The 57,671-nt window shown below is 56.0% G+C and carries 52 protein-coding genes and 1 pseudogene (1 of these 53 running past the window's edge); 27 read left to right on the forward strand and 26 right to left on the reverse strand.

Annotated elements, in window-relative coordinates:
* The 4 genes from ABLN87_RS11310 to ABLN87_RS11325 form a co-directional block, all read right to left on the reverse strand.
* The coding region (locus ABLN87_RS11310) for an NAD(P)/FAD-dependent oxidoreductase (RefSeq protein WP_353010276.1) at positions 1–626 on the reverse strand (626 nt) is incomplete at its 3' end.
* Positions 627–737: 111 nt separating this feature from the next.
* Positions 738–1,667 carry an electron transfer flavoprotein subunit alpha/FixB family protein gene (locus tag ABLN87_RS11315; protein ID WP_353010278.1) on the reverse strand — a complete coding sequence of 310 codons (930 nt, stop codon included), beginning with the start codon at positions 1,665–1,667 and terminating at the stop codon, positions 738–740.
* The gene (locus ABLN87_RS11320; RefSeq protein ID WP_353010280.1) at positions 1,667–2,425 is read right to left on the reverse strand and encodes an electron transfer flavoprotein subunit beta/FixA family protein; all 759 of its coding nucleotides are present in this window, start codon (positions 2,423–2,425) and stop codon (positions 1,667–1,669) included. The genes ABLN87_RS11315 and ABLN87_RS11320 overlap by 1 nt, the downstream gene beginning before the upstream one ends.
* A 117-nt stretch (positions 2,426–2,542) precedes the next feature.
* Positions 2,543–3,946 carry an aspartate ammonia-lyase gene (locus tag ABLN87_RS11325; RefSeq protein WP_353010282.1) on the reverse strand — a complete coding sequence of 468 codons (1,404 nt, stop codon included), beginning with the start codon at positions 3,944–3,946 and terminating at the stop codon, positions 2,543–2,545.
* A 226-nt stretch (positions 3,947–4,172) separates the two neighbouring features.
* On the opposite strand from ABLN87_RS11325, the gene ABLN87_RS11330 reads away from it, so the two are divergent.
* From ABLN87_RS11330 to ABLN87_RS11345, 4 genes are read left to right on the forward strand one after another with little or no spacing between them, the layout of a single operon-like run.
* Positions 4,173–5,285, forward strand: coding sequence for an ABC transporter ATP-binding protein (locus ABLN87_RS11330; RefSeq protein WP_353010284.1), 1,113 nt, complete (start codon positions 4,173–4,175; stop codon positions 5,283–5,285).
* On the forward strand, positions 5,285–6,214 hold the full coding sequence (locus ABLN87_RS11335; protein ID WP_353010286.1) for an ABC transporter permease: 930 nt from the start codon (positions 5,285–5,287) through the stop codon (positions 6,212–6,214). Before ABLN87_RS11330 ends, ABLN87_RS11335 begins: the two co-directional genes overlap by 1 nt.
* Positions 6,215–6,217: 3 nt before the next feature.
* Positions 6,218–7,027: an ABC transporter permease gene (locus tag ABLN87_RS11340; RefSeq protein WP_353010288.1), complete on the forward strand. Its 810-nt coding sequence runs from the start codon at positions 6,218–6,220 to the stop codon at positions 7,025–7,027.
* 19 nt (positions 7,028–7,046) lie between these two features.
* Complete coding sequence (locus tag ABLN87_RS11345) at positions 7,047–8,084, forward strand: extracellular solute-binding protein (protein WP_353010290.1); 1,038 nt, start codon at positions 7,047–7,049, stop codon at positions 8,082–8,084.
* A gap of 769 nt (positions 8,085–8,853) precedes the next feature.
* On the opposite strand, the pseudogene ABLN87_RS11350 reads toward ABLN87_RS11345, so the two are convergent.
* A pseudogene (locus ABLN87_RS11350) lies at positions 8,854–9,621 on the reverse strand (transposase); the annotation flags it as partial.
* 162 nt (positions 9,622–9,783) lie between these two features.
* Between ABLN87_RS11350 and ABLN87_RS11355 the strand changes: the two are divergent.
* From ABLN87_RS11355 to ABLN87_RS11420, 14 genes are all read left to right on the forward strand, one after another.
* Positions 9,784–10,647, forward strand: a complete 864-nt coding sequence (locus tag ABLN87_RS11355; protein ID WP_353010292.1) for an aldehyde dehydrogenase family protein — start codon at positions 9,784–9,786, stop codon at positions 10,645–10,647.
* A complete protein-coding gene (locus ABLN87_RS11360) occupies positions 10,641–11,384 on the forward strand; it encodes a hypothetical protein (protein WP_353010294.1) in 744 nt (247 codons plus the stop codon). The genes ABLN87_RS11355 and ABLN87_RS11360 overlap by 7 nt, the downstream gene beginning before the upstream one ends.
* Before the next feature lie 485 nt (positions 11,385–11,869).
* On the forward strand, positions 11,870–13,108 hold the full coding sequence (locus ABLN87_RS11365; protein ID WP_353010296.1) for a hydroxymethylglutaryl-CoA reductase: 1,239 nt from the start codon (positions 11,870–11,872) through the stop codon (positions 13,106–13,108).
* A complete protein-coding gene (locus ABLN87_RS11370) occupies positions 13,105–14,016 on the forward strand; it encodes a UbiA family prenyltransferase (protein ID WP_353010298.1) in 912 nt (303 codons plus the stop codon). Before ABLN87_RS11365 ends, ABLN87_RS11370 begins: the two co-directional genes overlap by 4 nt.
* Positions 14,013–16,478 carry a PEP/pyruvate-binding domain-containing protein gene (locus ABLN87_RS11375; protein WP_353010300.1) on the forward strand — a complete coding sequence of 822 codons (2,466 nt, stop codon included), beginning with the start codon at positions 14,013–14,015 and terminating at the stop codon, positions 16,476–16,478. Before ABLN87_RS11370 ends, ABLN87_RS11375 begins: the two co-directional genes overlap by 4 nt.
* Entirely contained in the window at positions 16,465–17,565 is a 1,101-nt protein-coding gene (locus ABLN87_RS11380; protein ID WP_353010302.1) for a DUF3419 family protein, read from the forward strand. Before ABLN87_RS11375 ends, ABLN87_RS11380 begins: the two co-directional genes overlap by 14 nt.
* The gene (locus ABLN87_RS11385; RefSeq protein WP_353010304.1) at positions 17,562–18,893 is read left to right on the forward strand and encodes a hypothetical protein; all 1,332 of its coding nucleotides are present in this window, start codon (positions 17,562–17,564) and stop codon (positions 18,891–18,893) included. The genes ABLN87_RS11380 and ABLN87_RS11385 overlap by 4 nt, the downstream gene beginning before the upstream one ends.
* Positions 18,890–19,735 carry a hypothetical protein gene (locus ABLN87_RS11390; RefSeq protein WP_353010306.1) on the forward strand — a complete coding sequence of 282 codons (846 nt, stop codon included), beginning with the start codon at positions 18,890–18,892 and terminating at the stop codon, positions 19,733–19,735. Before ABLN87_RS11385 ends, ABLN87_RS11390 begins: the two co-directional genes overlap by 4 nt.
* Positions 19,728–21,149 (forward strand): AMP-binding protein, encoded by a 1,422-nt coding sequence (locus ABLN87_RS11395; RefSeq protein WP_353010308.1) that lies wholly within the window; start codon positions 19,728–19,730, stop codon positions 21,147–21,149. Before ABLN87_RS11390 ends, ABLN87_RS11395 begins: the two co-directional genes overlap by 8 nt.
* 164 nt (positions 21,150–21,313) lie before the next feature.
* Positions 21,314–21,736 carry a GNAT family N-acetyltransferase gene (locus tag ABLN87_RS11400; protein ID WP_353010736.1) on the forward strand — a complete coding sequence of 141 codons (423 nt, stop codon included), beginning with the start codon at positions 21,314–21,316 and terminating at the stop codon, positions 21,734–21,736.
* Positions 21,737–21,861: 125 nt separating this feature from the next.
* Positions 21,862–22,314, forward strand: a complete 453-nt coding sequence (locus tag ABLN87_RS11405) for a hypothetical protein (RefSeq protein ID WP_353010310.1) — start codon at positions 21,862–21,864, stop codon at positions 22,312–22,314.
* Positions 22,315–22,335: 21 nt separating this feature from the next.
* Positions 22,336–23,637 (forward strand): hypothetical protein, encoded by a 1,302-nt coding sequence (locus ABLN87_RS11410; protein WP_353010312.1) that lies wholly within the window; start codon positions 22,336–22,338, stop codon positions 23,635–23,637.
* Positions 23,619–25,103: a Dyp-type peroxidase gene (locus tag ABLN87_RS11415; RefSeq protein WP_353010314.1), complete on the forward strand. Its 1,485-nt coding sequence runs from the start codon at positions 23,619–23,621 to the stop codon at positions 25,101–25,103. The genes ABLN87_RS11410 and ABLN87_RS11415 overlap by 19 nt, the downstream gene beginning before the upstream one ends.
* Before the next feature lie 9 nt (positions 25,104–25,112).
* Positions 25,113–26,312 carry a catalase family protein gene (locus ABLN87_RS11420; RefSeq protein ID WP_353010316.1) on the forward strand — a complete coding sequence of 400 codons (1,200 nt, stop codon included), beginning with the start codon at positions 25,113–25,115 and terminating at the stop codon, positions 26,310–26,312.
* A 68-nt stretch (positions 26,313–26,380) separates the two neighbouring features.
* Here ABLN87_RS11420 and ABLN87_RS11425 read toward each other — a convergent pair whose 3' ends face one another.
* Together ABLN87_RS11425 and ABLN87_RS11430 are read right to left on the reverse strand one after the other, a co-directional pair.
* Entirely contained in the window at positions 26,381–29,728 is a 3,348-nt protein-coding gene (locus tag ABLN87_RS11425; RefSeq protein WP_353010318.1) for a peroxidase family protein, read from the reverse strand.
* 1,148 nt (positions 29,729–30,876) lie between these two features.
* A complete protein-coding gene (locus tag ABLN87_RS11430) occupies positions 30,877–31,899 on the reverse strand; it encodes a permease (RefSeq protein ID WP_353010320.1) in 1,023 nt (340 codons plus the stop codon).
* 85 nt (positions 31,900–31,984) lie between these two features.
* On the opposite strand from ABLN87_RS11430, the gene ABLN87_RS11435 reads away from it, so the two are divergent.
* Positions 31,985–32,842, forward strand: coding sequence for a LysR substrate-binding domain-containing protein (locus ABLN87_RS11435; RefSeq protein WP_353010322.1), 858 nt, complete (start codon positions 31,985–31,987; stop codon positions 32,840–32,842).
* Between the two features lie 237 nt (positions 32,843–33,079).
* Here ABLN87_RS11435 and ABLN87_RS11440 read toward each other — a convergent pair whose 3' ends face one another.
* The 10 genes from ABLN87_RS11440 to ABLN87_RS11485 form a co-directional block, all read right to left on the reverse strand.
* Positions 33,080–34,234: a Gfo/Idh/MocA family protein gene (locus ABLN87_RS11440; RefSeq protein ID WP_353010324.1), complete on the reverse strand. Its 1,155-nt coding sequence runs from the start codon at positions 34,232–34,234 to the stop codon at positions 33,080–33,082.
* On the reverse strand, positions 34,234–35,289 hold the full coding sequence (locus ABLN87_RS11445; RefSeq protein WP_353010326.1) for a sugar phosphate isomerase/epimerase family protein: 1,056 nt from the start codon (positions 35,287–35,289) through the stop codon (positions 34,234–34,236). Before ABLN87_RS11445 ends, ABLN87_RS11440 begins: the two co-directional genes overlap by 1 nt.
* Positions 35,290–35,316: 27 nt before the next feature.
* A complete protein-coding gene (locus tag ABLN87_RS11450) occupies positions 35,317–36,375 on the reverse strand; it encodes a LacI family DNA-binding transcriptional regulator (RefSeq protein ID WP_353010328.1) in 1,059 nt (352 codons plus the stop codon).
* A gap of 7 nt (positions 36,376–36,382) precedes the next feature.
* Positions 36,383–38,005 carry a dihydroxyacetone kinase subunit DhaK gene (locus ABLN87_RS11455; protein ID WP_353010330.1) on the reverse strand — a complete coding sequence of 541 codons (1,623 nt, stop codon included), beginning with the start codon at positions 38,003–38,005 and terminating at the stop codon, positions 36,383–36,385.
* Positions 38,006–38,016: 11 nt separating this feature from the next.
* Positions 38,017–39,009, reverse strand: a complete 993-nt coding sequence (locus ABLN87_RS11460; protein WP_353010332.1) for an ABC transporter ATP-binding protein — start codon at positions 39,007–39,009, stop codon at positions 38,017–38,019.
* Positions 39,002–40,099: an ABC transporter ATP-binding protein gene (locus tag ABLN87_RS11465; protein WP_353010334.1), complete on the reverse strand. Its 1,098-nt coding sequence runs from the start codon at positions 40,097–40,099 to the stop codon at positions 39,002–39,004. Before ABLN87_RS11465 ends, ABLN87_RS11460 begins: the two co-directional genes overlap by 8 nt.
* A 2-nt stretch (positions 40,100–40,101) precedes the next feature.
* On the reverse strand, positions 40,102–40,290 hold the full coding sequence (locus tag ABLN87_RS11470; RefSeq protein WP_155150119.1) for a hypothetical protein: 189 nt from the start codon (positions 40,288–40,290) through the stop codon (positions 40,102–40,104).
* Positions 40,287–41,225, reverse strand: coding sequence for a carbohydrate ABC transporter permease (locus tag ABLN87_RS11475; RefSeq protein WP_170472685.1), 939 nt, complete (start codon positions 41,223–41,225; stop codon positions 40,287–40,289). Before ABLN87_RS11475 ends, ABLN87_RS11470 begins: the two co-directional genes overlap by 4 nt.
* Positions 41,222–42,169 (reverse strand): carbohydrate ABC transporter permease, encoded by a 948-nt coding sequence (locus tag ABLN87_RS11480; protein WP_353010337.1) that lies wholly within the window; start codon positions 42,167–42,169, stop codon positions 41,222–41,224. The genes ABLN87_RS11475 and ABLN87_RS11480 overlap by 4 nt, the downstream gene beginning before the upstream one ends.
* A 79-nt stretch (positions 42,170–42,248) precedes the next feature.
* On the reverse strand, positions 42,249–43,568 hold the full coding sequence (locus tag ABLN87_RS11485; protein WP_353010339.1) for an ABC transporter substrate-binding protein: 1,320 nt from the start codon (positions 43,566–43,568) through the stop codon (positions 42,249–42,251).
* Between the two features lie 398 nt (positions 43,569–43,966).
* Here ABLN87_RS11485 and ABLN87_RS11490 point away from each other — a divergent pair, with 398 nt between their 5' ends.
* Positions 43,967–44,746 carry an MOSC domain-containing protein gene (locus ABLN87_RS11490; RefSeq protein ID WP_353010341.1) on the forward strand — a complete coding sequence of 260 codons (780 nt, stop codon included), beginning with the start codon at positions 43,967–43,969 and terminating at the stop codon, positions 44,744–44,746.
* Between the two features lie 118 nt (positions 44,747–44,864).
* Here the strand turns inward: ABLN87_RS11490 and ureG are convergent, their stop codons facing one another.
* The 9 genes from ureG to ABLN87_RS11535 all read right to left on the reverse strand — a co-directional run bounded on the left by ureG (position 44,865) and on the right by ABLN87_RS11535 (position 50,334).
* Positions 44,865–45,512, reverse strand: a complete 648-nt coding sequence (gene ureG, locus ABLN87_RS11495) for an urease accessory protein UreG (RefSeq protein ID WP_353010343.1) — start codon at positions 45,510–45,512, stop codon at positions 44,865–44,867.
* A complete protein-coding gene (locus ABLN87_RS11500) occupies positions 45,509–46,162 on the reverse strand; it encodes an urease accessory protein UreF (protein WP_353010345.1) in 654 nt (217 codons plus the stop codon). Before ABLN87_RS11500 ends, ureG begins: the two co-directional genes overlap by 4 nt.
* Positions 46,146–46,598 (reverse strand): urease accessory protein UreE, encoded by a 453-nt coding sequence (locus ABLN87_RS11505; RefSeq protein ID WP_353010347.1) that lies wholly within the window; start codon positions 46,596–46,598, stop codon positions 46,146–46,148. The genes ABLN87_RS11500 and ABLN87_RS11505 overlap by 17 nt, the downstream gene beginning before the upstream one ends.
* 28 nt (positions 46,599–46,626) lie before the next feature.
* Positions 46,627–46,851, reverse strand: a complete 225-nt coding sequence (locus ABLN87_RS11510; protein ID WP_353010348.1) for a DUF1127 domain-containing protein — start codon at positions 46,849–46,851, stop codon at positions 46,627–46,629.
* A gap of 130 nt (positions 46,852–46,981) precedes the next feature.
* A complete protein-coding gene (ureC, locus tag ABLN87_RS11515; RefSeq protein ID WP_353010350.1) occupies positions 46,982–48,742 on the reverse strand; it encodes an urease subunit alpha in 1,761 nt (586 codons plus the stop codon).
* Positions 48,742–49,047, reverse strand: coding sequence for an urease subunit beta (locus tag ABLN87_RS11520; RefSeq protein ID WP_353010352.1), 306 nt, complete (start codon positions 49,045–49,047; stop codon positions 48,742–48,744). Before ABLN87_RS11520 ends, ureC begins: the two co-directional genes overlap by 1 nt.
* Positions 49,044–49,205, reverse strand: a complete 162-nt coding sequence (locus tag ABLN87_RS11525; RefSeq protein WP_353010354.1) for a hypothetical protein — start codon at positions 49,203–49,205, stop codon at positions 49,044–49,046. The genes ABLN87_RS11520 and ABLN87_RS11525 overlap by 4 nt, the downstream gene beginning before the upstream one ends.
* Before the next feature lie 15 nt (positions 49,206–49,220).
* Positions 49,221–49,523 carry an urease subunit gamma gene (locus tag ABLN87_RS11530; RefSeq protein ID WP_353010356.1) on the reverse strand — a complete coding sequence of 101 codons (303 nt, stop codon included), beginning with the start codon at positions 49,521–49,523 and terminating at the stop codon, positions 49,221–49,223.
* Position 49,524: 1 nt separating this feature from the next.
* On the reverse strand, positions 49,525–50,334 hold the full coding sequence (locus tag ABLN87_RS11535) for an urease accessory protein UreD (RefSeq protein ID WP_353010358.1): 810 nt from the start codon (positions 50,332–50,334) through the stop codon (positions 49,525–49,527).
* 403 nt (positions 50,335–50,737) lie between these two features.
* On the opposite strand from ABLN87_RS11535, the gene urtA reads away from it, so the two are divergent.
* The 7 genes from urtA to rpsD all read left to right on the forward strand — a co-directional run.
* Complete coding sequence (gene urtA, locus ABLN87_RS11540) at positions 50,738–52,018, forward strand: urea ABC transporter substrate-binding protein (RefSeq protein WP_353010360.1); 1,281 nt, start codon at positions 50,738–50,740, stop codon at positions 52,016–52,018.
* Between the two features lie 61 nt (positions 52,019–52,079).
* Positions 52,080–54,032: an urea ABC transporter permease subunit UrtB gene (gene urtB, locus ABLN87_RS11545; RefSeq protein ID WP_353010362.1), complete on the forward strand. Its 1,953-nt coding sequence runs from the start codon at positions 52,080–52,082 to the stop codon at positions 54,030–54,032.
* A 3-nt stretch (positions 54,033–54,035) separates the two neighbouring features.
* Positions 54,036–55,265, forward strand: coding sequence for an urea ABC transporter permease subunit UrtC (gene urtC / locus ABLN87_RS11550; RefSeq protein WP_353010364.1), 1,230 nt, complete (start codon positions 54,036–54,038; stop codon positions 55,263–55,265).
* The gene (gene urtD / locus ABLN87_RS11555; protein ID WP_353010366.1) at positions 55,262–56,002 is read left to right on the forward strand and encodes an urea ABC transporter ATP-binding protein UrtD; all 741 of its coding nucleotides are present in this window, start codon (positions 55,262–55,264) and stop codon (positions 56,000–56,002) included. The genes urtC and urtD overlap by 4 nt, the downstream gene beginning before the upstream one ends.
* 3 nt (positions 56,003–56,005) lie before the next feature.
* Complete coding sequence (urtE, locus tag ABLN87_RS11560) at positions 56,006–56,701, forward strand: urea ABC transporter ATP-binding subunit UrtE (protein WP_353010368.1); 696 nt, start codon at positions 56,006–56,008, stop codon at positions 56,699–56,701.
* 127 nt (positions 56,702–56,828) lie between these two features.
* The gene (locus ABLN87_RS11565; RefSeq protein ID WP_353010370.1) at positions 56,829–57,284 is read left to right on the forward strand and encodes a hypothetical protein; all 456 of its coding nucleotides are present in this window, start codon (positions 56,829–56,831) and stop codon (positions 57,282–57,284) included.
* Positions 57,285–57,537: 253 nt separating this feature from the next.
* On the forward strand, positions 57,538–57,671 hold the beginning of the coding sequence (rpsD, locus tag ABLN87_RS11570) for a 30S ribosomal protein S4 (RefSeq protein ID WP_353010371.1). The gene runs 487 nt beyond the window's last position; the window shows 134 of its 621 coding nt (coding positions 1–134); its start codon is at positions 57,538–57,540; the stop codon falls past the right edge of the window.

Genomic DNA, 57,671 nt, shown 5'->3' on the forward strand with positions numbered 1-57,671 from the left:
TTCTGCGGCTCTTTGCCAGCAGACAGGTCGTATTTGGCGATGACTTCTTTGGACAGTGACCCGCGCACACCTTCCGACAGGAAGACATATTTGCCGTGCAATTCCATGCCTAGTTCGGTGTTCGGACCGTAGGAGCCATCCGCCTCCAGACCAAAGACACCGGCAACAACGCCTTTGACTTCGCCGTTCTCACCATAGACCATTTCGGAACAGGCCATGCCCGGGAAGATTTCCACGCCCAGTTCTTCTGCCTGTTCCGCCATCCAGCGGCAAACATTGCCCATCGAGACAATGTAGTTGCCGTGGTTGTTCATCAGCGGCGGCATCGGGAAGTTGGGGATACGGATCTGACCCGCCTCGCCCAGCATATAGAAATTGTCTTCGTTGACCGCGGTGTTCAGCGGTGCGCCTTTTTCCTTCCAGTCGGGGATCAGCGCGTCCAGACCGCAGGGGTCAAGAACCGCGCCCGACAGGATATGCGCGCCCACTTCGGACCCCTTTTCCAGAACGACAACGTTCAGATCGGCATCCAGTTGTTTCAGACGAATGGCCGCCGACAGGCCCGCAGGGCCTGCGCCCACGATCACCACGTCATATTCCATCGCTTCGCGTTCAATATCGGCCATCGCGGGCTCCTTAGCTAACTTTCCAATCGGGTCGTCGAAATCTGTTGGGCTCTAAGTTAACTTAGGCCGCCAGAACTTTATCCTGACAGCCAGATTGAATTGTCTCTTAGATCAGCCGAGTTTCTCGGTCAGTTCCGGCACCGCCTGGAACAGGTCGGCAACCAGACCGAAGTCGGCGACCTGGAAGATCGGCGCTTCTTCGTCCTTGTTGATCGCAACGATGACCTTCGAGTCTTTCATCCCAGCCAGGTGCTGGATCGCACCCGAGATGCCGACAGCGACATACAGATCCGGGGCAACAACCTTACCGGTCTGACCTACTTGCCAGTCGTTCGGCGCGTAGCCAGAGTCCACAGCGGCGCGCGACGCGCCAACAGCGGCGCCAAGCTTGTCGGCCAAAGTCTCGATCAGTTTGAAGTCCTCTTCCGAGCCGACACCACGGCCGCCCGAGACAACAACGCCAGCCGAGGTCAACTCGGGGCGGTCACTTTCGGCAACCTTGTCCTCGACCCACGATGACAGACCTTCGGAACCGGGAACCGAGATGGTTTCAACCGAGGCCGAGCCACCTTCGCCTGCTGCGTCGAAGGACGCGGTTCGCAGGGTGACGACTTTCTTGACGTCGTTCGACTTTACGGTCTGGATCGCGTTGCCCGCATAGATCGGACGCTCAAAAGTCGAGCCGTCAACCACGCCGGACGCATCCGAGATCACCATCACGTCCAGCAGCGCAGCAACACGCGGCATCACGTTTTTGGCGTCGGTGGTGGCAGGGGCAACGATGTGTTCATAGCCGTCGGCCAGAGACACGATCAGCGCTGCGGTCGATTCCGCCAGGCGGTGACCCAGCGAGGCATCCTCAGCAACCAGTACCTTCGACACACCGTCGATCTTGGCGGCGGCCTCGCCGGCAGCGGCGGCAGACCCGCCCGCGGCCAGAACAGTCACATCGCCCAATACCTTTGCGGCATTGACGGCCTTGGCGGTGGCGTCCAGCGACAGCTCACCATTGTTGACTTCAGCCAGAAGAAGAACAGCCATTACACAGCCCCCGCTTCTTTGAGTTTCTCGACCAGCTCGTCGACCGAGCCTACGACGATACCAGCGGCACGTGCCGGCGGCTCATCGGTTTTGACAACCTCCAGACGCGGAGTGACATCGACGCCGTAATCGGCGGCCGTCTTCTCATCCAGCGGCTTTTTCTTCGCCTTCATGATGTTGGGCAGCGACGCATAACGCGGTTCGTTCAGGCGCAGGTCAACGGTCACGATGGTCGGCATCTTGACGTTGATGGTCTGCAGACCACCGTCAACCTCACGGGTGATCTTGGCGCTGTCGCCTTCGATGTCCACTTCCGATGCAAAGGTGCCCTGGCTCCAGCCCAGCAGGGCCGACAGCATCTGACCGGTGGCGTTCATGTCATTGTCAATCGCTTGCTTGCCCGCCAGAACCAGACCGGGCTGCTCTTCCTCGACCACTTTGGCCAGGATCTTGGCAACGGCCAGAGGTTCGACATCGGTGTGCACATCATCAGCGGCAACAACCAGAATTGCACGGTCGGCACCCATGGCCAGAGCGGTCCGCAGGGTTTCCTGCGCCTGCTTGACGCCGATCGAAACGGCGACGACTTCGTCAGCCTTGCCGGCTTCTTTCAGGCGGATCGCCTCTTCCACGGCAATCTCGTCGAACGGGTTCATCGACATTTTGACATTGGCGAGATCAACACCGCTACCGTCCGCTTTGACGCGAACCTTCACATTATAGTCAATCACGCGCTTGACAGGCACGAGTACCTTCATCGCGTTATCCTTTGGTTAACTTGGTTTGGTTTTTCCGGAGAGGGGCGCCCAGACACTGTTTAGTCCCAAACAGTAAATTGCGGGCGAATGGCGATGTAAGAGAGGGATAGAGCTGGTTCATGAGGACATCGACCTATCGAGCATTGCTGCCGGAGATAATATCTTGTCCAATTCGCTCTCAGGGATCAGACCTTCCTCGATAACCACGTCGCGGATTGACGCGCCAGTGGCCAGTGCACATTTGGCAACGCGCGCGGTTGCGTCATACCCCAAATGCGGGGCAAGTGCGGTGGTAAGAACCAGACTGTTGTCCAGCAAATCCCTGCAGCGATCCGCGCTCGCTTCGATACCGAAAACACATTTCTCGGTCAGGACATTTGCCCCGTTGATCAAAATCTTCAGCGACTTCAGAAGATTGTAGGCAACGACTGGCTCCATCGCATTCAGCTGCAGCTGACCGGCTTCTGCGGCCATCGTCACCACCAGATCGTTTCCAATAGTCTGATAGCAAATTTGGTTGACCACTTCCGGGATGACCGGGTTGACCTTGCCGGGCATGATGGAAGACCCGGCCTGTACTGCAGGCAGCGTGATCTCGCCCAACCCTGCACGCGGGCCAGACGATAGCAAGCGCAAATCGTTACAGATTTTCGACAGTTTTACCGCCAGACGTTTGAGAATGCCTGAAAAGGTGACGAACCCTCCCAGATCGGACGAAGCTTCGATAAGATCTTTGGCTTGTTTGAAGTCGAAGCCTGAAATCTGTGACAAATGGGTAACCGCGCGTTTGTCATAGCCGGTTTTGGTATTCACGCCAGTACCAATCGCCGTGCCACCTAGGTTGATTTCCTTCAGTAGCCGCCCGATTTCTCGGATTCGATCAATGTCCTCGCCAACGGTAACGGCAAAAGCCCTAAATTCGGCGCCCAGTGACATAGGCACTGCGTCCTGCAACTGGGTGCGACCGACTTTAGCGATGTCGGCAAATGCCTCGGCGCGATCTCCAAATGCAGACTGCAACCCCTTTAGCGCGGCGCAAAGCGGCTCCACATGAAAAAGTACAGCAAGCCGGACAGCTGTCGGATACACATCGTTTGTGGACTGACCTTGGTTCACATCGTCATTAGGGTGGAGATGCTCGTACTCTCCGGGGGCATAGCCCAGCTTTGTAAGGGCGAGGTTCGCAATGACCTCATTGGCGTTCATGTTGGTCGACGTTCCTGCGCCTCCCTGGATCATGTCCACCATGAAGTGTTCATGATGTTTGCCGTCGATGATTTCCTGACAGGCCGCATCTATCGCCTCTGCCTTCTGCGGCTTAATGCCACCGATTTCGATATTTGCCCGAACGGCGGCCTGTTTGACCATGGCCAGAGCGACAACGATGCTGGGAAAATGTGACAGCGGCACGCCAGTGATCGGGAAGTTCTGCCGTGCACGCTCGGTCTGAATTCCGTGCAGAGCCCCAATGGGCAGATCCAGTGAGCCGATCGTATCGGCTTCGCTTCTTCTTGATTGCATAGACAGTATTTTCCCTGTGTTTGCCCACGTCGATTAGCTCAACCAGTTGGCCGACCAAAAGACGGGCTTTCCACAGCATTGATTAGTTTGTCACAAAGCAGACATGCGGGGGCGGCATATCCTCAAATCTAAAGATGAGCCCAAGGGTTAGGTATTTGCTAACGAACGCTAAGGAACACAGTTCTTAACGCCTAAGCACCGCTTTTCTATCTTTTCCAAAAGGCAAATGCGCGTAAGGGAGGTTCCTTTGCCACACAACCCAAAAGATGCGATTGATGTGCAGAGCGCAGTGAAACGCTATGGCGATTTCACTGCGTTGAAGACAATCTCACTCACGATCGCCGATAACGAATTCTTCACGCTGCTTGGCCCTTCCGGGTGTGGCAAGACAACCCTTTTGCGAATGATCGCGGGGTTTGAAACCGTGACTGAGGGTGCAATCTATCTGTACGGGGAAGAGATCGAAAACCTGCCACCAAACCAGCGGCCGGTGAACACAGTTTTCCAGAACTATGCGCTGTTTCCGCATATGACCATTCTCGAAAACGTGGCTTTCGGCCTGGAAATGCGAGGTAAATCCAAGAGCGAGGCACGCAGCCGTGCGGGTGAGATGCTTGAATTGGTGCAGCTGTCTCAATTTGCAGCGCGCAAACCCTCACAATTATCGGGCGGTCAGCAGCAGCGTGTTGCTCTGGCTCGGGCGCTGGCGCCGCAGCCCAAGGTCTTGCTGCTTGACGAACCTCTGTCGGCGCTGGACCTCAAGCTGCGTAAGGCGATGCAGATCGAACTGAAGCATTTGCAGCGCGAGACCGGGATCACCTTTATCTTCGTCACGCATGATCAGGAAGAAGCCTTGACCATGTCTGATCGGATTGCGGTTATGTCGGCCGGGGAATTGCAACAACTCGGCGCGCCAACCGATATCTATGAGCGGCCTCGCAACATGTTTGTGGCGGATTTTATTGGCGAAACCAACCTGCTGGAGGTTTCTGTCGATGAAATCCGCGATGGGCGTGCGATCTGCCATCTGGGCGGTGGGCATGAGCTGACGTGCGATCAAGTCGAAGGAATCGATGCGGGTTCCAAGGTTCACATGTCGATCCGACCCGAGCGTCTGTACATGTCCGACAAGCCGGTCGAAAGTGAAAGTCTGAAGGGCCGCGTCAAGGAAAACATCTTTGTAGGCACCGATATCAGCACGATCATTGATCTGCAGGATGGCCCGGATTTTGTTGTGCGTACGTCGAACTCGGATCGCGGCAACAAACGTATCTTTGAGCCAGGCACGGAAATGTTCGTCAACATGGAGCTGGGGGCGGGACGCCTCCTTGTGGACTGATGGCAGCTGGTGCAGCGAGCGGCGGCAGCGCGACAACCGACACGTATAAAGAGGCCAGAAATTGGCTTTTGCTACCGGCCTGGGCAGTTCTGACAATCTTTGTTCTGGCCCCAGTCTTGATGATGCTGGTTTATTCCTTCCTTACCAAGGAATTCCGCGGCGGCGTGATCTGGGAGTTCAGCCTTGCGGCCTACGACCAGTTCTTCTTTGACCGCGGTTTGTTCGGTGACGAGCCGCCCAAGATTGAATGGACCTATATCACGATCTTCTGGCGATCGATCTGGCAGGCTGGTGCGGCCACTTTGCTCAGCCTGGTAATTGGTTTCCCAACAGCGTATTTCATTGCAACCCGCCCGGAAAACGTGCGCCCATTGTGGGTCTTCCTGATCACGATACCCTATTGGGTCAATCTGCTGATCCGGACTGTTTCCATGAAGTTCCTGCTTCGGGATCAAGGGCCTTTGAATGACTTTCTGATCGGTATCGGCCTGATCGACAGCCCGATTGCCATTGTGAATACTAACTTCGCGGTTCAGCTGGGTTTGTTCTATTCGTACCTGCCGTTCATGGTTCTACCCATCTACGCAGCTGTCGAGCGGTATAACTTCTCACTCAGCGAAGCTGCTGCAGATCTCTACGCTAGCAAAATGACAACGTTGCGCCGGATCGTGCTGCCAGCCGTAAAACCAGGTGTGATGGCGGGCTGTATTCTGGTCTTCGTGCCTTCTATGGGTTCGTTCCTGGCGCCTGACCTGCTGGGTGGCGCTAAGAATTTCATGATCGGATCGTTGATCGAGGAACAGTTCAAGGGCAACGCCGGGAACTGGCCGTTTGGTGCGGCTGCTTCGATGATCCTCCTGACTATGGTGTTGATCATCCTGATGATGTCGGCCCGTCAGCAAGCCAAAGCCAGCAAGGCGGAGGGGTAAGTCATGGCCCATGTGAATGAGAACATCAAATCTTACAAGGGCTTCAAGACCATCACTCTGGCATGCCTAGTGATCCTGTATGCCCCGTTGGTCATCGTGACGATCTACAGCTTCAACGCGTCGCAATCTATCACCAATTGGGAAGGTCTGTCGCTACGCTGGTACGCGGATGTGTTTACCGGTCCGGAAAGCGCCAAATTCAAAACCGCAGCGTTCAACAGCTTTACCATCGCGATTATCGCGGCCACCGTGGCGACGACAATTGCAACCCTGGCGGCCACGGCAATGGTTCGGGGCGGCAAGTTCAAGTTGCGCACGGTGTCCTTCGGCCTGATCTCTCTGCCGATCATGGTCCCCGAGATCGTGCTCGCCACAGCAACGCTGATCTTCTTCAACTCGATCGGGTTCACCCGTGGCTATGCGACGATCCTGGTTGCCCATATCGCCTTCTGCATTCCTTTTGCCTACCTGCCGATCTCAGCCCGGATGCAGGGGATCGAGGATAGCTTTGAGCAGGCGGCGCTGGATCTTTATGCCACCAAGCGGCAAGCGTTCACCAAGATCCTGCTGCCGCTGATGATGCCGGGGATCATCTCGGGCTTTCTGCTGGCTTTCATCGTATCGCTGGACGATTTCATCATCACCAACTTCGTCAAAGGTGCGGGTGTGGAAACATTGCCCACCGCAATCTTCGGGTCGGTCAAGCAGGGCATCAAGCCGAACATCATGGCGATTTCAACCATGTTGCTGAGCGTGTCGATCATCATGGTCACGATCAGCTACTTCGTCAGCAAATCTGACAATACAAAATGAACCAACAAGGAGCAAACCCATGAAACATTTTCTTAAATCCGGTGCAGCGGCTCTTGCCCTTGCAGTGTCGGCCAATGCGGCCACCGCCGAGGGGGAACTGGTGATCTACCATTGGTTCGAGTACATCCCTCAGGAACTGCTGGACAAGTTTTCCGAAGAAACCGGCATCAACGTGACTATGGACACATACGACTCGAATGAGGCGATGCTGGCTACATTGAAAGCGGGCGGTGTCGGCACCTATGACGTTGCTGTTCCCGGCGACTATATGGTCAAGATCATGTCGGGTGAAGGGCTTCTGGATACGATCGCTGACGGCGAGTTGGCCAACAAGGGCAACATCGCGGACGAGTGGGCCGACCCAAGTTTTGACCCGGGCCGCGCTTCCTCGATCCCGTATCAGTGGGGTTCGACCTCGTTCGCTGTGAACCGCGACGTGTTTGACGGTAATATCCAGTCCACAGACATCCTGTTCAACCCGCCGGCTGAGCTGTCGGGCAAGATTAACATGCTGGACAGCCAAGGTGACGTTATGGCCATGGCCTCGCTGCATCTGGGTATCCCGCAATGTTCGACCGATCGTGAGCAACTGAAAGCACTGAACGAGATGTTGCAGAACGCGAAACAGCACTGGGTCTCGTTTAACTCAGACACCGCCAAAGAGGTTCTGGTGTCGGGTGACGCGGCAGTTGGCCAAATCTATGACGGCTTTTCGGCCAAGGCCAGGGAAGAGGGTGCCAACGTCGAATACGCCTTCCCGACACAGGGTTACGTGGCGTGGATGGATAATGTTGTTCTGCTGAAAGATGCACCGAACCGCGACAACGCCCTAAAATTCATGGACTTCCTACTGGAACCAGAAAACATTGCAGCTGTGACCAACTATGCGCAGTACAACGCGGGTGTGAGCGGCGTTACCGAGTTCCTTGATGCGGAACTGGCTGCTCAACCCGAAAAGAACCCGCATGCAAACGCGGGTAAAGGCGTTTTTCTTGAGGTTTGTGACGAGGAAACGCAAGCTGTTTACGATCAGATTTGGACCAATCTCAAGAAATAGGTCCGATGTAAGCTAAGATCCGGCGGCCCTTATACTAAAGGGGCCGCCAAACAAATCTGGTGAGACGGAAAGCGTCATGAAACGCGTTACGATCTGCAGTGTTTCAATACTACTCTCAGGAATAGCAATCATAATTGTGTTGCGGATTTTCGGAGTATTCCGGAGTTTGTAGCCGCCCATGAAGCGTCGACCTCTTCAAGGGTTTTTCCTCGATTGTTGGGTTCCACTAACATACATTATGGCTCGGTGATTTCGTAGTTGCTCGGACTACAACCGCGGCTCTTAATGGCGCATTTTTCTTGGGTTGCGGGCTTCCGATTGCGCAAATAGTGACGAAAGACCTACAATTGCTGGCAGCCGGATTTAACACATTCAGGTTGATCGTAAGTGCTTGTTTTGCCCCAACTCTGTCGTCACATGGTTTCTGTCGCTTATGGGCGCCATCCTATCCACTTTGCGATTTTATCGTAGTGAGCCAGGCCACACAATTCAGGCTCCGGGATTATCCATTGGCTACCGCGGTGCGCGATCAAAGCGTCAATTCGCGGCGTCCTAACGATATCCTGAACCGCGCGGTCGGTGAACTCGAATTCGGTGGCGATTTTGTCCTTCCAGTCAGAAAGAGATTCCTCGGTCTCAAGCCAGCGCCGCATCAATCTAACCAAGTAATACTCCGAGAGGTTACTATCGGTATGTGTCCGTCATCGAATGATTTGGAACACGAGCATTTGATTGGTTTTGGAGGATCAGGCTCATCTGGTTGGTTTGATTATGCGGCGGATTTGCGGTGAAGCAAGCGTCGCGTTTCGATGGTCTTTCGTTTGATCCTTTCTCGTTGTTTCAGAATGGTTTCTCCGAGTCCGAAGTAGACATCGGCCGGGGTGAGGTTCTGCAGGCTCTCGTGGTAGCGCCGGTGGTTATAATGATCGACGAAGGCGTCGATCTACCGTCGGAAATCGCCAGGCAGGTGGTAGTTCTCCAGTAGGATGCGGTTCTTGAGGGTCTGATGCCATCGTTCGATCTTGCCTTGGGTCTGCGGGTGATACAGAGTGCCATGGACGTGATCCATCTCCTGATCTTCAAGCCAGTCAGCCAATTCTCCGGAGATGTAACTCGACCCGTTGTCCGAGAGCAGGCGCGGCTTGTGCAGCACGGTTGCCCAATCACAGCCTGAGGCGTGCAAGGCGAGATCCAGTGTGTCGGTCACATCCTCGGTCTTCATTGTCGTGCAAAGCTTCCAGGCGATGATGTACCGGCTGTAGTCATCGAGGATGGTTGACAGATAGAACCAGCCCCAGCCGATGACCTTCAAGTAGTTGAAGTCAGTTTGCCATAGCCGGTCCGGACGCGTTGTCTTGTCTTTGAACTCGTCTGCGGCTGACAAAACCACATAGGCTGGGCTGGTGATCAGATCGTAGGACTTGAGGATGCGATACCCGTTCGTCGGGCGATCCGTCCACTGGACGGATCACTGACCCTTCTTACCCTCTGACACAAAGTACTTTTCCGTGTCGGTGAACTGCACGGCCAACTCACGCAGGGGAACCCAAGACCCGCTATGCCGCCGGAAAGTACGCAAGCTTGATGATGGGCGTCCACAAATGGTTGGCGACCGTGCTTTTGACCGCATGGTCATGTCGATCTCTCGCTGATCCTGCTTTTTCCGACTCGCTCCGACCGAACACCTAAGGACAGTTAGATGAAAACCAATGACGCCATTACTCACCTGAACCCGCAGAGATGGGCGGACACCTCCCCCGCCGAGCGGTTAGCCCTACTGGAAGCTGTACGCGAAAACCTAAAGAAATTTGACGGTGAACTCGCCGCCTCGGACTCGGCCTTGAAGAATGGTCAGATGGGTGAAGAGATTTATACTGACCCGTTATCAAAGATCGCAACGATTGTGCCGATGGCCAATACCGTTTCTGCTGCCATCGAAGTTTACCAAGGCATCGTGCACGGAAAGATGCCAGAGCCGATCAGCATCACCAAAGTTGGTGATGATCGCTATGACATCGCGGTCTTCCCGATCGACACCAAGGACAAGCTGATGAACGGCAACCGCAAGGATGTCATTCGGGTCAAGGGCGAACCGAAGCAAGTGAACCCGATGGACAAACCTGCCGGTATCACCGCCGTACTGGGCGCAGGGAACTATTCGTCGTCTTTGGTGATGCTCCAGGTAATCTTCTTCGGCAACAGGGTCGTGGTGCACAAACCACACCACCTATATGCTGAAAGCGCTAAGGTTTGGGAAAAGGTCATGGCCCCGCTGATCGATCATCAAGCCCTGGCTTTCGCCGATCACGACCAGGGACGTGTGCTGACGACCGATACCAAGATCGACAAAATCTACTTTACGGGTGGTGCAGGTACCCCGAAAGCGATCGAAAGTGCCACCCAGGCCGAATTGATCTCCGAATGCGGAGGCAACAATCCGGTGATCATCGTGCCGGGCGACCGCCCGTGGCCGACGAAGAAATCGCTCGTCAAGCACATCAGATCTTCACGATTAACAAACTCAACGGTGGTGCAGTCTGCGGTCGACCTCAAACGTTGGTAACCTCCAAACACTGGGCCCGGCGGGATCAGTTCCTGGGTGCGATTGGCAAGGCGATGGTCGAAGACACGCCCGCCGAAGGCACCTGTTATCCGGGAGCAGGCGAGGTGAAAGACGGGTTCCTCACAGCCTATCCTCAAGCTGAACGGCTGTCGCCGGAGAGCGGTCAGTTCAAGGCGGCTGAAAACCTGCTGATCACCGGCATTGAAGAAGACAGCTATGGCACGCGCAACGAAGCTTTCTGCAAGATCACAGGTGAAGTGCCGTTGGATGTGCATGCCAACGCTGCAGAATTCCTGCCCGCAGCAGTTGCTTTCTGCAATGAAAAGCTGCTTGGCACATTGGGCAGCGCCATCCTGATCGACGAAGATACCAAGAAGACGCATCAGGCTGCTCTGGGCCGAGCGGTAACTGAAATGGAGTACGGCGCAATTGCCGTAAACGCCATGCCACCCTTCATCTTCCTTTGGCCCTGGCTGACGTGGGGCGGCAACGAAGAAGGCAAGGAGTTCGTCTCGGGAGCCGGCAATTTTGGCAAAGCCATGTACTTCGAGAATGTCGAGAAATCTATCATGACTGCAGGTTTCATGTCGCCCGGCCACATGATAAAAACCAACAAGGGCGCCTTTGACACGCTGACTACGGAAGTGGCCCATTGTGCGGTTGAGCCATCCTGGCGAAACCTAACATGCCTGGTGGGTGGTGCTATCATTGGCGGTTTCCGTCGGAAGGACTTCTGAGGCCAGTAACCCTTAGCCACGGTGCGTTGTACGTGATGACCCTACTGCCATCTTGGTGGTAGGGTTTGAGGTTGTGGGATTCACTCAACCAGAGATCGCTTCACACAACAACCCTGCACCGACGTTCGTGGTTTGTTTCGATGCCGCCAAACATCCAATGGTTGCGGAAATACTCGATTCGGGAGGCTTGGCAGGTGGTCTCAACACACCGCATTTCTCGGCCATATAGCGTCCTAACCTACCATAGCTTTGCGACAATCTCTTCCCGCTTGAGCCGCTTGAAGCTCCATTTTATCCTCCGTTTCGCAACTATAAGGGTGGACCAAGTCAGAAGGGTAGGGTCACTTACAACCTACAACTGGATGTATTCACTGGATATCGTTTGCTTTCTTGTTAGGGTGCAGCCAGCGCAGAATTAAGTCTGCAGTCGTTTGTACAGCGTTTATCGGAGCTGACTTTTGATCATTCCATTTCATGTGCGGGAAATGCTGCGGCGTATAAAAGCGCGATATGATGCTGAACGCACACCACAGCAGATGGCCCCAAGCGACGAAGAATTTTCGTCTTTGCGCCCCTCTCGCAAGGCTGACAGTAAGACGGTTGCGCGGTTCTGGGATCATCTAAAGCCCAGGCCAAGCGACGCAGATCAGGCATTGATCGCTGATGCTGCGACAGTTGCAGCTTCTGAAACCTACAGCGCCAATATTGAGAACTTCATTGGAACTGTGAAAGTGCCAGTTGGCATCGTCGGACCATTGCGCTTGAACGGTATGAACGCCAACGGGGATTTTTATGTGCCTCTGGCGACGACTGAGGCCGCGCTTGTTGCCTCGTATGCGCGAGGGGCCTTTGCAACTGGCCGTTCTGGAGGGGTTAGCACGGCCGTCTTGTACGAGGGTGTCCTGCGCACGCCCGCCTTTGTGTTCGAAGGTCTTTTGCAAGCCGGTCAGTTTGTCGATTGGGTGGTCAGCAATATCGACGATCTTCGCGCCGCAGCCGAAGCCACGACCCGGCATGGCAAGCTTGTCTCGGTCGAGCCGTTTATCGACACCAATATCGTTTTTCTGATTTGCCGTTACACAACAGGGGATGCCGCGGGCCAGAATATGGTGACCATTGCTACGGATGCGCTGTGCCGGGCGATCGTCAATCATTGCCCGATACCCATGGAAAACTGGTATATCGAGGGGAATTTTTCAGGCGACAAAAAAGCCTCGGCGCTTGGGTTGGTCACAGGGCGTGGTCGCAAGGTCAGCGCGTCGGTCACCTTGCCTGCGGAAGTCGTCGAAAAAACGCTTGGAACGACCGTGGACGCCATGTTGGCCTATGGGCGGGTCGCCAATCTTGGCGCGCACCTGTCGGGTCAGCTGGGGGCGCAGGCCCATTATGCCAACGGGCTTGCTGCTTTTTACATCGCAACCGGGCAGGATGCGGCCTGTGTCGCCGAAAGCGCGATGGGTGTGACGCGGATGGAGCCCAAAGGGGACGATCTTTTCTGCTCGGTCACGCTCCCGAATATCCTTGTAGGGTCTGTGGGCGGCGGCACCGGTCTGCCCAGCCAAAGTGCGGCGCTGAACATTCTGGGACTGAAGGGCGCGGGCCATGGCACGGCGCTGGCCGAAGTGGCCGCAGCCATCTGTCTGTGCGGAGAGATTTCGATTGTAGCAGCAATCGCTGCGGGCCATTTCACCCGCGCCCATGAAAGCTTGGCCCGCCAAAGATGACTTTGCTGGCGCGATTGTGGATCTATCAGGCCGAACGGTTTCCGTTGAAGAAGACCGTTCCGCTGTTGCTGGTGTTTTCGGCGGCCAGCATCTGCGTCTCGGCCCGGCTTGCGGATCGCCCGTTACCTGAATGGCCCGGTTTTGTGGTTGGATTTGTGCTCGCAATGGCGCTGTTTTTCCAGATGCGCGTTTGCGACGAGTTCAAGGATGCCGAGGATGACCGCCGCTACCGGCCCGAACGTCCCATTCCACGAGGGCTGGTGTCACCCGCCGAAGTTCTGGTGCTGGGCCTGCTGACCCTGCCGGTGGCTGTTGCCGCTGCATGGCTATGGTCCCCGTTGGTTTTGTGGTGCCTTTTGGGGGTTTGGGTGTGGCTGGCGGCAATGACTGCTGAATTCGGCGCATCAGCCTGGCTAAAGGCGCGGCCGGTTCTCTATCTGGTCAGTCATATGGCAATCATGCCGCTGATCGACCTGTTGCTGACCAGCATCGAATGGCTTCCGGCCGGAGGAGCGGCGTCACAGCTTTGGTTGTTTCTGGTGCTGTCCTTTATCAATGGCTGCGTTCTTGAGATCGGGCGCAAGCTCTGGTCGCCCGAAAATGAGATTGACGGGGTCGATACCTATTCGGGCCTGTGGGGGTATCGCCGTGCCACCATGATTTGGCTGTGCTGTGTCGTTCTATCCTTTGTTTTTCTGGTGGGTACAGGGTTTGCAACGGGCGTGGGCTGGTTCACGGTCGGGGTTGGGGCTCTTGCGTTGGTGCCCTGCGGTCTGGCCGCGCGCAGCTATGTCATGGCACCGACCCCCGTTGCGCAGGATAGAATGGACACAATTGCCGGGCTTTGGGTGTTCTTTTGCTACGCCACAGCGGGTTTTTTGCCGTTTCTGATTGGAGCTTTCAGATGAGTTTTATCGTCAGCCAATCCGAAGCCACGGATCCGAGCCAGGTCGGAGGCAAAGCCGCCGCGCTGTCGAATCTAGCCTGCCACGGGTTCAACCCGCCTGCGTTTTTTGTCATCACCGACGCCGCGTTTCGCAAAGGCAAGACGGGGCCGGTCGCAGCACGCGGGTTGAAAGGCGCGCTGGATGTTGCGTTGGGCGTGCTGGGTCCGGGGCCATATGCAGTGCGCAGTTCCGGTCGGGCCGAAGACGGAGCAGACCACAGCCACGCCGGTCAGTTCGATACGGTTCTGAACGTCACAAACAGCAACGTGTTGGGGGCGGCGAAACAGGTTTGGCAATCCGGGTTTGCAGAGACAATCGCCATCTATCGCGCCGTCAAAACCGGGGGCGGGGCAGAGGCCCCGGCGATCATCGTCCAACGCATGATTGATGCAATGGCGGCAGGTGTCGCGTTCTCTGCCGATCCCGTGACAGGGCGAAGAAACGTCGTCGTTGTGTCCGCCGTCAAAGGTCTGGGCGACGCGCTGGTGGCAGGTGAAGTTGATGGTGAGGATTGGACCATTGACCAAAACGGGCACCCCGAATGCGCCCAAGCGGCACCTCAGGTCCTGACCCCGGATCAGGCGCTTCGGGTCGCAGCGCTTACACGGCAAGCAGAAGAGGCTTTTGGCGCTCCGCAAGACATCGAATGGGCGTTCGATGCCGATGGTGCGCTGCATATCCTTCAGGCGCGGCCAATAACAACCGCATTGCGACCAGCGGCTCTGCCGGATGGTGCGCTGACCATTTTCGACAATTCCAACATCGTCGAAAGCTATCCGGGCATGGTCAGCCCGTTGACCTATTCCTTTGCTGTGCACGTCTACTCGCGGGTTTATCGCGCTTTTGTTCGGCTTCTGGGCGTATCGGACAGAACTGTCGCGCAGAACGCGGTCATTTTCGACAACTTCCTTGGGCGCATTGATGGGCGGGTTTATTACAATCTGGTCAATTGGTACCGCGCGCTGGCGCTGTTGCCGGGGTTTTCGCTGAATCGCGATTACATGGAAACGATGATGGGTGTGTCCGAACCCATGCCGTCTGAAATCACCGACCAGATCGGGCCTCCGCCCGCCAAAGGTGTGCGCAAGACATGGGAATACGCAAAACTGGCTGGGGTTGCGTGCGGCCTGACATGGCAGGCTATGCGTTTGCCGCGCACCCGGCGCAATTTCTACGACAGGCTGAATGATGTTCTGGATCGTGATCTGGACATCGAAACTGCCAATGCGACCGAACTGGCCGCTGAATATCGCGATATCGAAAGCAGCCTGCTGGATCGCTGGGACGCCCCGTTGGTCAACGATTTCCTGTGCATGATCGCCTTTGGCGCATCGCGCAATTTGCTGCACAAGTGGCTGGGTGAAGATGGGCTAGTGCTGCACAACGATGTCATGATTGGTCAAGGTGACATCGTCTCGGCGGAACCGGTGCAGCGTATTGCCCGGATGGCGCATATGGTCCGCGAAGCAGGGATAGCGGATCATCTCAGCGCGGACTGCCGGTTGGAAACCCTGGATCCTTACCCCCGAATCAAGGACGAGGTTCAATTATATCTGAAAAAATTCGGCGACCGATGTACCGAAGAACTGAAGCTGGAAAGCATTCCGCTGCGCGAGGACCCCTCCAGCCTGTTGATGGCGGTCGCGGCCAGTGCTGCCCGACCGGAAGGCAAACGACATACAGGCCGTGAGCCGGACTGGAAATCCCTGTTCCCCGCCAATCCTTTGAAACGCTACTTGTCCAAATGGATCGTGGGCTGGGCCAAGGCGCGCGTCCGGGATCGAGAGAACCTGCGGTTTGAACGCACCCGGATATTCGGCCATGCCCGGCGTGTTTTCCTGGGGATCGGGCGCGAGCTTGCGGCACGGGGGCTGCTTGCCGAACCCCGTGATGTGTTTCACCTGACAACGCACGAGGTTCTGGGGGCCATTGAAGGGTTCAGCCTGTCCCCGGATCTGAAAGCCATCGTCGCGCAACGCCAACGCGAAGATCGTGCATCGTCTGAACGCCCCGACCCGCCGGAGCGAATAGAAATCCGGGGGCCTGCAATTGCTCCGATTTGGGCGGACGCCGAAGAACCTTTACGCGACTGCGAACGGCTGAAGACCGGCACGGGCTGTTCGGTTGGGCAGGTTACCGCAAAGGCCCGAGTGATCCGTGACCCGCGCACCGAGGCGCTGCAACCCGGTGACATCCTTGTGGCGCGGCACACAGACCCGGGCTGGATCGCCGTGTTTTCGAATGCCTCGGCCATCGTTGTGGAACGGGGGTCCCTGCTGTCCCATTCCGCCATCGTGGCGCGAGAGCTGGGCATACCCTGCGTCGTCGGCTTGAAAGGCGCGACGCAGTGGATCCGGGACGGAGAAACGCTTTTGGTTGATGGGGCAAGCGGCAAAGTGGAGCGGTGCGATGGGGCAGAGTGAAATCGAAAGCAAGGCAGATTTCGACCACATCCGATACGCACAATTGTGGGAGGATGCCGATGTTCTGACCGCCGCGCTGGGCGATTGCGCTGGGGGCACGCTGGTGTCCATCTGTTCAGCCGGGGATAACGCGCTGGCGATGCTGACGCTGGACCCGGCCAAAGTTGTGGTTGTAGATTTGTCCCCGGCGCAAATTGCTTGCCTGAAGCTGAGAATTGGCGCGTTCCAGTCCTTAACGCATCCAGAGTTTCTGGAACTGACCGGGTCGCGCCCCAGCAGCAGGCGTGCCGATTTGCTGTCGCAGGCACTGGAGGAATCCGACCCGGAAACGCGCGCCTTTTGGACCGCGCTTTCCCCCGAGGTCGTGCGCTTCGGGATCGGCGGCGTTGGTAAGTTCGAGCGGTACTTCCGCATCTTCCGCACCCGGCTTTTGCCGTTTGTGCATTCCAGAAAAACGATTGATGACGTCTTTGTATCCCGCCCCTCCGAAGCGCGGGCAGTATTCTTTGACACGCGCTTTGATACCTTCCGGTGGCGCTTGTTGTTGAACCTGTTCTTTTCCCGTCTAGTCATGGGCCGCATGGGACGCGACAAGGCGTTTTTCGATCACGTTGAAGGCAGCCCGGCCCAGCATGTGGCGCGCCGTATTCGCCATGCAGGCGTTGATACTGATCCGTCGCAAAACCCTTATCTACACTGGATATTGAAGGGCACGCATGGCGATGCTCTACCGATGGCCTGGCGACCCGAGCATTTTGACACGATCCGCGCCCGCCTGGATCGTCTGGATATCCGCCCGGGGTCGTTAGAGGCTTTTGTTTCGACCGGTGAGAAGGCCAACGGGTTCAACCTGTCCGACATCTTCGAGTATATGTCGCCTGACATGTTTGAAACGGTCTATGGCTCCATCTTGTCAGCCGCGGCCCCGAACGCGCGTTTGGTGTATTGGAACATGATGGCACCCCGCCGTGTGCCGGCCCGCTACCAGAGCAAAGTTGAAACACTTCAGACGGTTGAGGATCAGTTGAAAGCCCGCGACACGGCCTTTTTCTACTCGGACTTTGTAGTGGAACAGGTGCGTTCATGAGTGTTGTGGCCCAGATCCTGTTGGCTGTGATGTCTGTTTTTACCTTGTTGGGGCTGATGGCGGTGGTCCGGCGGCTGGCACATAAGGTCGGGCTTAGCGGGGAAGTGCAACGTAAACTGATGCACGTTGGCACCGGGCTTTTTGCCATGCTTCTGCCGTGGATTTTCCCGGATCGCTGGCCGGTTTACATGCTGATCGGGGCCACGATGATCGTGATGCTGATCTTGCGTTTGCCCCGCTTCTCAAAAGGTCTGGGGGCCGCCATCCACAGCGTCGAGCGTACTTCGTACGGGGATTTCCTGTTGGCGCTTTCGGTCGGGCTTTGTTTCTTGCTGGCCGGTGAAAACACGCTGTACTACTTGCTTCCGATCGCTGTTCTGACACTGGCTGATGCGGCAGCTGCGCTTGCTGGTACCACCTATGGAACCAAACGTTATGTGGTCGAAGATGGCGACAAAAGCCTGGAAGGATCGGTGGTGTTTTTTGTCGTAACCCTGTTGGTTGCGATCATCTGTTTCCTGTTTTTGTCAAAGCTGCCGCCGTCCAACATCATGATGCTATGCCTGATGGTTGCCGGTTTCGGCACCCTGGTCGAGGCGCAAAGCTGGCGCGGCTTTGACAACCTATTCCTGCCGCTCGGCTTGTTGATTTTCCTGAAAACGCACTATCACAGCTCGTTGGCAGAACTGGCGATGCTTGCAATCTTGTTCTTTGCCGCGCTGGTCAGTTTTGGCGTGGTGGGAACCCGGATAGGCCTTAGCAAACATACGACCCGCGTTTATGTCGTTGCGGTTTTTCTGATGCTGGCCGCCGCCAAGATGCAGAATACAGTTCTGCCGATCCTGGTTCTTGCCGCACATGGCTGGGCGCGCACCGCGTCTCCGTGTGACAGCAAGTATCCTGATCTGGATATCGTGGCCGCACTGGGGATTTTGGGTTTTGGTTGGCTTGCTCTTGGCAATGCAACGGGCTGGGATGCGATATCCTTTTTCGGCCTCAGCGCCATGGGTTTGGCCATGGGGCTTTGCGCTGTGATGTTAAGGGCCATACCTGTTGCGATACCGATTGCTGCCGCTGTTCTGTTTCTGATCCGTATCTGGGCGGTTTCGCTAAACTCTGACAGTTCCAACTGGGCCGAGCCTTTGACCGCGTTGTCACTTGTCACGCTCGCAGTGACCGCGATCATGCCTTGGGCGCTTCCGGATGTTTTTCAAAAGAACCGTGTTTCGCGGCTCACGCTCTTGGCGCTGCTACTGCCACTTACGTATTACATCTGGTCCATAGCAGGGGATATCAGCGCGCGGATCGCTGGCGGAGTTATATCATGACGAAGGAAAGCATTCGAACCGACGGTGCCAAACTGTCCATACATCTGCAGGGACCTGAATGGGATGGCGCGCCCGCGGCAACCATCGGTGACTTCTCATGCAAGACGCCAGAGGCCGGTTTGCAAGCTCTGCATCAGGCTATCGAACGGATCCGCAGCGCGGGGATTGACCGGATTATCGGTCCGATGTCCGGGGATACCTGGCACAGCTATCGGTTTGTCTCGGAAAGCGACGGTTCAGCCCCGTTTTTGATGGAACCGGCAAACAAGCCACATGACCCCGACGTGTTCAAGGCGGCAGGTTTTGCACCCATCAGCAGCTATTTCTCGGCGCGCGTTCCCTTGGCGCAAACGGCCAGGTCGTCTTTGACCGCAACCGATGCGTTTACGGTCGAACCTTGGGATGGAACCAATCCCGAGGGCCTGTTCCGACAGGTCTACCACCTATCAATCAAGGCGTTCGCACGCAATGCGTTCTACAAACCTATCTCTGAACGTGATTTTCTGGCGATGTACATGCCTGTCGTTCCGATGTTGAAACGCGAGCTAATCTTTTTTGCCCGCCGCCTAGATGGCTCGTTGGTGGGATTTTTGTTTGGCATTCCAAACTATGCAGAAGGCCCAAAGCCCAAAGCGGCGATCCTGAAAACTTATGCCAGCCTGGAACGGGGCGCAGGACGCCACTTGGCCAGTCATTTCCACAAGTCCGCCCTGGAACAGGGCTTTGACACAGCGATCCACGCGTTGATCCACGATGACAACCAATCCGCCGAGCGCAGCGGTGTCGAAGGGGCCAATGTGTTCCGGCGGTACGCCTTGTTTGGGCTGCGTCTGGATGCCTAACCTGCTGGACCATTTTGCCGATGCGGTCGCGCGACAGCCGGACCGGATCGCCATTGTAGAAGGCACCGGTCACCAGGTCACATTCCGCGCTTTGCACGGACGCGCGCAGCAATTGGCCAGCAAGTGGGAGCGCAAGGGTCTTCGCCATGGAGACCGTGTTCTGTTGGCAATGCCCGTCAAAGCGGATCTCTATGCCAGCCTCGCAGCCTTGTGGTCGTTGGGGGTTACGGTCGTTCTGCCTGAGCCTGCGATGGGTCTTGCGGGGTTGCGTCACGCGGCAAGAACAACCCGGCCCAAGGCGTTCTGCGCATCGGGTTACTTTGCGTTGCTCAGCTTTGTTGTGCCAGAGCTTGTGGGGCTGCCTCTTTTACGACCGGGCCAAGGGCAGGGCGAGCCGAGTGTAGTGGATGTTCAAGACAACGATGTGGCGCTTGTTTCCTTTACATCCGGAACCACGGGTCCGGCCAAGGCCATCCCACGCAGCCACGCGTTTCTGATGGCCCAGCATGACGCAATCGCACCGCTTCTGGATAGTGCCATGGCCGAGCGGGATCTGGTCGCGTTTCCGGTCTTCACTCTGATCAACCTGGCGGCCGGACGCACGACGATTCTGCCAAACTGGAAGATGACCAAGCTGGACCGTCTATCGCCCGAGCAACTGGCGGGCTGGATAACGAAACAACAGGTCACGCGGCTTTTGATCCCGCCGTCCCTGTGCGAAAAACTTGCGCAGTGCAAAGATACCGGCCAGTTGCACACCGTCTTTACCGGCGGCGGCCCGGTCTTTCCCGACCTGACCCAAGGTTTGCTCGAACAATCCAGCCTGGATGTGTTCTGCGTTTACGGCTCCACCGAGGCGGAACCGATTGCGCATCTTGATGCGCGCGACATCTCGGACATTGATTATCGCGATATGGCAGCGGGCAGGGGGCTTTTGGTCGGACGCCCCGTTTCGCACATCAATCTCCGAATTCGGGACGACGAAGTTCAGGTGGCAGGAGATCACGTAAATGATGGCTATCTTGATCCCGCGCACTCCACAGAAAACAAAATCAAAGACGGTACCACGATCTGGCATCGAACAGGCGATGCCGGCCGGTTGGATGAGCAGGGCCGTTTGTGGCTGTGGGGTAGACTGAGGAGCGAGGTGACAACCCCGACTGGCCGCATCTTTCCGTTCGCGATCGAAATAGCTGCCCGGCAATGGCCGAGCGTGACTAACAGTGCCCTAATGAGCCTTAACGGAAAGCCAACTCTATGTATTGAGGGTGACAAGGATCAGTTGTCAAACTGGAATAGCCTAGCGCTGGAATTCGGGGTTGCCAAAGTGATCCACGTGAAAAAAATCCCAATGGACAAACGCCACAGATCCAAAATTGACCGAGTAGAGCTTACTCATCTCTTGGGTCATTGATCTACAGCACTTTTCCCTTCAGTGTTCTCACGGAAAACTGCAATCGAGCACGGTTTTGTATTTGCCCGGTGGCTAAGCAGCGGAAAAGTCCAGCAACTTGTGAAGAGCAACTGCCAGCATATGCCGATTTTGCGGATGACCTGATTACAGATGGCAGCTTTTCCATGGCTTATGAGAGGGTCGTACATGCCTGCTATACCCCGCTCACAATCGACACGGCACCGCACTTGAAGTGCTTTGTCCTAGCTCTGTTGGCTGTGCTGCCGGAGTATCAAGGCCGTGGCGTCGGCAAGGAGTTGATGGAAACCAGTATCGAACACTTAAAGTCTATCAGCGCGGCCCAGTGTTCGTGTTGGGCGTCCCGACCTTCTATCCTCAATACGGTTCTACCCCGACTGACAAACAGACGCCTTATCCATGAAGGCTCGCGAGCACAGCCAAAGAACAAAATAGCACGGTCACCCGTTCGCGGAAGAGGCTCGCGGGCATCAAGACAATCAACAGGATCCGCAAGGGGCAGATTGGACCTTCGGCAGGAGGATTCCGTCTATTTGCAGAGCTCGATTGCTATATCCACCCGCTCATAGCGATAGCTTGGAAACATACCAAAGTTTGCGATACCGCCCATCTTCCGTTTACATGGTCGGCGAAAAGGCCGTGCAGGTCACTCTGGAGGACGCCTAACAACACACTTTCATGGAAGGAGGCCATCATGGCACATAGCGTCGAATCCCTCATGGACTTGAGTCAGCAGGAACTGGACGAATTGTTCTCCAGCGTGGCGGCCGGGAATATACCCGACGGCGAGGCCGAGGGGACTGCCATTGTGGCTCCAGGCACCAGGTTCACACCGCTGATCTCGCGCTTCATCAACAGTTTTGCCTGGCAGGGCAAAGTCTTCGACCAGCAGAAAGGCGTGTTACGCAATCGCATCCTACCGTTCGGGCTGAATGCGATTTTGGCCAAAGTCTACAAGGACACAAGCTGGCTTGATGGAAAGGAGTGCATCGTTTTGGATTACTCCGATACGTCGCTTCTTGCGCAGTGGATTCGCGACGAGATACGTGCCGTCGGTCCCGGTCTTTATCTGGGTAAAGTCTATTGGGATGACAATCGATTGATCGATTTTGCGCTGGACTTCAATGTCGATACGTCATCGCCCTAAATGTGGTAGACTCGTCCTGCCATGACGCAGCAAAGCACATTTCTGATTTTGGCCCCTGTCGATGAAGGGCGGATTTACGATTTGCGCGCGCTGCTGTCCGAAATGGCCGTCAAACCCGGGCTTGCGGACTCGAAGAACCCGATTGTGCCCTTTGCAGAGTTTGACCGTCTGCACGTCGCGCGGTTCTTCCTTACTCAGGTCGACACATGGCGCGACATCGAAGCCTACGAGGTTGAAGCTCGCCCATTCCCACCACATCTGGCCTTTTTGGGTGACATGGACGGAGATCGGGACAGCTTTCTGGAAGAGTTGGCAAATCAGGCGGGCGAAGGATTGCGACGGATCTTTTCGCATTGCGAAGGCTTCCACGAAGATACGGACCTGAGCGATTGGATGGCCCGGCACAACGTCGTCGAGGCCGCCAATTACGTGAACATGCGCGGTCGCACCGTGCAGCAGGTTCGCGAAGAAGCTGCACTTGCAAAGGCACTGAAACCGGAATTGCGCGCGCTTGTGGATGCACATGGCACGGATGACGCCATTCTGTTGCATGAGCGTCTGCGAGAATTCGTCTCGACCGAACAGCAGGCAGGACGTTTGCGCCTGACGCCGCCGCAACCAGCGCCGCTGCCACAGGTCGCAAGAGACTGGATCGAGAAGATCGCGGTGCCCTTGCTGCTGCTGGCTATTTCGCCACTTGTTTTGCTGGCCTCCCCGCTGCTGCTGTGGAGGCTGCGCCGGCTTGAACGGTCCGACCCCGAAATCCTGCCGCGTCCGGACGACGCACATATTGCTGAAATGGGGACCTTTGAAGATCACGATGTCACCAACCCATTTACTGCGGTTGGCGATCTAAAGCCCGGTGGTTTCCGGCGCGCGATCACAACGGTCGCGCTGTATCTTCTGAATTACGCTGCCAAACACATCTTTCCGCGCGGCTACCTGACCCGCGTGCAGACAATCCATTTCGCGCGGTGGGTCTATTTCGACAACAAACGCCGCGTGATGTTCTGCAGCAACTACGATGGGGCGTTGGAAAGCTACATGGACGATTTCGTCAACAAGGTCGCCTGGGGGCTCAACCTCGTGTTTTCAAATGGCGTTGGGTATCCAAGTACACGGTTTCTGATCAAAGATGGGGCCGAGCAAGAGAGCAAGTTCAAACGGTTTCTGCGAAACCGTCAGCAAGCCACACTGGTGTGGTACAAGGCGTATCCCGGTCTGACGGCAATCGACCTCGACAGGCATTCACAGATCCGCGCGGGGCTTGAGCAACGCCCCGTCGGGCTCAGGGCATTGCGGAAATGGCTGGCAAAAATATGAAAGAAAACGGCGATATCCCGGTCACACGGCCCGACTTTTCCGACATGCAGGGCTTGGTCCGGTTTGGCCATGGCAAGCTGACAGAGGCCGAGTTCCTATTGCTAACCATCTCAGATGCGCAGGCCGCGCGGGATTGGTTGACTGCCGCGCCGATTACCTCAGCCGAGTGGTTGGACACCCCCCCGGAGGCTGCGCTGCAGGTCGCGTTCACAGCCAGCGGATTGCAGGCCCTTGGTCTACCGGGTGAGGTTCTCTCGCAATTTTCGCAGCCGTTCCTAGCGGGGATGGCAGGCGAGGAAAGCCGTACTCGGCGGCTTGGCGACACCGGCGGGAATGCTCCGGAAAACTGGGTCTGGGATGGTAGTGAGGTCCACGTTCTGTTGATGCTCTATGCGCGCGAGGGCGGACTCGATTCCTTGAAATCGAATTTGCTGAAAGGCGTTTTCAAAGATGCCTTCGACATCGCCCACGCACTGCCGACACGCCTAAATGACAGTATTGAACCTTTCGGTTTTGCAGACGGTATCAGCGAGCCAAAAGTGGATTGGGAACAACAAAGCCCGCCGCCAAAACATGGCCGTGAGAAATACGCCAACCTTATAGCACCCGGCGAGATCGTTTTGGGCCATGTCAATGAATACAAGGAAGTCTCACCTGCCCCACAGATCATTGGTGGCGAGGGGCATCACGACTTCGGACGTAACGGCAGCTATCTGGTCCTGCGCCAGCTTGAGCAGGATGTGGCGGGGTTCTGGCAGTATCTGGATACGGCGGCAAACGGGGACGCGGCGTGGCGCGAGGCGTTGGCGACCGCAATGGTGGGCCGCGCGCGGGACGGCACGCCCTTGATTAGGGGGCGGCGCGAGATTGACGGCGGGCGAAAGGGGAACGATTTCACCTATGAGGATGACGTCGATGGCGTCGTCTGCCCGGTCGGCGCTCATATCCGGCGGGCCAACCCGCGAACCGGTGACCAGCCACCTGGTGTTGATAGCCGATGGGCCTGGCTTACCAGCACTCTCGGGTTCCGGCGGAGACGTGATGGCCTGCCGGGCCGGCACGATCTCGTCGCCTCGACACGGTTTCACCGTCTTGCCCGTCGCGGACGTGCTTATGGCCCGCCGCTGTCTCCCGAACAAGCGCTGTCGGGCATGCCTGACACCCAAGAAGCAAGGGGGCTGCATTTCATCTGCCTTTGCGCCGACATCACGCGTCAGTTCGAATTCGTCCAGAACGCATGGATGGCCTCCCCAACCTTCGATGGTCTGCATGGTGAAGCGGATCCGCTCGTCGGCAGCCGCGAACCCGTCGGTGGCGTGCCCTCAGACAGTTTCAGTATCCAGAACGCGACCGGCATTGCAAAGCGGCTCGAAGGTCTGCCCCAATTCGTGACCGTCAAGGGCGGCGGCTATTTCTTCCTGCCCGGCATGCGCGCGTTACGCTTTCTGGCCGAGCAGAAGGACTAGGAGATACTCATGCGTGCCATCCTTCTTGTTATTCGCCGGTTTTTGCATTCTCTGCTTCAGATCGGGCTGAACTTCGAACGCAGGCTCGAACCGTTTTTCCGCCCGCAGCTAAATCGCCTCATACGCGACCCCGCGGCCCGGTTCCTTCAGCGCTTCAAGAACCGCAAGCGTCCAAACCTCGGGCTTGGTCTGGCTGAGGAGAAGATATTCGACTGGGAAGAAGAGGCCCTGCAGACGATCATCGATGAGATGCGCGAGCAGATGAACCTGCATTTTCAACCCGGCGCCTACGAACGCGGCGGGAATACAAAAACCCATGGGCTGGTGCGCGCGACCTTTACTGTGAAGTCCGATTTGCCCGAGCACCTGCGCAAAGGCGTGTTCGCAGATGAACGAAGCTATCCCGCCTATATTCGTTTCGCCGGGCCCGGCCCCGACGTGCCCGAAGATATCCGCGATGTCGGGTTTGGGTCCATGTCAGTCAAACTGATGGACGTGCCCGGCCCTAAGCTGATGGAAGAAGAGAAATTCACGCAGGACTGGCCCGCTGTCGTCACGCCAACATTTGTCACACCAGACGTACGCGAGAACGCCAAACTGCAGTATTGGAGCACCATCGACGAACCGATCTGGTATTTTCTGAACCCCAAGGACACGCATCTGATCGACTTTCTCATGCAGGGGCTGTGGAACGAAACACAGTACAATCCGTTGGGCCAACGCTATTTTAGCTGTGTGCCGTATCTGCTGGGTGAAGGGCAGGCCATGCTCTACTCCTACAGGCCGCTCACCGATGTTCCGATGAATATTCCCGGCGTCCCCTTCGGACGCGTGCCCCCGAACTACCTACGAGACAACATGGCACGCGCGCTACGCGCGGGTCCAGTCGAGTTCGAGATGCTGGTTCAGATCCAGACCGATCCGCATCTGATGCCCATCGAGGACGCCTCGGTGCTGTGGCCCGAAGATAAATCGCCCTGGATACCGGTCGCACACATCCATATCCCTCAGCAGGATTTCGACACGCCCGCCCAAATGTCCTTTGCGCGGAACCTGCGGATCAATCCCTGGCATTCGCTGCCTGAACACCGCCCACTTGGGAATCAAAGCCGGGCGCGGCGGCGCATGTACCAGGAATTGGCGGCCTTTCGCCAGAAAATGAACAAGGCTGATCACGTTGAACCGGACGGCTCCGAGACGTTCGAATGACAGTTTCGCTACCCAGTTGCGAAGATTTGGAGCGGCCAGATGCAGCGTTTCACCGCAGGACCAAACACCTAAAGTGAGGCGAACCGCTCAAACATTTCCGGCAGCAGCGTATTGCGGTAAAGACCTTCAAAGTCCGACGGACGTATGCCCGCTGGCTGGCCCGCGCGGGTGAGCATGCGGAAGAATGACTCCCATTGCTTGGTGGTGAGATCATCCAAAGCGTTCTTCTCTTCTAAGAGCGCCATGAACTCTTGTTCCGGGATCAGACCATCGCCATGCTTTGCAGCCATGTCAGTCAGTGTCCCCATATAGTCCGCCAGCAAATCTTCATCGATCATGCCGTTTTCATCATAGACCGTCGTGCGTTTGCCTGGTCGGCGTTTCGCCATCTCTTTCAGCGGAATGCCGCGACCAAGTAGGAGGTTTTTTAATCCACCAAATTTGAAGGTCGACCCAAGGGTCAGAAACATGGCCCGAGATCCGCTTGTTTCAAACGTTTGCCAGCCTTTCAGGTTTTCCGGCAGCCCAGCACGCGAAATGTCATTACCCAGATTGAAGGGAAGGATATGCTTTTCCATATCCGTCAACTTGAGCTGTACGCCTTCGCGTTTCTCGTCCTTGCGATAACCTCTGAGCTGGTTCACTTCTTTCTGCGTTAGAACCCACTCGCTCGCAAAGCCGGGATGATCAGGCGATTGGTAGCCGGGCCAAGGGTAATTTTTCTCGTCCAGAATGGCGTTGGCCGCGGCAATCAAATCGGCGCGGGTGACGTCATCGGGATCTTTGGTCAGCATATCGCGGGCAAAGACACGGCCTTTACCTTCCAAATCGGCAAACACGACACCATCCGTTATGTCGACGATATAAACCGAGTCCCCATGTGCCAAGCGGATCAGTCGGTTGGGCACGTTGTTTTTGAAATGTGCGTCCTTCCACGGATCACCAAGACCCATGTCACGAATATGCTGATCGCCCCAGGTGATGATACCATTGGATTCCAGCGGATGTTCGTCCGGGGCCTCGGCTGCCGAAGTGCCTACATATTCGTAGGTGTTGACCGTCTTTCTGGTCTCCAGCCAATCGCGCAGTTCCGGGCAATGCAGGTATAGCATTTTTTCCTTATCAACGGCCTCTACCAGATTGATGGCCGTCCACCCAACTTCGTCCGGGCGCCATTTCTCGGTGAGGTAGGGGTTTTTGCGGATGCGGCTGGTGGCTTCCTGCACAAAGGTCTGAAAACCTTCGTTGGTGATGGCCAGACCCTCGGGCCGATGCTCATTCAAGGTCAGCCCGATGATCGCATCCAGTGTTTCAATACCTTCGGGGTAGAGTTCTTGGAGCTTTGCAATCGTTGCTTTGGATGCCTCGCTTGATGGATCAAGGAACAGGTGTTCCCACTTCTCGCTTGGCGGAATATTGTGGGCCCGTTGATAATCTGTCCAGAAGGGCGTGCCACGCTCGCGGTCCTTGCGGATTTCCTGCTCCAACATGTTCATAACACCTTCTTCGGTCGCCATGTTCCGGAAGAAATCGGCCGTATTGCCCGCAACGGGCGCGCCAAGACGGGTATTCATCATGTAATAGTAGACAGCGCCCAAGCCCTCATCCTTGAGGAATTGGTGGCCATCAAGCTCGCGTAAGTTCATCATGTTCACTTCGCGCGTGCCATCTTTGGCGGTCTCTCCGATGGGCGGGCATTTCAGTTGATCGACCCAGATTTGATGACCAAAACGGTAGGCCTTGCTGAAAAAGTTTCCTTTGATCTCGGGCTTGTTCTTTTCGACCTTTCCGGCGGCAATGCCGTGGGCCACAGGATCCGTGCCTTGTTCAGGCCGGTAGATCTTTTTGTCGAAATGCGGCAGCTTGCGTTCCGCGCGCCCGAACAGATTGGCGTTCAACCCGTTGACCACGGCTTCGTTGGCAAACAGCGTGTGCGTCCAGGTACCAGTATGGATTTTCACATAGGTCATTGTGATTACGCGCCGCGCGATCTGGAAAATCTGATTATCGGACCAGTCCGGATACCGCTCCTTCAGAACCTCCGCGACCCAATTGTGGTGGCGCGCGTAGAGCGTGTGTTCTGCTTCCAATGGGGCCGTCATATTGCGCCCAAAGCCGGTAACAATCTGCTTTTGCAGCGGGCCATCTTCACTAACAGACACGTCTTTCAGCGGAAGAAATCCGCCTGTGCCGTCTTCCTCGGTGTCTTCCAGATAGAGCTTGCCGCCTGGCACTGGCGTGCCGTCCGGGTAAGAGCGCACCTCTGCCAGCGTTTCGATATCGCTGCCGTAGATGTGGCTCATGTCCCACCAGACAGTGGTGCCATGCATGCCTTCGCCATCTTCGCGCAAGGCATGCGGCGCATCGGACCGACTCCAATCATATTTCACACCAAGCGCGGCCCATTCACTGTCGGGGTCGATGGGAATCGCGTGTTTTAACGCATTGTCCGGCGCGGTTTGTGCCACGTCATGGACCAGCTGCTGCAGGTGGGCGGCGGCATGAAAACTGGCTGTTTTCGCTTCTATGGTTTGGCCATTGCGATAGCCAAAGACTTTCGCAACATCCGCTTCGTTCGGCAGTTTTGGATTTTGGGACTGGTCTTGCGGGCGATAGCCTTTTTGAAGGCCGTGATCGACAAATTCTTGGCCCACACGGCCTTCGCCTGGCCCAAATTGTGTATCAAGATACGCGCCATCAGGGGAAAAGCCAGAATCCGCCCATTTTGGTATGTCGCCCTTGGGCAGCTGACCGACGATGTCACCGCGCTCTTCGTCAGGGTCGCGTTCGCCCTTTTCCATCTGCGTACGCGCATCGCCCAAAGCCGCGAGCCGCAGAATGCCAAGCTTGCGCTGCGTCCAACGGCCCGCATTGCCAGGCGTCGCGCCGGAATTCGCCCAGGCACCAACGGGACCTAGCGCCAGAGAAACCAGAGAATCCTTGAAGTTTCGCGCCCTGTCCAGCAGCGATTTTTCGGGGATATGATCTCCTGGCCGTTTGAAATCTGTACACAAAACCCACGCATCTTTGTGGCCCTCATACGCCTTGGCCGGATCGGTCTTTAGATATTCTTCCGTCAGTTCGTTGGGTCGAAGGATACCCGCGCCGTTTTGCCCATCCACTCGGTTCTTGTCGATCTGCTGGGTCCAGAATACCGCAAACTTATGGCTTGGGTCTTTCTGAGCGGCCTTCTCGAACCAATCCGCTGCCGAGGGGAAGTCTCCCACATTGCGGAAAGCATGCGCGCCGAGGGCATAATCTTCCGCAGTCGCAAGACCCTCTTCGTGGCGTTCGATATATAGCTTTATGGCTGTCGAAAAATTGCCTGCATTTATGTTTTCCAGCGGATCGTCAGAGACAAAATCGACCCGCTGGTTGTGCTTGGCAGCAACAGGACATCCAGAAACGACGTTCATTTCAACCTCCAACAATAATTTGGGTTGAGGTGCTACAAGATACCAAAAACCCTGAATGAGATGTAGAAACGTGACACCTGCCAGCCTAAATTTGCTGGCTGGATAGGGTTTATTCTAATTTACAAGGCTTTTCAGCGCGACTGTTTTTTCTGGCATAACCGTGGAGCCTTAAACCTCGTCTCCCAGAGGCTCAGTTGCGTAACTCCCGCCTGACGCGCGTCGGTACCGTTCCCCGCTTATGAGTGTTTTCACGTTAACGCCCAGTCCACAAAGAAGTGCTGATGCTGGGATTTAAAGCGGCTTAAGTGGCGACATTCCAGGCGTCAAAGGCCTTGTGGAGGTGATTTTGGATCGTTGAGGCTGAGCGGCGGCGAGCGCACTTTGTCCGGTATGATCCGATTGGCAACAAAACCAAGGCGCTTTACCAGGCGGTGTTACAGCCGTTCTGTCGCCCGCTATTCCCGCTTCGATTAAAAAATTTGTCCGGCACGAGGCCATGCTATTCGACTGCCCTCAAAAGCCTATACTCGCGACTGGAATGCTCACTTCGACTCCATCCCGATGCCAGAGCTCACCTGGACGTTTCGGTCTCTCTCGAAGGTTTCGAGCAGCAAGCGGACAGAGCGGCCATACACGTTATCTCAGGCAATGTCCGATATCGGATCGTCTGCTGCAGCCCTGAGAAATCCCAATTGTAGAAAAATTGAAATCGAAAGCGTTGTTCCACGTTCAATGCGCATGTCGTGACCTGTTCAAGCGGCTTGCCAGGATGAGAGAATGAAATAGCTAGTGGTTAGATCGAGATGCGCACCACCTCCGTTTTTGAACACGGTAATCAAATCGTCACATTATCGCTGTATGCGACCCATCTGATAGAAGTCTGCAATCACATCATCTTGAGTAATTGGGCCCTGCGAGATCGGCCATCTTGGCGGTAGGGTTTGAGGTTGTAGGTGTTTTTTAACATGCTGATTTGGGCGGTCTCGTGTCTCTCGCGACCTTTGGGAGCAGGCAGTTACCTACATATAGAGGTGGTTAACTGCGATAAGGACGACCCACACCGGACGTTCAACTCGAGTTTAGAGATTTCCGTGTTGGTGGGCAGAATTGCCATTTGTTGACCGCTTGCTTTCAGTTTGGGTTGGTTCTTAAACGATCCACCCAAAGACATACCCCGCTCCAATCGACCCAAGTACAGCAAGCAACAGATATAGCATGAATGGCTTCAGTTTGAGCACTGGTACGATGGCCATTGCACCCCAGATGCTGACTACGCCGCCCGATACAAGGAATGCCATCGCCGCGCCTTTGGACATGCCATTGTCGATCAACCCTCGCGTAAGTGGGAGTGCCGCGTACCCGTCGATATAGGCTGGGGCACCAATGAAGACAGCGGCGGGTATGGCCCACCATTTGTCTTCCCCGACATATACAGCCAGCGATCCAGGCGTCAGTGCCGTGTTTAGGGCGTACTCGGCTGCAAACGCCGGTATCAGGCAAATAAGTATAAGCCGACTGGTCGCCCAGAATTGTTTGCCGAAGGAACGTCGTCTCGCCTCAGACCGCCATACCCAGGGATCAAAGGGCTGACCTTCGCCGCATCGCGCAGCACTCAGTTGGCGTGCGAGATCATTGCCGCGAAGCGCATTCATTGCCCAAGGTGCCCTGGAAAATAGCCCGGTAATCGCGCCCCCGAATACACCCAATCCGAAAGCTGCAAGAGTTTTGCCAATCGCAAAGCTTAGACCCAATGTTGCGGCGGTGGTCGCGAGCATCGCCGGGTCCGTTATCGGAGAGGACAGCCAGAATGCCATGATCGGTGCAAGTGGCACACCCGCAGCCAGCAACCCAGCCATTAACGGCAACACGGTAACACCGCAAACGGGCGTAACGGCTCCGATCAGCGACGCGGCCAACACCGTTCGCATTGTCCTGCCCTCAAAGGCAGCAGCAATATGAGTGTCCGCGCTGCTGGCAATGATCCAGGCCGCGAGGAAGATGCCCGGAATCACGATTGGAGCGACGACAATCAAGCCCAAGACGACGAACTTTGCAGTGTTTGCCGAGTGTTCCGGCCAAATAAGACAGACACCCGACAACAGCACCAGAGAAACGCCCCACACTAGGTGTTTGCGGGTAGATGGTTGATGGGCAGCGGTTTGATCGGACATTGCCTACTCCTTTGAACTTGAAAGTTAGAGTGGCAAGAGCCATCTTTAAAACGAATAGTTTCAATTTCAGATATTGGAAAAACTGATGGAAAATCTGGATAGCGATCTTCTGCGAACTTTCGTTGCTGTGGCTGAGGCGGGAAGCGTCACGGATGGCGCAGCTCGTATCCACCGGTCCCAATCTGCAACGAGCCTTCAGATAAAACGCCTGGAATCCATTCTGGGCCGCTCTGTTTTTGATCGGCATGGTCGCGGGGTTGTGTTGAGCGATGCCGGGCAGGCGTTGCTGTTTGTTGCGAAAGACGTGACGGCCCGCCTTGACGCGGTACAGAGGGAGATTTCCCACAATTCTGTGAGCGGAAAACTACGCTTGGGCATACCCGACGATCACGGGCGCGCCAAACTCGCGGAGATTATTGCGGCGTTTACCAGTCATCATCCTAAAGTCGAACTGGAGGTCACCTGCGCTTTGAGCGCAAATTTCCCTGATGCGCTGGACAATCAGCTGTTGGACCTTGCGGTTTATGAGGTCGAAACTCCATCTGACCATGAGGAACTCCTCTATGAAGACCCGACTTGTTGGGTGTCTTCGGCACATCGGGATTTTTCAGTCGAAGAAGTCCTACCAGTGGCCCTTTTCGATGAAGCGTGTTGGTGGCGCGACGCAGCAATCGGTTCGTTACAAGCCCTTAGAAAGCCCTACCGTATCGTCTATTCAAGCCAAAGCGTGTCCGGCGTGATTGCAGCGGTAGAGGCAGGGATCGCGGTTGGATTGCTGGGCCGGTCGTCGCTTCACCCTGGACTGGTGGTGGTCAACGAGGGGTTGGGCTTTAAGGCTACGCCTACCTCCAAGCTAGTGATGGCACCAAGTAGAGCAAAGGAGTATGGGCCTCTAGACGCTATGAAGGAATCTATCCGAGCCGCATTTTTGTCCAGAGTATGATGGGCTGTTCTGACTCTCTCCCGCTCTTCTCTGCACGCTGGATCAATGACGGCTATGTTCAGGAGAACGGAGGATCCACGATTTGAGACAAGCGACACGAACCCGAGGAAACTGTCACGGGGCTGCGGCAGGTTGAGGTGCTTGTCGAGCAGGGACTGGCGCGGATCGATGCGAAACGTCAGGTGCGCCTACCCACGGTGCCTTCTGAGATGTTTGCCCCATGCCCAACGCCAGATTTCAAGTTAAGCTGACCCAAGCCGCATTCCTTGAAGAGCTTTGCACACATGCGGCTACAAACTTAACACCATTGAGCCCGTCATGGACCGTTGGATAAGCAACGGATGCGTCAGGTGAAATCCCATTTCGGAAAGCTTGGATCGCCTCAGCAGCCTCTCCATAGATATTGGCGAAACCTTCAAGATATCCCTCGGGATGGCCCGGAGGGACTCTGCTCAATCGATTGGCGGCATCCCCAGTTCCAGCTCCATGTCGGGTGATCAGGCGCTTGGGTTCGTTGTATGGCGTGAACCAAAGGTAATTGGGATCTTCCTGAGACCACTCCAGCCCACCTTTTTCGCCGTAGACCCGCAACCGAAGTGCGTTTTCATTGCCGGGAGCCACCTGAGACGACCACAGCATACCCCGCGCGCCGCCTTGGAAACGAAGCAGAACATGGGCGTTGTCATCGACTTTGCGCCCCGGCACAAAGGCCTGCAAGTCCGCCGCAAGGCTTTCCGCTGTCAGCCCGGTTACAAAGCAAGCGAGGTTGTAGGCATGGGTTCCTATGTCACCGGTTGATCCACCCGCGCCCGAGCGTTCGGGATCGGTTCGCCACTCAGCCTGTTTGAAATCCTGCTGCTCGGTCAGCCAGTCCTGCGGGTATTCAACCTGAACCACGCGGATCTTGCCAATATCGCCGTTGGTAACCATTTCACGCGCCTGCCGAACCATTGGATAGCCCGTGTAATTGTGGGTCAAGATGAATAAGGCATTCGCGCTTTCCGCTGCTTTGACCAGCTTTTTTGCATCGGCAAGAGTCGAGGTGAGTGGCTTGTCACAAATGACATGAATACCGCGTTTCAGGAACTCACGCGCGGCTGCATAATGGACGTGATTTGGCGTGACGATTGAGACCGCCTCGATCCCAGATTTCAGCCGGGCTTCCCTTATCGCCATTTGTTTGAAGTCTTCATAGACCCGTTCGAGGCCCAGTGCCTGACCACTTTCAATGGATTTTTCGGGCGTCGAAGACAACGCACCGGCAACTAGCTCGAACTTGTCGTCCAATCGCGCGGCTATGCGATGAACGCCGCCTATGAAGGCGTCGTTTCCGCCGCCAACCATGCCAAGGCGAATGCGTCCTGAGGTTTCTTCACTGCGTCCTGTGACCATCACTCAATCCCCAGCATTTTACGATTGGCGGCTTCGTCTGCGCCACCATCAGCGAAATCATCAAAGGCTTTTTCGGTCACACGGATGATGTGATCTGACACGAACTGAGCGCCTTCACGCGCACCATCCTCGGGGTGTTTGAGACAGCATTCCCATTCGACCACAGCCCAGCCATCAAAGTCATTCGCGGCCATTTTTGAAAACACAGCCCCGAAATCCACCTGACCATCGCCCAGTGAACGGAACCGCCCGGCCCGATCGACCCAGCTTTGATACCCGGAATAGACACCCTGCCGCCCGGTCGGGTTAAACTCGGCATCTTTCACATGGAACATCCGAATCCGGTCTTTGTAGATATCGATATTGTCCAGATAGTCGAGGCATTGCAGCACGTAGTGCGACGGGTCGTATAGCATGCAGGCCCGTGGGTGATTTCCCGTCCGTTCCAGAAACATCTCGTACGTCACACCATCGTGGAGGTCTTCTCCGGGGTGGATTTCGTAGCAGACATCAACGCCGCAGTCTTCGGCGTGATCAAGGATCGGCACCCAACGGCGCGCCAGCTCATCAAATGCCGTTTCAATTAAGCCCGCAGGACGCTGCGGCCAGGGGTAAACATAGGGCCATGCCAACGCGCCTGAGAATGTCGCGTGCGCCGAAATGCCCAGGTTCTTTGACGCTGACAGTGCCTTTTTGACCTGATCCACGGCCCATTCTTGCCGGGCTTTCGGGTTGCCACGAACGCTTTCGGCGGCGAAACCATCAAACGCACTGTCATAGGCCGGGTGAACGGCCACAAGCTGGCCCTGAAGGTGCGTTGAAAGTTCGGTGACTTCGACACCATTTTCTTGGGCTTTTCCTTTGAAGTCATCGCAGTAACCCGCGCTGGACGCGGCCTGCTCGAGGTCGAACAACCGTCCGTCCCAACTGGGAACTTGAACGCCCTTGTATCCACAATCAGCCGCCCATTTGGTGATCGCGTCCCACGAATTGAACGGTGCTTCGTCCCCCGCAAATTGCGCAAGAAACAAAGCTGGACCTTTGATCGTCTTCATAAAATTTCCTCCCCAAAACCTAAGCCTCTACGGCGGTAAATTTTCCTTCAGATAGATGTCGATACGGATACGTTCCTGCGCTTTGTTGAATGGAACCTTATCCGAAGTTGCGCGCAATAGACGGACGGCTGAACGAACAATATGCCCGGTGTCTTGCGAGATTAAGGCGTCAAATGTGCCAAGCCTAAGCGCCTCACGACTGAGCGGCGTAAGCTCATGCGCTATTATCACTAGATCCTTGCTGAACCTGTTCTCTGAAAGAAATTGTATCAGGCCCGCATTGCCCGCCGCTGACGAGTATATTCCGACCAGATCCGGATAGGTTTCAAAGATTTCGGGCATCATCTTGTAAATCAGATCCGGGTCATCCCGGCCTTCGACGGACGCTACGACTTGGAGGTGCGGAAATTCCTCAGCCACAACAAGGTCAAAGCCTTGGCGACGTTCCAGGTGGTCACGCGCCAAACGAGAGCCTGTAAGAACTAAGACCTTGCCGTCGCGATGGACAAGCCGCCCCATCAACTGAGCGGCGGTTCGTCCTGCCGAAACGTTATCGATTCCCACGAAATGGTCTCGCTCGGAACTCGGCAAGTCAGACACCAAGGCGACCACCGGAACGCCTTTATCCCTGAGCCTTTTAACAGCATCCCGAACAGAAGGCGTCTCGGGCCCGAAAACGGCGACTCCGTCTACATCCAAACTGTCGACAGCATCCAGAATGTTGACGATATCTTGCGGCTCAAACGGGGCGACCTTCTTTATTTCAATGCGAGTCCGCTCGATAAATTGGTCGCGGGATTGTTCTGCGATCTGACTGCTGATCGCCTCCACAAACTCGTTGTCCGTGTCCGGCAGAACAAAGAGGAAACTGTAAACACGGTTTCGCGCAAGGTTGGCCGCAGCGGTGTCGCGCACATACCCCAGCTCATCAATTGCCTTTTGTACTTTCTGTACAGTTACGGCCCGCACGCCGGGGCGTCTGTTCAAGACCCGGTCAACAGTCGCCAGACTGACACCCGCGACGCGCGCGAGGTCATTGACAGTTGGCTTCTTCACCAATTCTAGTTTTTGTTTTTGATCTTCCACGTGTTCCTCAGCCCTCAATCTCCCGCGCTAAGCCTTCAAACAACAAAGCAACAGCCTCAGCGCCGGGATCGTTATGTCCAACTAGGTTTTCTTCGGGAACATAGGCCGCCCGGCCCGCCTTCGCACGACGAATATTTGCGGTGTTGTTCGCGCCTTCTCGGGCAGCCTCGGCCGCATGCGTCAGACCAGATGGCAGTGCGGCAAGGGCAGGGGCCAAGGCGTCAATCATTGTCCGGTCACCGACCTTGGCGCCCCCAACCTGGCTGACGCGATTCAGACCTTCGACCAGAGACTTCGGTACCGAAGCCCCGCTCGCACAGGCATCCCCGGCTGCGTTGAAAAAGATCGCAAGGATCACACCGGATGACCCACCCATTGTCTGGCTTAACTCATTGCCCAACGCTGGAAACAGTTGCGTCAGATCAGCAAGCGGCATGCGGTCAAGGCTACCTTGCAACGCTCTTGCGGCAGTGGCCAGTGTGCTTCCTGTATCGCCATCTCCGGATTTTGCGTCCAGCTCGTTCAGGTTCTTTTCTGCGTTGATGAGCAGCTCAGACAACCGGGTGATCGTTTCCTTTGTTGCGGGATTGTTCGAAGGGATTGGATCGATCGGGGTCAGGCCATCAGGCAATGGTGCTACTGTTATCGGGTTGATGGAATTGACCCCGGGCCATGCGGCCAGATCAACGGGTGCTTCGAGGGCTGACAAATCGTCCTGATCCACGGGCAGAATGGAAACCGAAAACCCGTGCATATCCAGCGATGTCATCATGGGTGCCGGGCCAATGATATGGTGGGCTATACCAGTTTCGGACAACGCATGCGTGAGGACAGCCATTTCCAGCGGAGTTGTAGAACCTAGGTTGTTGACCAACGCCACACAATCCCCAGCACCCAACCTTTGCTTTAACTTCTCAACCACTGTGGACATAGCCGATACAGCATCTGAGAATTCGACTTGCTGTACACCGGGCTCGCCGTGGATGCCCAAGCCGAGCTCTGCTTTGCCAGGTGCGATCCGGTCTTCTTTTGGAGATCCCGGAACGGTACAGGTGTCCAAGCTCATACCGATGCTGACAACCTTTGTAATGGTCCGTCTCGCTGCGGCGCTGACTGTGTCCAAATTGGCACCGCTTTCGGCAAGCGCCCCGGCTATTTTGTGAACGAACAACGTACCCGCCACGCCACGTGGTTGCGGCAGGTCGGGCAGGGCGATGTCATCATCGACGACGACCATCTCGACCTTGCGGCCCAAAGCTCGTGCGCGTTCCGCGGCCAGCCCAAAGTTCAGCCGGTCACCGGTGTAGTTCTTGACGATCAGCAAGCACCCAGCCTCACCCGTGACCGCAAGAATACCCGCCAAAACCGCCTCGACTGACGGGGATGCAAACACTTCACCGCAAACCGCTGCCGTCAACATACCAGCGCCAACGAAACCTGCATGGGCGGGTTCGTGACCAGACCCTCCTCCGGACACCAGGGCAACCTTCGACTTGTCCCAATCCGACCGGTAAACAACCTTGATATGCGGATAGCCGTCCAGCCGGGTAAGCTGACCGCCAGAGGAAGCCAGAAGGCCGTCTATCGCCTCTGTCACCAGGGTTTCTTTTGTGTTGAGGAACTGGGCCATGCTTTTGCTCCTTAATTCACGCGCGCGCCGGACGCGTCAAAATACAACGGGTTGTGGGGGCGTATTTTTATAATCTTTCCAGATGGGTAGTCCTGATGGACATCAATCAGGGTCACAACCGGGTGACCATTCAGGTCCAGGTGCAGCCGTGTTTGATCTCCCAGATGCTCGGCGCGTATAACACGCGCCTCGCTGCCTTCGCCTTCGATGATGTTTTCTGGGCGCAGGCCGATCTGCGGGCCTTTGTGATCGCCTCCGAACAACTCAGACGGCAGGATGTTGATCCGCGGCAGACCCAACCGGCTGGCAACGTAAACACTGCCCGGGTTTTCATAGATATCCCGGGGTGTTCCGTATTGAACCAATCGGCCGTTTTCCAAAACGCCGATATGGGTCGCCATTGTCATGGCTTCGACCTGATCGTGGGTCACATAGAGCAAGGTTGACCCCAGATCGGCTTGAATCCTCTTCAACTCGACTCGCAAATCCGCCCGTAGCTTGGCGTCCAAAGAGCTGAGCGGTTCGTCCATCAGGAAGATCTGTGGATCGCGCACCAGCGCCCGTCCGATCGACACACGCTGCATTTCGCCACCAGACAGTTCGGTGGCTTTGTTGTCCAGTTTGTGCGGAATCTGCAGGATTTCCGACACTTCGTTGACCTTCCTGACGATCTCATCCTCTGGCGTCTTTAGGATCGGCGACCGCAGCGGGAAAGACAGGTTCTCACGCACCGTCATATGCGGGTACAGCGAGTATTGCTGGAAGACCATCGCCACATCGCGCTGGGCAGGTGTATCTATTCCAACGTCACGCCCGGCAACGCGCACCGTTCCTGAATCCAGTTTCTCAAGTCCGGAAATCAATCTCAGCGTCGTTGTTTTTCCTGCGCCTGTCGGGCCCAATAACACCACAAAAGCGCCGTTGGGGATCGTCATTGAGATGTCATCCACCGCCTTAAGGTTGCCGAATGACTTCGAGATATTCTCCAACACGACTTCAGCCATTGCTTAGTACCTCGTCGTTCAGAGCGGACCTCAACGCGCGCCCGGTAGACTTTTCAAACAGGGTTACTGCGGGAGAGCGAAACTCTAATCCTACCGTCTCGCCGGGATTAACGGTTTCGCGCGCATCAATCCGGGCTTTCAGCTCTCCGTTCGGGCTTTGCAGCGTCACGATCTGGGTGGTTCCCAAATATTCTGCGGCCAGGACCTTGGCCCGGTAGGCGCTGTCGTCTGATAGAAAAACATGCTCGGGGCGAACGCCGAAAACCAAGTCACCTTCCGCGCCTTCCATCAGTTTGGGCACGGCTTCGTCATGACCATTCAGTCGAACCATTTCCGAGCCAGGCGCGACCTTTTCTTGAAATGGCAGGAAGTTCATCGAAGGAGACCCGATAAAGTCCGCAACGAACATTGTCGCTGGTTTGTCGTAGATTTCCTGCGGCGTACCAAACTGTTCGATCACGGCGTTGTTCATCACAACGATCTTGTCGCCCATTTGCATGGCCTCCAGCTGATCATGTGTGACGTACACAGTTGTCGCCCCCATGCGATCATGAAGCGCGCGTAATTCTTCGGCCATGTGTTCCCGAAACTCGGCATCCAAAGCGCCCAGCGGCTCGTCCATCATGAACGCCTTGGGTTCGCGAACAATCGCGCGCCCCAGCGCCACACGCTGCCTGTCGCCGCCTGACAACCCACCTACCGGGCTATCGAGTATGTCGTTGATCCCCAGAATTCTGGCGACTTCCTCGACTTTGGCTTTGACAGCAGCACGCGGCATGGCCTGCGATATCAGGGGGTAGCTGATATTCTTACGCACGTTCATATGCGGATATAGCGCGAACATCTGGAACACGAAGGCAATGTCTCGCTCTGATGGCGGCCGCTGGCTGATTTCTTCACCGTCCAGGTAGATTTCACCCGAGGTTGGAAGCTCCAACCCTGCGATCATCCGCAGCGTTGTCGTTTTTCCGCAACCGGACGGGCCCAGCAGCATGAAAAACTCACCATCCTCGATCGTGAACGAGCTTTCGCGGACAGCCGTGAAATCGCCGAACATCTTCTTTACGTTTTTGACTACGATCTGGGCCATTTCTACTCCGGGAAATGGCTGACGATGATGAACATGACGGTTCCGATCAGCGTGACGATGAAAGAGTATGTGAAGGCCCAAAGGACAAAGGGTTGCATCAGCATGAAGACACCCAGTGCGATAAGGATGGTTGCGACCATCTCCCATGGGCCGCGGCGGAGCCGCAGTAATCCGGTCAGAAACTCGCTCATTTGCGTACGGCTCCGAATGTGATCCCGCGCAGCAAATGTTTGCGCATCAGGATGGTGAAAATCATGACGGGGATCAGGAAGATTGTTGCACCTGCCGCCACAGCAGGCCAGTCCAAGCCGCCAATACCGATAATGGTCGGGATGAACGGTGGTGCAGTCTGCGCGTTGGCAGAGGTCAGCAGCACGGCAAACGCGTACTCATTCCAGGCGAAGATCAGGCAGAAGATGGCAGTTGACGCGATGCCTGTTGCGGCCTGCGGCAGCACCACTTTGTAAAATGCCTGAAACCTCGTGTAGCCATCTATGAGGGCGGCTTCTTCGTATTCTCTTGGGATTTCGTCGATGAAACCTTTTAGCAACCAGACCGCCAGGGAGATATTTACCCCTGTATAGAGCAAGATCATTCCCAGATGCGTATCGCTCAGCCCAAGGTTCCTGAACATCAGGAAGATTGGGATGGCGACAGCGACCGGGGGCATCATCCTCGTACTAAGAATGAAGAACAAAAGGTCATCCTTGAGCGGGACCTTGAACCTGCTGAACGCGTACGCGGCCAGCGTACCAAGGAAGATACTCAAGAAAGTCGAGCCAAATCCGATGATAACCGAATTCATGAAGCGCTCGCCGAACTTGGATGGCCCGACGATCACCATGTCGTATTGGCGCACGATTTCATCGGCCCAGTTCTGCGGTGGGTTCGCTTGCAGAAACTCCTGCGTCTGCCGTGTGCGCGTGGTGAAGAGGTTTACGTAGCCTTCAAGCGTTGGGTCAAACACCACTTTGGGCGGATAGCTGATCGCGTCGGCCGGGGACTTGAAACCGGTCAACAAGATCCATACCAGCGGGATCATCGTGATCAGCGCATAGGTGATCACCAAGAAGCCTGCGATCCACTTGGACCGGTTCGAAGGTTCTGTGACGGAAAAACTGCTCATCTCTGTTTCACCTTGTTCAGGGCTTTGACGTAGATCGATGCAAGGCCGAACACGGTGACGAAAAGGATGATCGCATAGGCTGACGCATAGCCCGTACGCCATTTTTCAAAGGCTTCGCGTTTCAGGTTGATCGAAGTGAGCTCCGTAACAGACCCCGGCCCACCGCCGGTTAGTTGCACCACCAGGTCGAACATCTTGAAGTTCTCGATCCCTCGAAACAGCACAGCGAGCATCAGGAACGGCAGCACCATCGGGATGGTAATCGTAAAGAACTGGCGCAGCTTGCTGGCCCTGTCGATCTCGGCAGCCTCGTAGATATAGTCGGGAATGCTGCGCAATCCCGCCAGACAGATCAGCATCACGAAGGGTGTCCACATCCAGGTGTCGACAATCACAATCGCCCACGGGGCCAACGTGACAGATCCCAGCATTTCAAAGCTAGACGGCTCCTTGCCGGTAAACCAAGACACGAGGTAGTTAAACAGGCCGATCTGAGGTTGATACAGGAACTTCCAGAAGTTGCCGACGACAGCCGGGGACAGCATCATCGGCAGCACTATGATCGTCGTCCAGAGATCGTTGCCCTTGAATTTCTTGTTGATCAACCATGCCAGCGTGAACCCAATCAGGACCTGGAAAAATATCGTCCAGAACAGGAAATGCGCCGTTGCCTGCATATTCAGCCAGGTGTCCGAGTCCGTCAGGATACGCTCGTAATTCCTGAGCCCGACATCTTTGACTTCACGCCCGATCCGGTTGGCTTTGTAGTTGGTAAAGCTCAGTTGGATGGTCCAGATCAACGGAAAGATGTTGATCGCCAGCAATAGAAATATCGTTGGTGAGATGAATATCCAAGCGATCGCGCGGTCGGATAATCCCCGGATTTTTCGCGCAACTCGCTCGGGCGTTGCCTGCGCAACGCGATCTACGGTCCTGTCAGACATCTCTTTGCCAATTCTTGTTGGTTTAGGACTCACGGGTGAAGGTGGAGCGAGATTGCACCCGCTCCGGCCTGTGTCCGGATTACAGCTTGCCTTCGTCTTCGAAGACTTCCGTCCAATCTTCGATCAGAAGATCCAACGCTTCCTGAGCTGTACCTTGGTCAGCAACCACGTAGTCGTGGATGCGTTTCTGCATTGCCAGCAGAAGCTCTGCATAGGCAGGCTCTTGCCAGAAATCCTGCACACCACCCATTGCTTCCAGGAAGTCACCGGCAAACGGTTGGCTGTCCACGAAACCAGGATCTTCCAGCACCGAGTTGTGTGCGGAGTATCCTCCAAGCTCCCACCATTTGGCCTGCACTTCCGGCTGCGCGAACCACTTGATGTACTCAAGTGCGGCGTCCTGTTTGTCGGAGTAGCTGACAACCGAGATACCTTGTCCGCCCAGCGTCGAACCTGCCTGATTTTGGGGTGGGTTCACGAAGAAGTCGATCTTGTCACCGCCCGTATTGGGGTCGGCATAGAGACCTGGAAAGAACGCAAACCAGTTCATGGCCATGGCGACCTGACCGGACTTAAAGGCGTCCAAGCTTTCACCCATGTAAGAGTTGGTATATCCCGGAGGCGTCGCCGTTTCGTAGAACTCCTTGTAGAACTCCAGAGCTTCAACCGCTTCGGGTGAATTTACCGCGCCTTCCATGTCGTATGAGCCCGGGGTGTTTTCGTATTTGAAGCCCCAAGGATACAGCGCTCCGGTCACACCCATGGTGATCCCTTCCGAGCCGCGCTCGGTAAAGATTGCGGCGCCATAGACGGTCTTGCCGTCAATCTCACGACCCTGGAAGAACTGAGCGATCTGCAGCAACTCTTTCTGAGACTGAGGCTCACGCAGGTCCTCACCAGTCGCCTCTTTGTATGCGGCTTGGATGTCGGGGTTTTCAAACCAGTCCTTGCGATAGAACCAGCCGTTTGCATCGCCCATAGCGGGCAGCGCGTAGTAGTTTGGTGTACCCTTAGGCCAGGTCGAGTAAGCATAAACAGTGGCCGGCGCGAAATCGTCCATGCTGATGCCTTCGGCATCGAAGAACTCGTTCAACTGCACATAGTGACCATTCTCAGCGCCACCACCGATCCATTGGCTGTCACCAATCAGCAGGTCGCAGAGCTTACCCCCAGAGTTCAGCTCGTTCAGCATCCGGTCCGCGAAATTCGGCCAGGGAACAAACTCGAAGTTCATTGTATGGCCGGATTCTGCTTCGAATTCTTTTGATAGCTCAACAAGCGCGTTGGCCGGGTCCCATGCAGCCCAACAAAGCGTCAGATCTTCAGCATTTGCCTTGGTAGAAAGAGTAGTAGCGGCAAGGACTATTGCGCTGGCAGAGGCCAGTTTTGTGTAAGTCATCCATTCCTCCCTTTTTGCGCCGTCAATCGAGGATGTGCGAATCGCGGCATACTTCCGAGGCTATTTGAGGTACGCACCTCAAGTCCAGATTTTTTTGAGGTTCGTACCTCAGGTGAACAAAGAAGGTCGTCAATTTCGCTTTTTAGTCATTGATTCTAAATGAACGTTTTGGTTTTCGATGGTGCGCATGTATTTTCAGCAGTGAGGCATTAAATGGCCAATTCTACTAAAATAGGCGCAGCTCACAATCGCGGCCAGGGTGCGGCGAACCGGTTTAGCGAACCCGCTTGTGAAGCTCTCACAGATTATTTGTTCGATACCTTTGAGGATTAGAGATAGCGTCAAACTGCTCGGACCACCCGGGATCGTGCATAGCTCATTTGGTCAGGTGCAGACGTATGAACACTCTCACTATCGTCAGATTGAACCGCTACCCAATTAAAGGCTTGAGTGCCGAGCCCATGCAAACCGTGACGCTGCGAGAAGGGGAGGGGATTCCGGGTGATCGCCTGTTCGGATTCGCGCGCTACAACTCCGGTTTCGACGCGCAGAACCCTCAGCCACTGCCGAAAGATCGCTTTGTTGTTCTGTTGAATGAGGCTGCACTGGCAGGCATTAAGACGAATTTTGATACTGAGACCCAAAATCTTGAGATCAAGGCGAACGGCAAAACTCATAGCTTCAATATGCAAGCCCCAGAAGATCGGATGAATGCGGCAAGATTCCTGTCTTCAGAGATCGATTTGAAAGATCCCGAACCGCCAGAATTCGTTTCGTCTGCTCCTCATCGGTTTACAGATGTGTCTGTCGTCTCACCTAAAATGATGAATGCGATATCCGTTTTGAATCTGGCGTCGGTGGAAAAGTTGAGCGAACAACTGAGCGCAGAAATCCACCCAGCACGCTTCCGGGCGAATATAGAGATCGATGGCTTACCCCCGTTTTCTGAGCTGAACGCAGTTGGATCAGTTCTTAGATTTGGCGATGTCGAGTTAAAGATACTCTCACGTACGAAAAGGTGTGCAGCCACTGAAGTGAACCCGGATACGGCCGAGCGGGACTTGAAGATACCTTATCTTATTCGGAAGTTGATGGGCCATACGGATATGGGTGTCTATGTCGAGGTGGCTAAAGGCGGAACGCTGAGCGTCGGCCAAACTGGCGAAATGTTAAATTGAATATTACTCCCCACGCCAAAGTGGCAGCCCCAGGCGGTTTGTCCTCCGTTCACTCAAATGAATTGTGTTTACTTTTTCGCTAGTCGTTTTCTTGCTCGCCCAGCCTGGCCAGCCCTGTTTAGGCAGGCTGCGAGATATCTTGCGATTCAGTTGTCCTCAATCCGCCGATCTTCATCAAAAGATCGACTATCGCGTCCACCCCTTGCCTGTGACGAAGTGATGAGAATAAGAACGGCCGCCCGTTGCGCATTCTGTTGGCATCCCGCTCCATGACGTCCAGCGACGCGCCGACATGAGGGGCAAGGTCGGTTTTATTGATTACCAGGATGTCTGACTTTGTAATCGCGGGGCCACCTTTGCGGGGAATCTCCTCTCCAGCGGCAACGTCGATGACATAGATGGTCAGGTCTGCAAGCTCCGGGCTGAACGTGGCTGAAAGATTGTCGCCACCGCTTTCGATCAAAACCACGTCGAGATCAGGATGACGCGTTCGCATTTCGGCAACGGCCGCCAGATTGATTGAGGCGTCCTCACGGATCGCTGTATGCGGACAACCACCTGTTTCAACACCGATGATCCGGTCCTGTGGCAAGATCTGCATGCGCATCAGCGCTTCGGCATCTTCCTGAGTGTAGATGTCATTGGTGATGACGCCGATTGAACAAACATCACGCAGCGCTTCGGATAGGGCGGCGGTCAAAGTGGTCTTGCCAGCGCCAACAGGGCCGCCAATCCCGACGCGCAAAGGGCCGTTCATCTGTGTCATGTACGAAACATCCTTGAATATTGGGTTTCATGTGTCATCGACGCGATGTCAGATAGAAACGCGGTTGAGGTCAGTTGGTCTAAGCCAGCCAGATGTGCATTCTGGGCGATCTGTTCACAAAGAGGTGTCAGGTCGCGGATCAGCCTTTGCGCATCCGTTTGACCCAAAGGCACCAGCCGCGTTGCGCAGGCGACCAGATTGCTGGCGAAGGCCTGCAGAAACATTTTGGCTGTTAGCAGGACCGGCAGGGCCTGCAAATGTGCGGCGCGTCCAACCGCGACAGGGTAGGAGAGTTGGGTAAGCTCTACTACCCACACATCCCCTGTTACTTGCCCGAATGCCTGGCCCAGCAAATTGGTTTCCATGACCCGTTCGGACGATGCGCAAAAGGCCCGGGCCATCGAATCGATATTATTCAACGCGTCGACGTCTTGCGCGTTGTAGGCCGCAAAAAGGAACAAGGCATCGTTCCAACCAGACCCATGTTCCAGCACATCCCAAATCCAGGCCTTGGCATCCTGCGCAGATGCAACGGCGCCAGCGTCGATAGCGGACTCCAATCCATGCGAATAGGCAAAGCCGCCTACTGGATAGGCCGGGGATAGCCATTGGGTCAGCGTCAGGATATCGGCGTCAGTGGGCGTGGCCATGTGTCCTGCCATGGCCATAGGCCCCGCCTTCGGGGGTGAAGGGTTCTCGCACTTCTCGCACCGTTGCGCCGATTTTCAGCAGCATGTCGCGGATAACGTGATCGATCTGAATCAGCAGACGTTCGGCTTCGATCTGACAGGGTGTATGGCGATTGCCAATATGCCATGCGATGCGCGCCAGGTCCGGGGCTGTAATCTCCAGCAGGGCTTCGGGTGCAGCCTGTATTTTTACTTGGCGACCATCGTCTAGAACCAGCGCGCCGCCATGGTTCAGAGAGGTAGTCTGTGCCAGATCCACCAGAACTTGCATACCGCTTTCGCATGTCAGCATTTTGCGGCGCAAGAACCTGTCGTCATATGTTAGCGACAGTTCATCAGTGGGATCACCGTGAAGATGATCTGAGTATCGGTGGGCAGTGCAGAAAAGGGCGGTCATAGATACGCCCCATCTGCAGTTGCGGTGTTCAGCGCCAGACGGAGTCCGAAAAGACGTGATACACGATTTGGTCGCGAGAGATGCCGCGCTTTTTCAGGTCTTCGTCGCTGAGCGATTGCAGAAACTCGATTTGCTTCGAGCGTGATCGCGCTTCGGCCACGGCTGTCATCCCGTTGTAAAATGCCTCGCCAACAGAGTGGAAGAAGCCAGCAATCGAAAAGCCAGTGCGTGGGTTGGTTGTTGAATGTGCCATCAGGACCTCCAGTAAACTGGTCTAAGTTGGTCCTCCCTTGGTTTTCATACTTGGTCATTTCGTCCTCGGTGAGTAGAGGGCCTTTCGTCATGGCCGCGTTGCATATGCTGCATTGCAGCACAAATATTGATCAGAATAAAAAGTATCGCTGTGCCATAGGTAGAACTTCGGCTGGCTGGCAGATCAGCAACTCGCCATCTGCGCGGACCTCGTAGGTTTCCGGATCGACTTCGACATGCGGGGTCGCGTTGTTTAGCAGAAGATCCTGTTTGCTGATCTCCCGCGTGTTTTGAACGGCTACGGTTTGCTTTGCCAATCCCAGCGTATCGCCAATCCCGTCGGCCTGAGCGGCTTGAGAGACGAAGGTGATGGCAGAGTTTTCGACCGAGCGGCCATAAGCCCCGAACATAGGGCGGCTGTAAACTGGCTGCGGTGTCGGGATCGAAGCGTTCGGATCCCCCATCTGCGCACACGCAATGGTGCCGCCCAGCAATACCATCTCGGGCTTCACGCCAAAGAAGGCCGGGTTCCATAGCACCAGATCGGCGCGTTTGCCTTCTTCAATGCTGCCGATCTCGTGGCTCAACCCATGCGCAACGGCGGGGTTGATCGTGTATTTGGCAATGTAGCGCCGGACCCGCAAATTGTCGTTCTCGCCGGTTTCTTCTGGCAGACGACCGCGTTGTCTCTTCATCTTGTCGGCGGTTTGCCAGGTGCGGATCAGAACTTCTCCGACCCGGCCCATGGCTTGGCTATCCGAGGCGATGATGCTGAAGGCGCCCATGTCATGCAGAATATCCTCGGCGGCGATGGTCTCGCGCCGGATGCGGCTTTCGGCAAAGGCCACATCTTCAGGGATGGATTTGTCGAGGTGATGGCAAACCATCAACATATCCAGATGTTCCTCGACCGTGTTCACAGTGAAGGGGCGCGTGGGGTTGGTGGATGAAGGCAGAACGTGGTTCTCGCCGCAGATCTTGATAATATCTGGTGCGTGGCCCCCACCTGCGCCTTCGGTGTGGAAAGCGTGGATCGTGCGACCTTTCATGGCGGCCACTGTGTTTTCGACAAAACCCGATTCATTGAGCGTATCGGTGTGGATCATCACCTGCACGTCCATCGCATCCGCGACCGAGAGGCAGCAGTCGATCGCGGCAGGGGTTGTTCCCCAATCCTCGTGCAGTTTCAGCGCACAAGCCCCGGCTTTGACCTGTTCTTCAAGAGCGACGGGTAGAGAGGCGTTGCCTTTGCCCGCAAATGCCAGGTTCATGGGAAACGCATCTGCTGCTTGCAGCATCCGTCCGATGTGCCAGGGGCCGGGCGTACATGTCGTGGCCAATGTGCCATGTGCCGGACCGGTGCCGCCGCCCAGCATCGTGGTCAGGCCAGAATGCAGCGCGTCCTCAATCTGTTGCGGGCAGATGAAATGGATGTGGCTGTCGAATCCGCCTGCTGTTAGGATGCGCCCCTCGCCAGCAATGGCTTCGGTCCCCGGACCGATGATGATATCGACGCCCGGCTGCGTATCCGGGTTTCCTGCCTTTCCGATCTTTTCGATGCGCCCGTCTTTGAGGCCCACATCCGCCTTGTAGATGCCCGAGTGGTCGACGATCAAAGCATTGGTGATGACCGTATCCACGGCCCCCGCGGCGCGCGTAACCTGAGATTGCCCCATCCCGTCGCGGATCACCTTGCCACCGCCGAACTTGACCTGTTCTCCGTAGAGCAGCGCGTTGTCACCGGTCCCTCCGGTGGCGGCTGCCCCGGCGCGCTCGGCGGTCAGGTCGCGTTCGACTTCGATGACCAGATCGGTATCAGCCAGCCGCAGCCTGTCGCCGGTGGTGGGGCCGAACATGGCGGCATAGTCAGAGCGTTTGATTGTTGCGGGCATTAAAGCGATCCCATGACTTTTTGGTTAAACCCATAGATCTCCCGCGCACCGCCGATCGGGATCAGCGAAACCTCGCGCGATTGACCCGGTTCGAACCGCACGGCGGTGCCTGGGGCGATGTCCAAGCGCATCCCGTGCGCGGCGACACGGTCGAACTCAAGCGCTGGGTTCGTCTCGGCGAAGTGATAATGCGAGCCGACCTGAATCGGCCGGTCACCGGTATTGGCCACCATCAGTGTCAGCGCCGTTGCGCTTGCGTTCAGAGTAATGTCGCCCTCGGCCGGGAACAGCTCTCCGGGGATCATTTGTTCAGCTTTGCAATCACCGCGATGGCGCCCAGAGCGATGAGAGCCAGGCCAACGCCCAGATTGATATAGTCCGTGCCATGGGCGTGAATATGCGTGTCGGTATGTGCCGCTGCAGGGCCAGCGAGGATGAAGGCGGGAAAGAGCATACGGATCATTTCAGAGTTCCTTTTTCAGCGGATGGGATTATGGACTGTCACCAGTTTGGTGCCGTCGGGAAAGGTGGCCTCGACCTGAACTTCGTGGATCGTTTCGGGCACGCCTTCCATGCATTGCGCGCGGCTGATCACCTCGGCCCCGGCCTGCATCATATCGGCGACGGACCGACCGTCGCGCGCCCCTTCGACCACTGCGTCAGTGATCAGGGCAATCGCCTCGGGGTGGTTCAGCTTGACGCCGCGCGCCAGCCGTTTGCGGGCAATTTCGGCAGCCATGGCAACCAGCAGCTTGTCTTTTTCACGAGGGGTCAGATTCATCTCAGATCATCCAGCATCGGGGTAAGGTATCGTCGCTCAATCGCCGCAGGATCGGGATCAGCACGCGGCGTAACTCAAAACTGTTTGGCGCCAGTATCCTGACGACCATCAGGTCATTTTTTACCAGCGTGGCCCCCGCGACCGTTTCCGGCAGCATCTTTCGGATCGCATCCAGCTGACCTTCGGCAGCTGACGAAACAAAGACGACCAGCGCCATTGCGCCGGCGCCGTTGGCGATGTTGGGTCTGGCCAAATGAGCATTCAGATCGCCGTTGAACTGCATCGCATCCAGAAAGATGGGTTTGCCGTTCTTTCGAATTTCGATCCTATCGCGCAGGCGAATGTCGGTCAGTACCTCGCCCATGGCTGCGCGCCCAAAGACCCAGGATTCTGCCATCAAAACCGAGGCCCCCGAGGTCAGATCGATATTCAGATGACGGTCGAGTGCGCTGCCTCCGAACAGTATTGTCTCTTGCGGTAACCAAGTGAGCCGGGCGCCAGCATCGATCTTCAACAGGTTTGATATCTGGCCCGGCGGTCCCGGTTTAGCCTGATAGGCACGTTCGCAGGCTTGTGTTGTAAGCGTCAGCGCCGTGCCCTCGGTTGCGTGACCCTGAAATTTGAACACATCCCCGCCTGTAATCCCTCCGGCGGTGTTCAACAGGACTGCATCCAGCGCATCCCCATCTGTCCGGGGGAACAGACATTTGAATGAACCTGATTGGCGAAACACATTCAGAACCGAGGTTTTGCCCAAACGTTTGGTGCTGAGACGAACCGATCCCTGCGCGCGCGGCGGCGCGGCGGTCATAGGGGGCGGTATCGGAGCGTGATGTGTAATAGCGGACCTGCAACGCAAAGAACTGTGTCGTCTGTTTTCCCTTTTGAGCGCCGGGACTCTATTCCAAGGGGCAGAATTCGAAGCGTTTCCTGAAGGGGTGTCTAAATTTTGGGCTTCACGCCGCCCAACTGATTAAAAAATAGTCAGGCAGGGCTGATCTGCGGAAATGATCAATCCACGAATTGATAATGATGCTGCAATGCAGAAACCGTAAGTGTGCCCACTTGGGGAAAACCAAGGGTGTGTGACGGCTGCGCGAATTGGACCTCGAACACAACCGCCACACGTAACGCAACAACAGTTGCGGGGATCAGGTAGAAGAGAAACGCGCCTTTGTGCAAGCCCTCTCTCCCGGCCCCGCCAGGAGGATTACATGAAATCGCTCAAATCTACGCTTGCCGGATCGGTTGTTTTTGCAGCTATGGCGACCGCTGCGTTGGCGGATGAAGATACGATCAAAGTTGGTGTTTTGCATTCGCTGTCTGGCACGATGGCAATCTCGGAAACTACGCTAAAAGACACGATGCTGATGCTGATCGACCGGCAAAACGCCAAGGGCGGTCTGCTGGGCAAGCAGCTTGAGGCGGTTGTGGTCGACCCGGCCTCGGACTGGCCGCTATTTGCTGAAAAAGCGCGCGAGCTGCTGACCGTGCATGAGGTGGACGTGATCTTTGGCAACTGGACCTCTGTCAGTCGTAAATCGGTTCTGCCCGTGATCGAAGAGCTGAACGGCCTTCTGTTCTACCCGGTTCAATACGAAGGCGAAGAATCCTCGAAAAACGTTTTCTACACAGGTGCCGCCCCGAACCAGCAGGCGATCCCTGCGACTGACTACTTCCTGGGCGAGCTGGGTGTTGAGAAATTCGCGCTGCTGGGCACTGACTATGTGTACCCGCGTACCACCAACAATATTCTGGAAAGCTACCTGAAGGGTAAAGGCATCGCGGACGAGGATATCTTCGTCAACTACACCCCCTTCGGCCATTCCGATTGGTCCAAGATCGTCGCGGACGTTGTTGCGTTGGGCGCCGACGGTAAGAAAGTGGGCGTGATCTCGACCATCAATGGTGACGCGAATATCGGGTTCTATAAAGAACTAGCGGCTGCGGGCGTTTCGGCGGATGACATCCCGGTCGTAGCCTTCTCGGTCGGTGAGGAAGAACTCTCGGGTCTGGATACGACCAACCTGGTCGGTCACCTGGCCGCGTGGAACTACTTCCAGTCGGCAGATACTGACGTGAATGCCGAATTCGTCGAAACATGGAAAGCCGCCATGGGTGAAGATCGTGTGACAAACGATCCGATGGAGGCACACTACATCGGCTTCAACATGTGGGTGAACGCTGCGACTGAGGCGGGCTCAACTGAGGTCGACGCTGTACGCGCCGCCATGTACGGGCAGGAATTCCCGAACCTGACCGGTGGCACTGCCGTGATGCTGCCAAACCACCACCTGGCCAAGCCGGTTCTGATCGGTGAGATTCAGGAAGACGGTCAGTTCGATATCATCAGCGAAACCGACGTCGTGCCGGGTGACGCATGGACCGATTTCCTGCCGGAATCGGCGGTTCTGATCTCGGATTGGAAAGAGCTGGGTTGCGGTATGTACAACACCGAGACCAAGACCTGCGTTCAGACCCTGTCGAACTACTAACCTTCTCGCAAGGCGGGTGTCATCGCCCGCCTTGCCCCAAAGACACCTCGGGTTTCACCACATGTTACGACTATTCCTTGCGGGCCTCGCAATCCTATGCGCCTGCCTAACGGCCAATGCGCAAGAGAGCGGTTTGCAACCGATCCTGCAAGAGCATCAGGAGATCATCACCAAAAGCTCGCGCAAGACGATCAAACCGGCGATTGATGCGATTGCCAGCAGCGGGTTGCCGCAAGCGCAGGTGATGCTTGAGACATGGGCGGCCAAAGATGTGTGGATGCGCAAGTCGGATGGCCTGTTCTTTGCCGGGAAAAAGGCTGAGGGGCGGTCGTATGAACTGACCGATTTCGACACCGGAGAAGTCGTTGGCACGTTTGAGAAATCCGACCTGAAACAGTTGAAACCCAATAGCGGCATCCGCGCGATGATTGGAACAGCTTTGGTCCAGTTCCAACTGACCGACCCGGACCGGGCAAAACGTCTGGCCGCTTTGGCTTCTATTCAACGCGATCCCGAAGGCGCTCTGTTGGAGCCGCTTCGCGCCTCGATTGACGACGAGCCCGATGCTGATCTGAAAGCGCAGAAGCAACGCCTCGAGCGGTTGCTGACTATCGGGTATGACGAGGATACAGCAGCGCGAGTTGCTGCGATTGAAGACATGTCCGACGATCTGGGTGTGGATGTCCGTGCGGCCCTGAACCCTTTGGTCGTGACGAAGCGACAGGCGGGCACCGATCTGCCTTCTGATGCGAATATCGCCACTATTCTAGAACCCGGATCGGAAGCCCTGTCGCGGAACGAGGCATATGACCTGTTGGTCGCCAATGACCTCGCCGCACCGCGCACGTCGCCTGATGACATACGCGCCGCACTGGCCGCCAATATCGACGGCGGCCGCGTGGGGGACATGCCTGTTGCGCAACTGAACTCTGATGCCACGCGTGCTCAGGCTTACGTTGCTCTGGCCGAAGCTGGCCTCGTCCCAGCTTTGATCACCGAGGCCGATATCGATACCGCGTTGGAAGCGCATGTCTTCTTTGAAACCTATGCCGAACCCTCGTTCGAAGTCACAGCCGCCGCCGAAGAGGCGCTGGAACAGATCGAGCTGAAGGTTGGTCTGAACCAGACCCTCGACCTGACGTTGGACGCGATCTCATTGGCGTCAATCTATTTCCTCGCTGCCATCGGTCTGGCTATTACCTTCGGCGTGATGGGCGTGATCAACATGGCCCATGGCGAGTTCATCATGATGGGCGCCTACACCGGCTACGTGGTGCAGCAGTTCATCCCCGATCATACTCTGTCGATCATTGTGGCGATCCCGATGGCTTTTGCCGTCACCTTCGCCATGGGCGTCGCGATGGAGCGGCTGGTAATCCGGTGGCTTTATGCCCGCCCGTTGGAGACACTGCTGGCGACCTTTGGTATCTCAATCGCGCTGCAACAGCTGGCCAAGAACATCTTTGGCACGCAGGCCCGACCGCTCACCGCGCCCGGATGGCTGGACGGGGCATGGGTGCTGAATGATGTGGTCTCGATCAGCTACATCCGCATCGCGATCTTCGTTCTGGCCATGATCTTTCTTGGGCTGTTCCTGTACATCATGAAATGCACCCGGCTGGGGCTTGAGATGCGCGCGGTGACGCAGAACCCGCGTATGGCTGGGTCGATGGGGATCAATCCGGGGCGGGTGAATATGCTGACCTTTGGGCTTGGTTCCGGCATCGCCGGAATTGCCGGGGTTGCGATTGGTCTGTTCGCCAAGGTCACGTCCGATCTGGGCAGCGACTATATCGTTCAAAGCTTCATGACCGTAGTCGTCGGCGGTGTCGGCAACATCTGGGGCGCGTTGGCGGGGGCAGGCATGATCGGCTTCCTGCAAAAGGGCATCGAGTGGATGAACCCGTCGAACACCCTCGCCGCGCAGACCTACATGATCATCTTCATCATCATTTTCATCCAATTCCGGCCAAGGGGCATTACTGCCCTCAAAGGCCGCGCGGCGGGGGATTGAGCCATGGAACGCAGCTTTGTCGCCAAGAACCCCTCGGTGCTTGTCTTTTTGGCCATCCTGTCGCTGTTCACTTTGGGCGTAACCGTCCTGTCCGAAGGGTTCGGAATCGGCGTGATATCAACCAGTTTCGTCAAGACGCTGGGCAAGACCCTGTGCCTGTGCCTGATTGCCGTAGCTATGGATCTGGTCTGGGGCTTTACCGGTATCCTTTCACTGGGGCATTTCGCCTTCTTCGGGCTAGGAGGTTACATGATCGGCATGTGGCTGATGTACGAACGCACACGTCTGATCGTGGTCGAGTCTCTGTCACAAACTGAAATCCCTCCCACCCCGACCGAGGTCGTGGACGCCATCGGAACGCAGATTTTTGGCGTGGTCGGATCGTCGGATTTCCCGTTGATCTGGGCCTTTTCCCATAGCCTGACCCTGCAACTGATACTGGTCGTTTTGGTGCCCGGACTTCTGGCGCTGATCTTCGGCTGGCTGGCCTTCCGCAGCCGGGTGACGGGCGTTTACCTCTCGATCCTGACCCAAGCCATGACGCTGGCGCTGGCCCTCTACCTGTTTCAGAACGACAGTGGATTGCGCGGGAACAACGGCTTGTCGGGCCTTCAGAACCTACCCGGAATTAGCGCATCTCAGGATGTGGTATCGATCTGGTTTCTTTGGGCATCCGCACTGGCGCTGGGGCTGGGCTATATGACGGCCGCGTGGATCGTATCGGGCAAGTTCGGCTCGGTTCTCAGGGGCATTCGCGACAATGAGGCGCGGGTTCGGTTCCTAGGGTATTCTGTCGAAGTTTATAAACTTACGGTCTTCACGCTGACCGCCTGTATCGCCGGGATTGCAGGCGCGCTCTACTACCCACAAGCAGGCATCATCAACCCCGAGGAGATGGCCCCGATCGCCTCGATCTATCTGGCCGTCTGGGTCGCTATCGGTGGGCGTGGACGTTTGTACGGCGCAGTTATCGGCGCCGCCTTCGTCAGCCTGCTGAGCACGTGGTTCACCGGTGGGCAGGCGCCAGACATCTCTCTTGGGTTCTATACGATCAAATGGGTCGATTGGTGGCAGGTCCTGTTGGGCGTTTCCTTTGTGCTGGTCACGCTGTTCGCCCCACAAGGGATCGGAGGCTTGTTTGACCTTTGGGCCAAGCGAAACCACCCAGACCGGCACGGCTCGGCCCTTGGCCCCGATGATGGGGCATTGCGTGAAAAGGAGGCTACGGAATGAGCACTTTGCTTGAGGTGAGCGGCGTTTCTGTCACCTTCGACGGGTTCCGCGCCATCAACAACCTTTCCTTCCGGATCGGTGAGGCGGAGTTGCGTGCCGTCATTGGCCCAAACGGGGCCGGGAAAACGACGTTCATGGATATCGTGACTGGCAAAACTCGGCCCGACGAAGGTCGTGTGATCTGGGGCGAAAAATCCGTCTCGCTTCTGCGGATGAGCGAGGCCAAGATTGCTCAGGTGGGAGTTGGCAGAAAATTCCAGAAACCGACTGTGTTCGAGGATCAGACGGTGCAGGAGAACCTGCTTATGGCATTAAAGAACAAACGCGGATGGTTGGGTGTTCTGCTGTATCGCCCCGCTGCAAACGATTTGCAGAAGGTCGAAGAATTGGCGGTTGAAATTGGCCTTCGCCATGACCTCGACCGCAAGTCAGGTGAGCTGAGCCATGGTCAAAAGCAATGGTTGGAAATTGGCATGTTGCTGGCACAGGACCCGCGTCTGCTTTTGGTCGATGAACCCGCCGCTGGCATGACGCCGCAAGAACGCGAACACACAACCGATATTCTGGTCAATGCGGCCAAAACCCGTGCCGTCGTGGTCGTTGAACATGACATGGAATTTGTTCGGCGTCTGAACTGCAAAGTCACTGTCTTACATGAGGGCTCGGTTCTGGCTGAAGGCAGCCTTGATCATGTGACATCCAACCAGGACGTGATCGACGTCTATCTGGGGCGCTAACTGATGTTGAATTTGACCGATCTAACGTTGCACTACGGGCATTCTCAAATCCTGAACGGGATTTCCATGGAAGCCCGGCAAGGTGAAGTTACCTGTGTCATGGGAACCAATGGCGTTGGAAAAACCAGCTTGATGAAAGCTATCTCAGGCACGCACCCACGTTCAGGAGGCAAGTTAGAATTGGATGGCGAGTCTGTGGGCGCTTTGCCTGCGCATCGGATGGCGTTGAAAGGGGTCGCCTATGTGCCGCAGGGGCGCGAGATTTTCCCACTGCTTACGGTGCGCGAGAATCTGGAAACCGGATTTTCGTGCCTACCGGCATCTGAACATATCATCCCCGGCGAAATCTATGATCTTTTCCCGGTTCTGAAGAAAATGCAAAACCGGCGCGGTGGCGATTTGTCCGGGGGGCAACAGCAGCAGCTGGCTATCGCACGGGCCCTGATCACAAAGCCGCGCCTGCTGTTGTTGGACGAGCCGACGGAAGGTATCCAGCCAAACATAATTCAACAGATCGGGGACGTGATCCGGCACCTCAGAGCCACAGAAACCATGGCAATTGTTTTGGTTGAGCAATACTTCGACTTTGCCTATGACCTTGCCGACAGGCTCGTCGTGTTGCGGCGCGGCGAGGTCATGATCAAAGGTGCAAAGGAAGACTTGACGCGTGATCAGGTCTTGCAGACGGTTAGAGTTTAGTCAGCCGGATTTGAATCCCTTCTGCAACAATCTTTGTTATGTTTGAATTTGGTCTCTTTTTTGCCGGAATTCGGATTGATAAAGGGCCACTGTTAACAAGTATGTGTTTCGGGATGAGTGCGGGCAGATGAGATCAGATCATAGGGGCCGAATAGCGATATCATGGGCGCAGACCGAGCTTGATGAGCTTGAAGCAGCGCCTTTGGATTCCTTGGTGGTTGGTGCGGCTTGGTCCTGGCGTGGGCAAGCCGCAGTTTTGGCCACAAGCTTAGAGCAAAGCATTGAACGCGTTGGCTCGATGGGTGCGGCTTCGTCTTCTGTTGTTGATCGTTTTGCCATTATCCGCGAAGTTACGGGCGATACCTGCGCCTCAGTCGTTCTGTCGAACGGGGCGCAACAGTTCTGTGCGGATTTGGTGGTGCAAGAGGGTGACGTTGACCCGACATTTGTATTTGAAAACGGCTGCCCGGCACGGGACCAGCTGTTTTGGATCAGCGAACTGTCGCACTACGCCACGCCTGCCTTGGCGCGCACCGCACCGGATGCGAACGTAGTCAGCTTTCCTCAGCCAGGTTTGTCCTGACTCTTTTTCCTTTGCTGTCTGCATGTATTTGTCCCGGGTTGGTCTAACAGATCCATCGCGTGTGTGTGCCTTGCAGGTTCGATGCATCGAACCGCGGATTAGCATGTTGACTCTTCCTTCTTTGCAGATATAAGCGCGGCTTCATTGGTGTTGGTGGCCCCCGTAAGGGGATGCCTGTCATGGGGGAAACCTCAAGAGGACAACGCCCTTCACAGTGGCCCCTGGGCCTCGACTAAAACGAAGGAGATCAGCCGTGACCAAACGCACGTCTGCCAAGTACAAAATCGACCGCCGGATGGGCGAAAACATCTGGGGTCGTCCGAAATCCCCGGTCAATCGTCGTGAATACGGCCCCGGCCAGCATGGCCAGCGCCGCAAGGGCAAACT

This window comes from Ruegeria sp. SCP10 (assembly GCF_040329495.1).
Taxonomy (GTDB): domain Bacteria; phylum Pseudomonadota; class Alphaproteobacteria; order Rhodobacterales; family Rhodobacteraceae; genus Ruegeria.

Excerpts from the sequence above, each read along its gene's own strand:
- ABLN87_RS11500 (WP_353010345.1), bottom strand. The coding sequence starts at position 46,162 with ATGGCCACGCCCACTGACGCCGATATCCTGACGCTGACCCAATGGCTA.
- ABLN87_RS11410 (WP_353010312.1), top strand. The coding sequence starts at position 22,336 with ATGACGCAGCAAAGCACATTTCTGATTTTGGCCCCTGTCGATGAAGGG.
- ABLN87_RS11330 (WP_353010284.1), top strand. The coding sequence starts at position 4,173 with ATGCGCGTAAGGGAGGTTCCTTTGCCACACAACCCAAAAGATGCGATT.
- ureC (WP_353010350.1), bottom strand. The coding sequence starts at position 48,742 with ATGCCCGCAACAATCAAACGCTCTGACTATGCCGCCATGTTCGGCCCC.
- ABLN87_RS11475 (WP_170472685.1), bottom strand. The coding sequence starts at position 41,225 with ATGAGCAGTTTTTCCGTCACAGAACCTTCGAACCGGTCCAAGTGGATC.
- ABLN87_RS11335 (WP_353010286.1), top strand. The coding sequence starts at position 5,285 with ATGGCAGCTGGTGCAGCGAGCGGCGGCAGCGCGACAACCGACACGTAT.
- urtD (WP_353010366.1), top strand. The coding sequence starts at position 55,262 with ATGAGCACTTTGCTTGAGGTGAGCGGCGTTTCTGTCACCTTCGACGGG.
- ABLN87_RS11535 (WP_353010358.1), bottom strand. The coding sequence starts at position 50,334 with ATGACCGCCGCGCCGCCGCGCGCGCAGGGATCGGTTCGTCTCAGCACC.
- ABLN87_RS11470 (WP_155150119.1), bottom strand. The coding sequence starts at position 40,290 with ATGAGCGAGTTTCTGACCGGATTACTGCGGCTCCGCCGCGGCCCATGG.
- ABLN87_RS11435 (WP_353010322.1), top strand. The coding sequence starts at position 31,985 with ATGGAAAATCTGGATAGCGATCTTCTGCGAACTTTCGTTGCTGTGGCT.
- ABLN87_RS11345 (WP_353010290.1), top strand. The coding sequence starts at position 7,047 with ATGAAACATTTTCTTAAATCCGGTGCAGCGGCTCTTGCCCTTGCAGTG.
- ABLN87_RS11485 (WP_353010339.1), bottom strand. The coding sequence starts at position 43,568 with ATGACTTACACAAAACTGGCCTCTGCCAGCGCAATAGTCCTTGCCGCT.
- ABLN87_RS11460 (WP_353010332.1), bottom strand. The coding sequence starts at position 39,009 with ATGGCTGAAGTCGTGTTGGAGAATATCTCGAAGTCATTCGGCAACCTT.
- ABLN87_RS11320 (WP_353010280.1), bottom strand. The coding sequence starts at position 2,425 with ATGAAGGTACTCGTGCCTGTCAAGCGCGTGATTGACTATAATGTGAAG.
- ABLN87_RS11490 (WP_353010341.1), top strand. The coding sequence starts at position 43,967 with ATGAACACTCTCACTATCGTCAGATTGAACCGCTACCCAATTAAAGGC.
- ABLN87_RS11340 (WP_353010288.1), top strand. The coding sequence starts at position 6,218 with ATGGCCCATGTGAATGAGAACATCAAATCTTACAAGGGCTTCAAGACC.
- ABLN87_RS11445 (WP_353010326.1), bottom strand. The coding sequence starts at position 35,289 with ATGAAGACGATCAAAGGTCCAGCTTTGTTTCTTGCGCAATTTGCGGGG.
- ABLN87_RS11400 (WP_353010736.1), top strand. The coding sequence starts at position 21,314 with ATGGCTTATGAGAGGGTCGTACATGCCTGCTATACCCCGCTCACAATC.
- ABLN87_RS11395 (WP_353010308.1), top strand. The coding sequence starts at position 19,728 with ATGCCTAACCTGCTGGACCATTTTGCCGATGCGGTCGCGCGACAGCCG.
- ABLN87_RS11430 (WP_353010320.1), bottom strand. The coding sequence starts at position 31,899 with ATGTCCGATCAAACCGCTGCCCATCAACCATCTACCCGCAAACACCTA.
- ABLN87_RS11505 (WP_353010347.1), bottom strand. The coding sequence starts at position 46,598 with ATGACCGCCCTTTTCTGCACTGCCCACCGATACTCAGATCATCTTCAC.
- ABLN87_RS11455 (WP_353010330.1), bottom strand. The coding sequence starts at position 38,005 with ATGGCCCAGTTCCTCAACACAAAAGAAACCCTGGTGACAGAGGCGATA.
- ABLN87_RS11375 (WP_353010300.1), top strand. The coding sequence starts at position 14,013 with ATGAGTTTTATCGTCAGCCAATCCGAAGCCACGGATCCGAGCCAGGTC.
- ABLN87_RS11440 (WP_353010324.1), bottom strand. The coding sequence starts at position 34,234 with ATGGTCACAGGACGCAGTGAAGAAACCTCAGGACGCATTCGCCTTGGC.
- ABLN87_RS11380 (WP_353010302.1), top strand. The coding sequence starts at position 16,465 with ATGGGGCAGAGTGAAATCGAAAGCAAGGCAGATTTCGACCACATCCGA.
- ABLN87_RS11520 (WP_353010352.1), bottom strand. The coding sequence starts at position 49,047 with ATGATCCCCGGAGAGCTGTTCCCGGCCGAGGGCGACATTACTCTGAAC.
- urtA (WP_353010360.1), top strand. The coding sequence starts at position 50,738 with ATGAAATCGCTCAAATCTACGCTTGCCGGATCGGTTGTTTTTGCAGCT.
- ABLN87_RS11365 (WP_353010296.1), top strand. The coding sequence starts at position 11,870 with ATGCTGCGGCGTATAAAAGCGCGATATGATGCTGAACGCACACCACAG.
- ureG (WP_353010343.1), bottom strand. The coding sequence starts at position 45,512 with ATGACACAGATGAACGGCCCTTTGCGCGTCGGGATTGGCGGCCCTGTT.
- ABLN87_RS11325 (WP_353010282.1), bottom strand. The coding sequence starts at position 3,946 with ATGCAATCAAGAAGAAGCGAAGCCGATACGATCGGCTCACTGGATCTG.
- ABLN87_RS11565 (WP_353010370.1), top strand. The coding sequence starts at position 56,829 with ATGAGATCAGATCATAGGGGCCGAATAGCGATATCATGGGCGCAGACC.
- ABLN87_RS11480 (WP_353010337.1), bottom strand. The coding sequence starts at position 42,169 with ATGTCTGACAGGACCGTAGATCGCGTTGCGCAGGCAACGCCCGAGCGA.
- ABLN87_RS11525 (WP_353010354.1), bottom strand. The coding sequence starts at position 49,205 with ATGATCCGTATGCTCTTTCCCGCCTTCATCCTCGCTGGCCCTGCAGCG.
- ABLN87_RS11315 (WP_353010278.1), bottom strand. The coding sequence starts at position 1,667 with ATGGCTGTTCTTCTTCTGGCTGAAGTCAACAATGGTGAGCTGTCGCTG.
- ABLN87_RS11385 (WP_353010304.1), top strand. The coding sequence starts at position 17,562 with ATGAGTGTTGTGGCCCAGATCCTGTTGGCTGTGATGTCTGTTTTTACC.
- ABLN87_RS11390 (WP_353010306.1), top strand. The coding sequence starts at position 18,890 with ATGACGAAGGAAAGCATTCGAACCGACGGTGCCAAACTGTCCATACAT.
- ABLN87_RS11415 (WP_353010314.1), top strand. The coding sequence starts at position 23,619 with ATGGCTGGCAAAAATATGAAAGAAAACGGCGATATCCCGGTCACACGG.
- ABLN87_RS11370 (WP_353010298.1), top strand. The coding sequence starts at position 13,105 with ATGACTTTGCTGGCGCGATTGTGGATCTATCAGGCCGAACGGTTTCCG.
- ABLN87_RS11465 (WP_353010334.1), bottom strand. The coding sequence starts at position 40,099 with ATGGCCCAGATCGTAGTCAAAAACGTAAAGAAGATGTTCGGCGATTTC.
- ABLN87_RS11510 (WP_353010348.1), bottom strand. The coding sequence starts at position 46,851 with ATGGCACATTCAACAACCAACCCACGCACTGGCTTTTCGATTGCTGGC.
- ABLN87_RS11420 (WP_353010316.1), top strand. The coding sequence starts at position 25,113 with ATGCGTGCCATCCTTCTTGTTATTCGCCGGTTTTTGCATTCTCTGCTT.
- ABLN87_RS11425 (WP_353010318.1), bottom strand. The coding sequence starts at position 29,728 with ATGAACGTCGTTTCTGGATGTCCTGTTGCTGCCAAGCACAACCAGCGG.
- ABLN87_RS11530 (WP_353010356.1), bottom strand. The coding sequence starts at position 49,523 with ATGAATCTGACCCCTCGTGAAAAAGACAAGCTGCTGGTTGCCATGGCT.
- urtC (WP_353010364.1), top strand. The coding sequence starts at position 54,036 with ATGGAACGCAGCTTTGTCGCCAAGAACCCCTCGGTGCTTGTCTTTTTG.
- urtE (WP_353010368.1), top strand. The coding sequence starts at position 56,006 with ATGTTGAATTTGACCGATCTAACGTTGCACTACGGGCATTCTCAAATC.
- urtB (WP_353010362.1), top strand. The coding sequence starts at position 52,080 with ATGTTACGACTATTCCTTGCGGGCCTCGCAATCCTATGCGCCTGCCTA.
- ABLN87_RS11405 (WP_353010310.1), top strand. The coding sequence starts at position 21,862 with ATGGCACATAGCGTCGAATCCCTCATGGACTTGAGTCAGCAGGAACTG.
- ABLN87_RS11355 (WP_353010292.1), top strand. The coding sequence starts at position 9,784 with ATGAAAACCAATGACGCCATTACTCACCTGAACCCGCAGAGATGGGCG.